Origin of the sequence: Burkholderia sp. MSMB2157WGS (genome assembly GCF_001532755.1) — a bacterium.
GTDB lineage: Bacteria > Pseudomonadota > Gammaproteobacteria > Burkholderiales > Burkholderiaceae > Burkholderia.
In genome coordinates this window covers 341,423-397,867 of record NZ_LPJG01000017.1, presented here as the reverse complement: position 1 = coordinate 397,867, position 56,445 = coordinate 341,423, and the positions used below count along the sequence as shown (strand labels likewise).

General features: G+C 67.3%; 51 protein-coding genes and 2 pseudogenes (1 of these 53 running past the window's edge). 17 read left to right on the top strand and 36 right to left on the bottom strand.

Annotated features, from left to right (window positions below):
- A pseudogene (locus tag WT53_RS33980) lies at positions 1-233 on the top strand (hypothetical protein); the annotation flags it as partial.
- A gap of 99 nt (positions 234-332) precedes the next feature.
- Here the strand turns inward: WT53_RS33980 and WT53_RS12825 are convergent.
- The 7 genes from WT53_RS12825 to phnS are packed head-to-tail and all read right to left on the bottom strand — an operon-like array spanning position 333 to position 7,624.
- Entirely contained in the window at positions 333-887 is a 555-nt protein-coding gene (locus WT53_RS12825) for a phosphonate degradation HD-domain oxygenase (protein ID WP_060260137.1), read from the bottom strand.
- Between the two features lie 4 nt (positions 888-891).
- Entirely contained in the window at positions 892-2,346 is a 1,455-nt protein-coding gene (gene phnY / locus WT53_RS12820; protein WP_060260133.1) for a phosphonoacetaldehyde dehydrogenase, read from the bottom strand.
- Positions 2,343-3,650, bottom strand: a complete 1,308-nt coding sequence (gene phnA / locus WT53_RS12815; protein WP_059821779.1) for a phosphonoacetate hydrolase — start codon at positions 3,648-3,650, stop codon at positions 2,343-2,345. The genes phnY and phnA overlap by 4 nt, the downstream gene beginning before the upstream one ends.
- Positions 3,647-4,507, bottom strand: coding sequence for a 2-aminoethylphosphonate ABC transport system, membrane component PhnV (gene phnV, locus WT53_RS12810; RefSeq protein WP_060260129.1), 861 nt, complete (start codon positions 4,505-4,507; stop codon positions 3,647-3,649). Before phnV ends, phnA begins: the two co-directional genes overlap by 4 nt.
- The gene (gene phnU / locus WT53_RS12805) at positions 4,497-5,417 is read right to left on the bottom strand and encodes a 2-aminoethylphosphonate ABC transporter permease subunit (RefSeq protein ID WP_034206098.1); all 921 of its coding nucleotides are present in this window, start codon (positions 5,415-5,417) and stop codon (positions 4,497-4,499) included. Before phnU ends, phnV begins: the two co-directional genes overlap by 11 nt.
- Positions 5,395-6,498 (bottom strand): 2-aminoethylphosphonate ABC transport system ATP-binding subunit PhnT, encoded by a 1,104-nt coding sequence (phnT, locus tag WT53_RS12800; protein WP_034206097.1) that lies wholly within the window; start codon positions 6,496-6,498, stop codon positions 5,395-5,397. The genes phnU and phnT overlap by 23 nt, the downstream gene beginning before the upstream one ends.
- A 34-nt stretch (positions 6,499-6,532) precedes the next feature.
- Complete coding sequence (gene phnS / locus WT53_RS12795; RefSeq protein ID WP_059499355.1) at positions 6,533-7,624, bottom strand: 2-aminoethylphosphonate ABC transporter substrate-binding protein; 1,092 nt, start codon at positions 7,622-7,624, stop codon at positions 6,533-6,535.
- Positions 7,625-7,885: 261 nt separating this feature from the next.
- Between phnS and WT53_RS12790 the strand changes: the two genes are divergently transcribed.
- Positions 7,886-8,995 carry a 2-aminoethylphosphonate--pyruvate transaminase gene (locus WT53_RS12790; RefSeq protein WP_059780019.1) on the top strand — a complete coding sequence of 370 codons (1,110 nt, stop codon included), beginning with the start codon at positions 7,886-7,888 and terminating at the stop codon, positions 8,993-8,995.
- A 101-nt stretch (positions 8,996-9,096) separates the two neighbouring features.
- Here WT53_RS12790 and WT53_RS12785 read toward each other — a convergent pair whose 3' ends face one another.
- The 3 genes from WT53_RS12785 to aroQ are packed head-to-tail and all read right to left on the bottom strand — an operon-like array spanning position 9,097 to position 11,783.
- Positions 9,097-10,440, bottom strand: coding sequence for an MFS transporter (locus WT53_RS12785; RefSeq protein ID WP_034206094.1), 1,344 nt, complete (start codon positions 10,438-10,440; stop codon positions 9,097-9,099).
- Positions 10,441-10,476: 36 nt separating this feature from the next.
- Positions 10,477-11,331: a shikimate dehydrogenase gene (locus WT53_RS12780; protein ID WP_059821783.1), complete on the bottom strand. Its 855-nt coding sequence runs from the start codon at positions 11,329-11,331 to the stop codon at positions 10,477-10,479.
- Entirely contained in the window at positions 11,328-11,783 is a 456-nt protein-coding gene (gene aroQ, locus WT53_RS12775) for a type II 3-dehydroquinate dehydratase (protein ID WP_027781502.1), read from the bottom strand. The genes WT53_RS12780 and aroQ overlap by 4 nt, the downstream gene beginning before the upstream one ends.
- Positions 11,784-12,039: 256 nt before the next feature.
- Between aroQ and WT53_RS12770 the strand changes: the two genes are divergently transcribed.
- Positions 12,040-13,932, top strand: a complete 1,893-nt coding sequence (locus WT53_RS12770; protein WP_059780021.1) for a bifunctional sugar phosphate isomerase/epimerase/4-hydroxyphenylpyruvate dioxygenase family protein — start codon at positions 12,040-12,042, stop codon at positions 13,930-13,932.
- A gap of 287 nt (positions 13,933-14,219) precedes the next feature.
- Complete coding sequence (locus WT53_RS12765; protein ID WP_006489463.1) at positions 14,220-14,483, top strand: hypothetical protein; 264 nt, start codon at positions 14,220-14,222, stop codon at positions 14,481-14,483.
- A 78-nt stretch (positions 14,484-14,561) separates the two neighbouring features.
- On the opposite strand, the gene WT53_RS12760 is transcribed toward WT53_RS12765, so the two are convergent.
- Positions 14,562-15,356, bottom strand: a complete 795-nt coding sequence (locus tag WT53_RS12760; RefSeq protein ID WP_034206091.1) for an AraC family transcriptional regulator — start codon at positions 15,354-15,356, stop codon at positions 14,562-14,564.
- Between the two features lie 587 nt (positions 15,357-15,943).
- Here WT53_RS12760 and WT53_RS12755 point away from each other — a divergent pair.
- Positions 15,944-17,122, top strand: a complete 1,179-nt coding sequence (locus WT53_RS12755; RefSeq protein WP_373558447.1) for a branched-chain amino acid ABC transporter substrate-binding protein — start codon at positions 15,944-15,946, stop codon at positions 17,120-17,122.
- 325 nt (positions 17,123-17,447) lie between these two features.
- Complete coding sequence (locus WT53_RS12750; protein WP_060260126.1) at positions 17,448-18,767, top strand: MFS transporter; 1,320 nt, start codon at positions 17,448-17,450, stop codon at positions 18,765-18,767.
- A 105-nt stretch (positions 18,768-18,872) separates the two neighbouring features.
- Here the strand turns inward: WT53_RS12750 and WT53_RS12745 are convergent, their stop codons facing one another.
- The 4 genes from WT53_RS12745 to garD all read right to left on the bottom strand — a co-directional run bounded on the left by WT53_RS12745 (position 18,873) and on the right by garD (position 22,202).
- Entirely contained in the window at positions 18,873-19,310 is a 438-nt protein-coding gene (locus WT53_RS12745) for a DoxX family protein (protein ID WP_034206089.1), read from the bottom strand.
- A gap of 194 nt (positions 19,311-19,504) precedes the next feature.
- Positions 19,505-19,960, bottom strand: coding sequence for an RbsD/FucU family protein (locus WT53_RS12740; RefSeq protein WP_034206088.1), 456 nt, complete (start codon positions 19,958-19,960; stop codon positions 19,505-19,507).
- A 79-nt stretch (positions 19,961-20,039) separates the two neighbouring features.
- A complete protein-coding gene (locus WT53_RS12735; RefSeq protein ID WP_034206087.1) occupies positions 20,040-20,432 on the bottom strand; it encodes a nuclear transport factor 2 family protein in 393 nt (130 codons plus the stop codon).
- Between the two features lie 216 nt (positions 20,433-20,648).
- Positions 20,649-22,202, bottom strand: coding sequence for a galactarate dehydratase (garD, locus tag WT53_RS12730; RefSeq protein ID WP_034206086.1), 1,554 nt, complete (start codon positions 22,200-22,202; stop codon positions 20,649-20,651).
- 226 nt (positions 22,203-22,428) lie between these two features.
- On the opposite strand from garD, the gene kdgD reads away from it, so the two are divergent.
- A complete protein-coding gene (gene kdgD / locus WT53_RS12725; protein WP_059821794.1) occupies positions 22,429-23,343 on the top strand; it encodes a 5-dehydro-4-deoxyglucarate dehydratase in 915 nt (304 codons plus the stop codon).
- Positions 23,344-23,459: 116 nt separating this feature from the next.
- On the opposite strand, the gene WT53_RS12720 is transcribed toward kdgD, so the two are convergent.
- Complete coding sequence (locus WT53_RS12720) at positions 23,460-24,014, bottom strand: hypothetical protein (RefSeq protein ID WP_059821796.1); 555 nt, start codon at positions 24,012-24,014, stop codon at positions 23,460-23,462.
- Between the two features lie 667 nt (positions 24,015-24,681).
- On the opposite strand from WT53_RS12720, the gene WT53_RS32260 reads away from it, so the two are divergent.
- A complete protein-coding gene (locus tag WT53_RS32260) occupies positions 24,682-25,656 on the top strand; it encodes a DUF2971 domain-containing protein (RefSeq protein WP_082727495.1) in 975 nt (324 codons plus the stop codon).
- Between the two features lie 167 nt (positions 25,657-25,823).
- On the opposite strand, the gene WT53_RS12710 is transcribed toward WT53_RS32260, so the two are convergent.
- Positions 25,824-27,401 (bottom strand): aldehyde dehydrogenase (NADP(+)), encoded by a 1,578-nt coding sequence (locus tag WT53_RS12710; protein WP_060260123.1) that lies wholly within the window; start codon positions 27,399-27,401, stop codon positions 25,824-25,826.
- 238 nt (positions 27,402-27,639) lie between these two features.
- On the opposite strand from WT53_RS12710, the gene WT53_RS12705 reads away from it, so the two are divergent.
- The gene (locus WT53_RS12705; protein ID WP_034206081.1) at positions 27,640-29,031 is read left to right on the top strand and encodes an MFS transporter; all 1,392 of its coding nucleotides are present in this window, start codon (positions 27,640-27,642) and stop codon (positions 29,029-29,031) included.
- Positions 29,032-29,096: 65 nt separating this feature from the next.
- On the opposite strand, the gene WT53_RS12700 is transcribed toward WT53_RS12705, so the two are convergent.
- A complete protein-coding gene (locus WT53_RS12700; protein WP_034206080.1) occupies positions 29,097-29,822 on the bottom strand; it encodes a site-2 protease family protein in 726 nt (241 codons plus the stop codon).
- Positions 29,819-30,772 (bottom strand): DUF2167 domain-containing protein, encoded by a 954-nt coding sequence (locus WT53_RS12695; RefSeq protein ID WP_060260119.1) that lies wholly within the window; start codon positions 30,770-30,772, stop codon positions 29,819-29,821. Before WT53_RS12695 ends, WT53_RS12700 begins: the two co-directional genes overlap by 4 nt.
- A gap of 199 nt (positions 30,773-30,971) precedes the next feature.
- On the opposite strand from WT53_RS12695, the gene WT53_RS12690 reads away from it, so the two are divergent.
- Complete coding sequence (locus WT53_RS12690; protein ID WP_060260116.1) at positions 30,972-31,820, top strand: helix-turn-helix domain-containing protein; 849 nt, start codon at positions 30,972-30,974, stop codon at positions 31,818-31,820.
- Positions 31,821-31,851: 31 nt separating this feature from the next.
- On the opposite strand, the gene WT53_RS12685 is transcribed toward WT53_RS12690, so the two are convergent.
- Positions 31,852-32,478, bottom strand: a complete 627-nt coding sequence (locus WT53_RS12685; RefSeq protein ID WP_034206077.1) for a LysE family translocator — start codon at positions 32,476-32,478, stop codon at positions 31,852-31,854.
- Positions 32,479-32,644: 166 nt separating this feature from the next.
- Between WT53_RS12685 and WT53_RS12680 the strand changes: the two genes are divergently transcribed.
- Complete coding sequence (locus WT53_RS12680; RefSeq protein ID WP_059780030.1) at positions 32,645-33,109, top strand: Lrp/AsnC family transcriptional regulator; 465 nt, start codon at positions 32,645-32,647, stop codon at positions 33,107-33,109.
- Here WT53_RS12680 and WT53_RS12675 read toward each other — a convergent pair.
- From WT53_RS12675 to WT53_RS12625, 11 genes and pseudogenes are all read right to left on the bottom strand, one after another.
- Positions 33,106-33,270: pseudogene (locus tag WT53_RS12675) on the bottom strand (dihydroorotase); the annotation flags it as partial. The gene WT53_RS12680 and the pseudogene WT53_RS12675 overlap by 4 nt on opposite strands.
- Before the next feature lie 45 nt (positions 33,271-33,315).
- Entirely contained in the window at positions 33,316-33,876 is a 561-nt protein-coding gene (locus WT53_RS12670) for a carbonate dehydratase (RefSeq protein ID WP_034206075.1), read from the bottom strand.
- Positions 33,873-34,454, bottom strand: a complete 582-nt coding sequence (locus tag WT53_RS12665) for a 6-carboxytetrahydropterin synthase (protein WP_034206074.1) — start codon at positions 34,452-34,454, stop codon at positions 33,873-33,875. Before WT53_RS12665 ends, WT53_RS12670 begins: the two co-directional genes overlap by 4 nt.
- Positions 34,448-35,368 (bottom strand): GTP cyclohydrolase FolE2, encoded by a 921-nt coding sequence (folE2, locus tag WT53_RS12660; protein ID WP_179949015.1) that lies wholly within the window; start codon positions 35,366-35,368, stop codon positions 34,448-34,450. The genes WT53_RS12665 and folE2 overlap by 7 nt, the downstream gene beginning before the upstream one ends.
- A gap of 60 nt (positions 35,369-35,428) precedes the next feature.
- Positions 35,429-36,637 (bottom strand): zinc metallochaperone GTPase ZigA, encoded by a 1,209-nt coding sequence (gene zigA / locus WT53_RS12655; RefSeq protein WP_179949014.1) that lies wholly within the window; start codon positions 36,635-36,637, stop codon positions 35,429-35,431.
- 155 nt (positions 36,638-36,792) lie between these two features.
- On the bottom strand, positions 36,793-38,004 hold the full coding sequence (locus tag WT53_RS12650) for an acyl-CoA dehydrogenase family protein (RefSeq protein ID WP_060260109.1): 1,212 nt from the start codon (positions 38,002-38,004) through the stop codon (positions 36,793-36,795).
- Positions 38,001-38,843 carry a hypothetical protein gene (locus WT53_RS12645; protein WP_034206070.1) on the bottom strand — a complete coding sequence of 281 codons (843 nt, stop codon included), beginning with the start codon at positions 38,841-38,843 and terminating at the stop codon, positions 38,001-38,003. Before WT53_RS12645 ends, WT53_RS12650 begins: the two co-directional genes overlap by 4 nt.
- A gap of 53 nt (positions 38,844-38,896) precedes the next feature.
- A complete protein-coding gene (locus WT53_RS12640) occupies positions 38,897-39,553 on the bottom strand; it encodes a methionine ABC transporter permease (RefSeq protein WP_034206069.1) in 657 nt (218 codons plus the stop codon).
- Positions 39,546-40,724: a methionine ABC transporter ATP-binding protein gene (locus WT53_RS12635; protein ID WP_034206068.1), complete on the bottom strand. Its 1,179-nt coding sequence runs from the start codon at positions 40,722-40,724 to the stop codon at positions 39,546-39,548. Before WT53_RS12635 ends, WT53_RS12640 begins: the two co-directional genes overlap by 8 nt.
- An 18-nt stretch (positions 40,725-40,742) precedes the next feature.
- Positions 40,743-42,155, bottom strand: a complete 1,413-nt coding sequence (locus WT53_RS12630) for an LLM class flavin-dependent oxidoreductase (RefSeq protein WP_034206067.1) — start codon at positions 42,153-42,155, stop codon at positions 40,743-40,745.
- Between the two features lie 10 nt (positions 42,156-42,165).
- Positions 42,166-43,008, bottom strand: a complete 843-nt coding sequence (locus tag WT53_RS12625; protein ID WP_034206066.1) for a MetQ/NlpA family ABC transporter substrate-binding protein — start codon at positions 43,006-43,008, stop codon at positions 42,166-42,168.
- 493 nt (positions 43,009-43,501) lie between these two features.
- On the opposite strand from WT53_RS12625, the gene WT53_RS12620 reads away from it, so the two are divergent.
- From WT53_RS12620 to WT53_RS12595, 6 genes are all read left to right on the top strand, one after another.
- On the top strand, positions 43,502-44,866 hold the full coding sequence (locus WT53_RS12620) for a 2-hydroxycarboxylate transporter family protein (protein WP_034206065.1): 1,365 nt from the start codon (positions 43,502-43,504) through the stop codon (positions 44,864-44,866).
- Between the two features lie 119 nt (positions 44,867-44,985).
- Complete coding sequence (locus WT53_RS12615) at positions 44,986-46,872, top strand: ATP-binding protein (protein WP_034206064.1); 1,887 nt, start codon at positions 44,986-44,988, stop codon at positions 46,870-46,872.
- Positions 46,862-48,223, top strand: a complete 1,362-nt coding sequence (locus WT53_RS12610) for a sigma-54 dependent transcriptional regulator (RefSeq protein WP_034206063.1) — start codon at positions 46,862-46,864, stop codon at positions 48,221-48,223. Before WT53_RS12615 ends, WT53_RS12610 begins: the two co-directional genes overlap by 11 nt.
- A 26-nt stretch (positions 48,224-48,249) precedes the next feature.
- Complete coding sequence (locus tag WT53_RS12605) at positions 48,250-48,579, top strand: DUF3579 domain-containing protein (RefSeq protein WP_034206313.1); 330 nt, start codon at positions 48,250-48,252, stop codon at positions 48,577-48,579.
- Positions 48,580-49,041: 462 nt separating this feature from the next.
- Positions 49,042-49,893, top strand: coding sequence for an alpha/beta fold hydrolase (locus WT53_RS12600; RefSeq protein ID WP_034206062.1), 852 nt, complete (start codon positions 49,042-49,044; stop codon positions 49,891-49,893).
- A 262-nt stretch (positions 49,894-50,155) separates the two neighbouring features.
- Positions 50,156-51,091 carry an AraC family transcriptional regulator gene (locus tag WT53_RS12595; protein ID WP_179949013.1) on the top strand — a complete coding sequence of 312 codons (936 nt, stop codon included), beginning with the start codon at positions 50,156-50,158 and terminating at the stop codon, positions 51,089-51,091.
- On the opposite strand, the gene WT53_RS12590 is transcribed toward WT53_RS12595, so the two are convergent.
- The 5 genes from WT53_RS12590 to WT53_RS12570 all read right to left on the bottom strand — a co-directional run.
- Positions 51,054-52,265: a hypothetical protein gene (locus WT53_RS12590; RefSeq protein WP_257127833.1), complete on the bottom strand. Its 1,212-nt coding sequence runs from the start codon at positions 52,263-52,265 to the stop codon at positions 51,054-51,056. The two genes, WT53_RS12595 and WT53_RS12590, sit on opposite strands and share 38 nt — an antisense overlap.
- A gap of 325 nt (positions 52,266-52,590) precedes the next feature.
- Positions 52,591-53,928 carry a DUF6765 family protein gene (locus WT53_RS12585; protein ID WP_060260103.1) on the bottom strand — a complete coding sequence of 446 codons (1,338 nt, stop codon included), beginning with the start codon at positions 53,926-53,928 and terminating at the stop codon, positions 52,591-52,593.
- The gene (locus WT53_RS12580) at positions 53,928-55,562 is read right to left on the bottom strand and encodes an LVIVD repeat-containing protein (protein WP_060260100.1); all 1,635 of its coding nucleotides are present in this window, start codon (positions 55,560-55,562) and stop codon (positions 53,928-53,930) included. Before WT53_RS12580 ends, WT53_RS12585 begins: the two co-directional genes overlap by 1 nt.
- A 46-nt stretch (positions 55,563-55,608) precedes the next feature.
- On the bottom strand, positions 55,609-56,034 hold the full coding sequence (locus WT53_RS12575; RefSeq protein WP_034206057.1) for a hypothetical protein: 426 nt from the start codon (positions 56,032-56,034) through the stop codon (positions 55,609-55,611).
- A 404-nt stretch (positions 56,035-56,438) separates the two neighbouring features.
- Positions 56,439-56,445 carry the end of a hypothetical protein gene (locus WT53_RS12570; protein WP_060260097.1) on the bottom strand. Its footprint extends 422 nt past the window's final position, so 7 of the gene's 429 nt are visible here — the last part of the coding sequence; the start codon falls outside the window, past its right edge; the stop codon is at positions 56,439-56,441.

The following is a 56,445-nucleotide window of genomic DNA, read 5'->3' as shown; positions in this document are numbered from 1 at the left end:
TTTTAAAGAGCATTCTGCGAGGGAACCTGAAGTTTCCCGGCAGCGCTGCGTTTTCAGCAGCAGAGAAGCGAGATTATGAACCGCGTTTCGCAGCTCGTCAACAACTTTCTGCACTACATCGTTGCGACTGCGGGGCCATCTTCCTGCGCCGTCGGGCTCGTGACTTCCGAACTCCAACAGCACCGCTTCCCTTCCTCCCGCGCCGCGTTTCCGTTAGCGCGAAAGAGGCGTGATTCTATGCATCCGCCGGCAATCGCGCAAGGGGTTTCGCAAAAAATATAAGGCGCCGCACGCTATCGCGTGCGGCGCCTTATATAGAAGCAGCCGAACCGTCAGGAAGCCGCGCGCACCTGGCGCGCGACGATCTCCATATAGTGGTCGAGATCCGGTGTCACCCTGCCTTCTTCCTTCGCCGCGTCGTCCCAGCGGCGCAGGCGCAGCGCGTCCTCCGCGAACGGACGCTGCAGGAACGCTGCCGCCTCCTCTTCACTGAAGATGCCACCCTGTAACGTCAGGCTGCGCACCGAGTCCGGCGACAAGCTCTCGAAGTAGCCGGCATCCGTGCGGCACAGGCACCGCTTCGCGTCGACGTGCAGCCGGATCGGCTCGAGCACCGCATCGTTGAACAGCGGCCGCAGGAACGGCAGCACATAATACTGATGCAGATCGTCGATCCCGCGCGCGCTCGGCGTCTCGCCCTGGCGATTCAGCAAATGGCCGAGGTCGTGCAGGAACGCCGCCGCGACCAGCGCTTCGTCCGCCCCGGACGCCTCCGCCAGCCATCCGCTCTGCAATGCATGCTCGAGCTGCGTGACCGGTTCGCCGCTATAGGCCACATGGCCATGCTCGCGATACAGCCCGTGGATCTCTTCCACCGTCAGCGCCATCCGTTTACTCCCAAGGCAGCGAAAACGTCTTCAGGTTCGTGAAACTCTTCATCGCCTCCTGGACGCCTTCCTTGTAGCCGAGCCCCGAATCCTTGACGCCGCCGAACGGCGACAGTTCGATCCGGTATCCCGGCACTTCCCACACGTTCACCGTGCCGACGTTCAGTTCGTTCACGAACCGCACGACGGCCGCCGTGCTGTCCGTACAGACACCCGACGACAGCCCGAACGCCGTCCCGTTGCTGATCCGGATCGCGTCGTCGATCGTGTCGAACGCGATGACGGGCGAGACGGGGCCGAAGGTCTCCTCGCGCACGATCGTCATCGACGGATCGACGTTGTCGAGCACGGTCGGCGCATACAGCGCGCCGCGCCGAACATTTCCGGTCAGCAGGCGCGCGCCCTGCGCGACCGCCTCGTTCACGCGCGCCTCGAACAGCCGTGCCGCCGCTTCGTCGATCACCGTGCCCATTTCGTTCTCGGGATCGAATGGATCGCCGTATTTCCATGCGCGCGTCTTCTCGACGAGCAATTCGGTGAACGCGGGCGCGATCGAGCGCTGCACCAGCATCCGCTTGACGGCCGTACAGCGCTGGCCCGAATTCCGGTACGAGCCGAGCACCGCGAGCGACGCCGCGCGGTCGAGATCGGCATCGGCGAGGACGATCAGCGGATCGTTGCCGCCCAGTTCCAGCACGATGCGCCGGTAACCGGCCCGTGCGGCAATCGCCTTGCCGATCGCGACGCCACCGGTGAACGTGATCAGCGACGCATGCGGATGCGTGACGAGTTCGTCCGCGAGCTCGGCCGGATTGCCGGTCAGCACCTGCAGCATCGGCTCCGGCAGCCCCGCTTCATATAACAGGTCGGCCAGATAGAACGCCGACAGCGGCACCTTCTCCGACGGCTTCACGATCACGCGATTGTTGGTCGCGATCGCCGGCGCGATCTTGTGCGCCACCTGGTTCATCGGATGATTGAACGGCGTGATCGCGACGATCACGCCGTCGAGCGGCTGCCGCTGCGAGAACACGCGCCGCGCCTTGCCGTGGGGCGTCAGGTCGCACGAGAAACTCTGCGCATCGTCGCGCAGCGCCTCGACCGCCGCGAACTTCAGCACATCGGCCACACGGCCGATCTCGTAGCGCGAATCCCGTTTCGACAGCCCCGACTCGAGCGTGATCAGGTCGGACGCTTCCTCGGTGCGCTCGCGCAGCAGCGCGCCCGCACGTTCGAGAATCTGCGAACGCTCGTAGCGCGTGAGCGTCGGCCGGTAGGCCATCGCGTAATCGAACGCCGCGCGCACGTCGTCGACACTGGCGAGCGGCGCGGTGCCGACGCGTGTTCCGGTGTACGGATCCGTGACGTCGAGCGTGCGCTCGCGCATCGCACGCGTGCCGCGCCAGCGCAATGCTTCCGCACGAAACGACGGATGATCCTGCCGCGGATGAGCCATCATGTCGCGATCCGGTTCAACACGAAATCGAACACGTCGAAGTTGCGCGGGCGACGTGCGGGATCGTCCCGCTCGATACGGCGATTGAACAGCAGCGGCACTTCCTGCTCGGACACGCCGCCATGCGAACGCAGCGGCACCGTGAGGCCCGACAGGTCGTGTTCGCGCTCGCGCGTGCCGAGCGTCATGTCACGGCGGCCGATCACGACGAGATCGCCGATCCGGTCGGCCGGCAGTTCGAAGCGCGCGGCGGCTTCCGCGTTGTCGAGCACGAGCTCGACGCCGTCGAGGCCGCCGACGCGCCACATCGCCTCGGCCCGGTCGACACCCGGCGCCAGGTAGATCGTCGCGAACGAACCGAGCGCACCGTGGTGCACGACGTACGGATCGGTGATCGGCAGGATCACGCGCGCAGCCTGCGCGCCGTACCAGCCGTCGAAGGCATCCTGCAGATAGATCACGTTCGGCCGGCCCGTCGCCGGATCGTGCTTCGCGTTCATCCCGTGGTCGGCCGTAAGGCCGATCGCCCAGCCGAGCGCGTCGAGCTGGGCGAGGTAGCCGTCCATCATCGCGTAGAACGCGTTCGCGCCGGCACTGCCCGGCGCGCACTTGTGCTGCACGTAGTCGGTGGTCGACAGATACATCAGGTCGACCTGGCGCGTCTGCGCGAGCCGTACGCCGGCCGCGAACACGAATTCGGACAATGCCGCGCTGTACACGTCCGGCGACGGCAGGCCGACCCAGTCGAGCACGTCGACGATCCCGTTTTCCGCGAGATTGGCCTGTGCGGCCTTCTCGGCCGAAAAGCAGATGCCGTTCAGCCGCCAGCCGAGCAGCCTGCGCAGCTTGTCCTTCGCGGTCACGACGGCCACCCGCGCGCCGACGTCGGCCGCCGCCGCGAGCAGCGTACCGGCCCGCAGATAGGCCGGGTCGTTCATCATGACTTCGGCGCCGCGCCCGCCGTCGGCGGCCGGGTCCCAGAAATAGTTGCCGCAGATGCCGTGGACCGACGGCGGCACGCCGCAGACGATCGACAGGTTGTTCGGGTTGGTGAAGGTCGGCACGACGCAATCGGCGCGCCAGGCCGTGCCCTCCGCGATCATCCGGCCGATGAACGGCGCGACGCCCGCTTCCACCGCGCGTTCGAGATAGTCGTACTCGCAGCCGTCGACACAGACGACGACGGTCGGCTCGATCGGCAACCGGTAGCACCGACCATTGACGTCGATCGTGCGTCCGGCGAGACCGGTCGACGCGCCGGCGGGCGACGCATCGCCGGGATGGCGCAACGCGAACGCGGCGTTCATGATGCCGCCCGCGAGCCGCGCGGCACGCGCGCGGCGATCAGCAGCAGCGCCGCGAGCGACGCGCCGAGCATCAGCAGCGACAGCGCCGACGCCGGCAGGTAATAGCCGCGCTCCACCTGGCCGATCACGACGATCGGCACGGTCGCGAAGCCGGGCGGATAAACCGTGAGCGTCGCGCCGAGCTCGCCGAGCGACAGCGCAAAACCGAGCGCGAGGCTCGCGCGCAGCGCCGGCACGAGTTGCGGCAGCAGCACGCGGCGCAGCACCATCGCGGGCGGCGCACCGAGGCTCGCGGCGGCTTCGCGCAACACGGTCAGCTCCGGACGCAACGCGGCGGCGGCGCAGCGATAGCAGAACGGCAGAATCAGCGCCAGTTGCACCAGCACGACGATCGCCGCCGAGCTCGACAGGTCGAGCGGCTTCTGGTGATACGCGATCAGCACCGCGAGCCCGAGCACGACGCTCGGTACGCCGTTCGGCACCATCACGAGCGCGTCGACGACCGCGCCGAGGCCGCGCCGGTCGCGCCCTTCGAGCGCGAGCGCCAGCCACAGCCCGAGGATCGTGCCGAGCGCCGATACGCCGAAGCCGATTTCGAGGCTCGTCAGCAGCGCGTCGTATTCCTGCGAGCCGAGCCGCTCGAACCAGCGCAGACTGTAGCCGGCCGGCAGGATCGTGCCCGACCACTGCGTCGACACGCTCGACAGCGCGACGACGATTACCGGCAGCACGAACAGCCAGAAGCATGCGAAGGCGGCCAGCGCGAGCGCGACGCGCGACGCATGCTTGAGCAGCGCGTCGGTCCAGCCGATCGGGTGGCGCGGCACGGCTTGCTCGATACGGAATTCAGCGGACATCGTTTCCTCCCGTCGCACGCCGGTTCACCCGGCGATAAACCGTATACAGCGCCAGCGACAGCGACAACATCACGACCGCGCCGGCCGATGCGGTCGGCAGATCGAGATCGACGGTCGCGCTGCTGTAGATGGCAACCGGCAACGTAACGAGCCGCGCACTGCCGAGCACGAGCAGAATCCCGAATTCGTTCAGCGTCAGCAGGAAGCACAACACGGTGCCGGCGGCGATACCCGGCCACGCGATCGGCAGCACGACGCGGCGCGCGAGCATCCAGCCGGGCGCGCCGAGGCTGCGCGCGGCTTCGATCAACCGCAGGTCGAGCGTCGCGAACGACGCGAGCGTCGGCCGCACGACGAACGGCGTGTAGAACACGGTCTGAGCAAGGATCACGCCGCCGATCCCGAACAGGAAGTCGAGCGGCGGGTTCTCGAGATGGAACAGGTGCTGCAGCGCGATGCTGATCGAGCCTTGCGAGCCGTACAGGAAGATCAGCGTGAACGCGACGAGGAACGACGGAAACGCGACGTACAGCTCCAGGAAGCGCGTGACGAGCGACGCGCCCGGGAACGGCCTGAAGAACAGCAGCGCAGCCAGCAGCACGCCGAGCACCGACGCGGTGCCAGCGCTCGCGAACAGGACGCCGAGTGTCGTCAGCAGCACGTTGCGCGTGTCGGGATTGCCGAAGAAGGTCCGGTACGCGGCGAAACTCAACCCGTGATCGCCCGAGACGCTCAGCAGCACGAGCTTCACCAGCGGATAGACGACGAGCGGGCCGAGCACGACGATCGCGAGCGCGGCCAGGTGCAGGTCGCCCATGCGCCTGCGACGCCGCGCGGCGGCGGCATGGGCGGCGGCCGACGCGAGCACGTGCGGCGGCAGGCCGGTTTCAGGGCTCGATAAGGACGACATCGTCTGCCTCGCAATGCAGGGACACGCGCGCACCGCGCTCGGGGGCTGCGCCGCGGCCGCGTTGCATCGTGACGCGCACGGGCTCGTCGGGCGCCGCGTCGATCACGACCGCGATCGACAGGTCCGCGCCCTGCCATTCGACCGACGACACGGTGCCGTGCAGGCCGCCCGCCGCGGGCGGCATCACCGTCAGCCGCTCGGGGCGCACGCATGCGACCTTGCCGCGCACCTCGTGGCGCGGATCGCCGAGCGGGAAGATCACGTGCGGCGGCAGCAGGTTCGCCGGGCCGAGATAGCGCGCGACGTAACCGTCGCGCGGCGCGTCGTACAACTGCTGCGGCGTGCCGAGCTGCGCGATGTGGCCGTCGCGCATCAGCAGCGCGCGGTCGGACAGCACGAGCGCGTCGTCGCGGTCGTGCGTCACGCAGACGACGGTCAGGTTCGGCAGGCGCTCGTGCAACGCCTTCAGTTCGCTGCGCACCGACGCACGCAGGTTGGCGTCGAGCGCCGACAGCGGCTCGTCGAGCAGCAGCACGTCGGGCTCGATCACGAGCGCGCGCGCCAGCGCGACGCGCTGCTGCATCCCGCCCGACAGTTGCGCGGGCAGATGGTGGCCGGCATCGCCGAGTTGCACGAGCTTGAGCGCATCGGCGACGCGGCGCGTCACTTCCGACGACGCCATGCCGCGTGCGCGCAGCCCGAATGCGACGTTCTCGAACACCGACAGGTGCGGGAACAGCGCGTAATTCTGGAACAGCAGACCGAGATTGCGCTTGTGCGGCGGCGCATAGGTCAGGTCGCGCCCGGCCACGGTCAGCGTGCCGGTCAGGCCGTCGGCCTTCACGAACCCGGCGATGAAGCGCAGCAGCGTCGTCTTGCCGCAGCCGCTCTTGCCGAGCACGGTCAGAAATTCACCGGCGCCGATCGACAGCGACAGATCGTCGAGCACCGTGCGTGCGCCGTAGCGCACGCTCAGGTGTTCGATCTGCACGCCGCCCGGCGCGCCGGACCGCAACGTCGCGTGCGGTTCGGCGGCGCCGAATGCGCCGGGATGGGTCAGGGTGGTTTCCACCGGGTTCATCCTCTTGCTTGCTGATACAGGCGGCGGGCGCCGATCACTTCGGCTTGACGACGTCGAGCTGCTTGCCCGAGCTGCCGATCACGTCCTTCTTCCAGCGCTCGATCCACACCGGCTTCTTCGCCATCACCTGGGTCCAGTCGACCGGAATCAGCTTCACGCCCGCGATCGCCTTCTTGACCGCTTCGCCGTTCTTGCCGGCCAGCGGCACGTCGGTGCGGCCCGGGATGCCGTACATGTCCGGTACCTTCGATTGCACTTCCGTCGACATCAGGTAGTCGATCAGCTTCCGGCCGGCGTCCTGGTTCGGGCCGCTCTTGATCAGGCCGATGCCGTACGGGAGCTGGAACGTGGTCGGCTGGTCGCCGTCCTTCGCGGCCAGGAAGATCGGCTTGACGGACAGCGCGCCGTGTTCGGCGTCGTCGAGGTCCATCTGCAGGTCGCCGTTCGCGACGCTGATCTCGTTACGCGACAGCAGCACGTTCAGGTAGCCCGTGCCCTTCGTGTGGAACTTCACGCTCTGCGACAGCTTCGCGAGGTAGTCGAAGGCCTTGTCCTCGCCCATCAGCGACGTCGTCAGGATCAGCACGGCCATCCCGTCGCCGGCCGTGGCCGGGTTCGAGTACGCGACCTTGCCGGCGTAGGCCGGCGCGAGCAGGTCGGCGAACGTCTTCGGCTGGTTCTTCACGACGTCCGGGTTGATCGCGAACGAGAAGTAGTTGTTCACGAAGGTCGCCCACGTGCCGTCCTCGGCCTTCGCGATGGCCGGCACGTTCTTGTAGTTCACGCTCTGGTACGGCTGCAGCAGGCCCATCTGGCCGGCTTGCTGGATGAACGGCGGCAGCGTGACGATCACGTCGGCCTTCGGGGAATTCTTCTCGATGTTCGCGCGGTTCACTACCTCGCCGCTGCCCGCCGTCACGATGTTGACCTTCACGCCTTCCTTCTTCTCGAAGGCCGGCAGCACATCGCGATAGAGGTTCTCGAGGCCGTCCGCCGTGTACAGCACGACCGCGTTCGCCGCATGCGCCGGCATCGCGGCGCCTTGCAGCAGACCGGCGGCGCAGGCGGCCAGCGCGAGCTTGCGGAACGCGCCGGCAGCGGCGCGCGAGGGTTTCTGCAGTGTCATCTCACTTCTCCGTAGGCGGAACACCAAACGGCCGGGGCACGATCCGGCTCTCCTGTCGTCTCCGGGCAGGCCGCCTGGCGGCCCGCCTCGCTACCGCGCTCAGGCTGGGTGCGGCGCGGCAACCGAAGGATCACAGCGTTCGATGACAAACCCGTGACGAATGCCACAATTTCCAAAAAATGACACATTTTGCCACTATCATGCAAGTCATTCAGAAATGCCGTCCCGCGTTTCATTCGCCCTTTGCCGGAGATAAAAACCATGCCCGACCCGATCCTGCTCACGCCCGGCCCGCTCACCACGTCCGCCACAACACGCCACGCAATGCAACATGACTGGGGGTCGTGGGACGCCGCTTTCAATCGACTGACGGCCAGCGTCTGTGCCGACCTCGTCGCCATCGCGGGCGGCGGCGATGCGTACGTGTGCGTGCCGATGCAGGGCAGCGGCACGTTCTCGGTCGAAGCCGCGCTCGGCACGCTGGTGCCGCGCGACGGCGTCGTGCTGGTCCCCGACAACGGCGCGTATTGCGCGCGCATCCTGAAGATTCTCGGCCGGCTCGGTATCGACGCGATCGCGTTGCCGTTCGGCGAAGACGCGGCCGTCGACGCAGCGGCCGTCGAAGCCGCGTTCGCCCGCGAGCCGCGCATCACGCACGTCGCGCTCGTGCACCTGGAAACGAGCGCCGGGATCCTGAATCCGCTCGATGCGATCGCGGCCGCGTGCCGGCGGCACGGCAAGCGACTGATCGTCGATGCGATGAGTTCGTTCGGCGCGCTGCCGATCGCGCTGGCGGACAGCGGCATCGACGCGCTGATCTCGGCCAGCGGCAAATGCCTCGAAGGCGTGCCGGGAATGGGGTTCGCGATCGTGCGGCGCGATGCGCTCGACGCGAGCGAAGGCAATTCGCCGTCGCTCGCGCTCGATCTGCACGATCAATACGCGTATCTGCGCAAGACGGGGCAATGGCGCTTCACGCCGCCGACGCACGTGATCGCCGCGTTGCGCGCCGCGCTCGACCAGTACCTCGCCGAAGGCGGCCAGCCGGCGCGCGGCGCACGCTATGCGGACAACTGCCGGACGCTGGTCGAATCGATGCGCGCGCTCGGCTTCGTGCCGTTCCTCGACGCCAGCGTGCAGGCGCCGGTGATCGTCACGTTCCACGCGCCCGACCATCCGGCCTACGATTTCCGCCGCTTCTACGACGCGGTGCGCGACGCGGGCTTCATCCTGTATCCGGGCAAGCTCACGCGCGTCGAGACGTTCCGCGTCGGCTGCATCGGCGCGATCGACGCGAACGATATCCGGCGTGCGGTCGCCGCCATCGCGGCCGCGGTCGAATCGCTCGGCATCGCGATGCAGCACGCATGAAAGTGCGTACGTGCCGGCCGCCCGCCGGCACGCGCAAATAAAAACGCCCGACGGCCGATCGGCCGCCGGGCGAACGCACCGAATGTGCGGGGAACCGGTCCTTACAACTCGATCCGCTTGATGTCGCCGACGACGAAGATGTACGACAGCGCGCCGACCAGCGCGATCACGCCGATGAACACGAGCGCGCCGACGAACGAGCCGGTCGACGCGACGATGAAGCCGACGACGAGCGGGGTGATGATGCCGGCGAGGTTCGCCGCGAAGTTGAAGATGCCGCCCGTCACGCCGAGCAGGCCGTCCGGCGCGATGTCCGACACGAGCGTCCAGCCGAGTGCGGCCATCCCCTGCGCGAAGAACGCGACCGACATGATCGCGATCACCGCTTCGTTGCTCTGCACGTAGTTCGCGAGAATGATCGTCGACGCGAGCAGCAGGCCCGCGATGATCGGCAGCTTGCGCGCGAGGTTCGCGGACTTGCCGCGGCGCAGCAGCCAGTCGGAGAAGACGCCGCCGAACATCACGCCGACCGACGCGGCGATGAACGGCATCACCGCGAAGAAGCCGATCTTCAGCCAGCCCATGTGACGCTCGGTTGCCAGATAGGTCGGGAACCAGGTCAGGAAGAACACGAGCGTCGAGTTGCCGGCGAACTGGCCGAGGCAGATGCCCGCGAGCTGGCGCTTCTTCAGCAGTTTGCCGGCCATTGCCCAGCTGAACTTCGGCTGTGCGGCCTTGCCGCTCTTGTCGTCGGTCTTGCGCGCGCCGTGCACGAGGCCGCCGCCCGCCTCGATATAGGCCAGCTCCGCCGCGTTCGCGCCCGGATGGTTGCGCGGCTCGTGGTAGAGCTTCCACCAGACGAGGCCAAACGCAATGCCGACCGCGCCCACGACCCAGAACAGCGAGCGCCAGCCGAACGCGCCCATCAGCGCGAACAGCACGGGGCTGAAGAACGCGAGGCCGATGTATTCGCCGACGGTATAGGTGCCCGTCGCCATCGCGCGCTCGTTCTGCGGGAACCACGTCGCGACGACGCGGCTGTTGGTCGGGAAGCACGGCGCCTCGGTGATGCCGAGGCCGAGGCGACACGCGAGCAGCGTCGCGACGCCCGGCACGAAGCCTTGCAGGAACGTGCACAACGACCACAGCGTCATCGACCAGTAGTAGGTGATCTTGCTGCCGAAGCGGTCGAGGAACAGGCCGCCGGGAACCTGCATCGCCACGTACGTCCACGAAAACGCGGAGAACATGATGCCCATCACGGCCGCGTTGATGCCGAGTTCCTTGGTGAGCTGCGGCGCAGCCACGCCCAGCACGGTGCGGTCGAGATAGTTGATCATCGTGCCGATCGCGAGCAGCGCGAGGATCTTGTAGCGCGCCGACGTGCGCCGGACCGTGCCGGCCGCCTGCGCCGGCGCGGCGCTCGTGTGGGTGGTGTGCTGCATGGTCGTCTCCTGGTCTCTTTCTGTGTCTGTAAGGGGTCAGCGCGCGACGAGCGACTGAAAGTGATCGAACATCCGCTCGGCGTCGGGCGTGCGCCCGGTGAAGATCTCGAATGCGTCGACGGCCTGGTACACGGCCATCCCGCCGCCCGGCAGCGTCGCGCAGCCGGCCGCGCGCGCGGCATGGATCAGCTCGGTTTCGAGCGGGAAATACACGATGTCGGCCACCCACATGCCCGCGTGGAGCAGTTCGGCCGGCAGCGGCAGGCCCGGATGCTTGACCATGCCGGTCGGCGTTGCGTGGATCAGGCCGGTCGCGGCGCGCATCGCGGCCGCGAGATCGCTACCCGGCGCGACCCGGGCCGCGGGGAAGCGCTGCTGCAATTCGCCCGCCAGCGCGGTGGCCCGCGTGCCGTCGACGTCGAAAATCGTCAGTTCGGCCGCGCCCATCTGCAGCGCCGCGTGCGCGACAGCCGCGCCCGCGCCGCCCGCGCCGAGCTGGACGACGCGTTCGAGCGACGCGCCGGGCAGCCCGCGGCGAAACGATTTCGCGAAGCCCGACCAGTCGGTGTTGTGGCCGATCCGCTTGCCGTCCTTGAACAGCACGGTGTTCACCGCGCCGAGCGCACGCGCGTCGTCCGACAGCGCGTCGAGATGCTCGATCACGCGCTGCTTGCACGGGTGCGTGATGTTCAGCCCGTTGTAGCCCATCCGCTGCGCGGCCTCGAGCAGCTGCGGCAGCGCGTCGACGTTCACGCCGAGCACGTCGAGATCGATGCGCCGGTACACGTAGCCAAAGCCCTGGCGGAATCCCTCTTCCTCGTGCATCGCGGGCGACAGCGAACCGCCGATGCCCTGGCCGATCAGGCCGATCAGAAACGACGGGCGGCTCATCGGGCGGCTCCCTGCGCGAACAGCGTCGCCAGGCGCTGCAGCGCGAACACGTAGCCTTCGGTGCCGCAGCCGCAGATCACGGCTTCGGCGATCGCCGACACATACGAGTGGTGGCGAAACGCCTCGCGGCGATGGACGTTCGAGATATGCACCTCGATCACCGGCTTCGCGATCGCGGACAGCGCGTCGGCCAGCGCCACCGACGTATGCGTATAGGCGGCCGGGTTGATCACGATGCCGTGCGTGTCGTGCCGCGCGGCATGCAGCCAGTCGATCAGTTGATGCTCGGCGTTCGACTGGCGGAACTCGATTTCCAATCCGAGCCCTTCCGCCGCCGTGCGGCAGCGCTGCTCGAGATCGGCGAGCGTTTCCGCGCCGTAGATGTGGGGCTCGCGCGTGCCCAGCAGATTCAGATTCGGGCCGTTCAGCACCAGCACCTTGTGCTTGCTCATGTGATTTTGCTCCAGAAACGGGGGCGAATCGTGAGCCGACTCCGCCCCCTGACGTCGAGATTTGGCGCTAGTGTGCGCTTGCGCAAGCGCAATGTCTTTTCGGGTTTTCGCCAATTTGTACCATCTAGTTAGTTTGTACAATATGCATCACTAGCCCAGTAAATTCGGGATATGGCGCCCGCGCCGAACTCAACGACTGGTTCATTCAGGGTCGGTTCGACCGGCGTCATGCCCCGCTCATCCGCAGGAATCGCCCATGCAGCGCTCGATCGCCACCGTGTCCCTGTCCGGCACGCTCGCCGAGAAGCTCGCCGCCATCCAGGCTGCGGGCTTCGATGGCGTCGAAATCTTCGAAAACGACCTCGTCTACTTCGACGGATCGCCGGCCGACGTCCGGCGCATGGCCGCCGACCTCGGCCTCGACATCGTGCTGTTCCAGCCGTTTCGCGACTTCGAGGGCGTGAGCGCGGCCCAGCTCGCGCGCAATCTCGACCGGATCAAACGCAAGTTCGACGTGATGCATGCGCTCGGCACCGACCGCATCCTCGTCTGCAGCAGCGTGTCGGCCGATACGATCGCCGACGACGGATTGCTCGTCGACCAGCTCGGCGCGCTCGCCGAGGCCGCGCGGCAGGCCGGCGTGGTGGCCGCGTACGAAGCGCTCGCGTGGGGCCGCGTCGTGAAACGGTACGGCCACGCGTGGCAACTGGTGAATGCGGTGAACAGCCCGCACCTCGGCCTCGCGCTCGACAGCTTCCACACGCTGTCGCTCGACGATTCGCCGGACGCGATCGCCGACATCCCCGGCGACCGGATCGCGTTCGTGCAGATCGCCGACGCGCCGAAGCTCGCGATGGACGTACTCGAATGGAGCCGCCACTACCGCTCGTTCCCGGGCCAGGGCGACTTCGACCTGGCGCGCTTCACCGCGCGCGTGATCGAGTCGGGCTATACGGGGCCGCTGTCGCTCGAGATCTTCAACGACGGTTTCCGCGCGGCGCCGACCGCGCTCACGGCCGCGGACGGCCATCGCTCGCTGCTCTACCTGGAAGACCTGACGCGCGCGCGGCTCGCACGGGAGGGTCGCGCGCCGGCCGCCGGCCAGCCGCTGTTCGCACCGCCCGCGCCGCCGGCACACGTCGGGTTCCAGTTCATCGAATTCGCGGTCGACGCGCAGGCGGCGGCGACCGTCGGCGAATGGCTCGGCCGGATGCGCTTCCGGCTCGCCGGCCGGCATCGCTCGAAGGACGTGACGCTGTTCCAGCACGGCGCCGCATCGATCGTGCTGAACGCCGAGCGCGACTCGTTCGCCGATGCGTTCTTCCAGCAGCACGGGCTGTCGCTGTGCGCGTCCGCGTTCCGCGTCGACGACGCCAAAGTGGCGTTCGAACGCGCGGCCGGCTTCGGCTACGCGCCGTTCTCGGGCCGGGTCGGGCCGAACGAACGCGTGCTGCCGAGCGTGAAGGCGCCGGACGGCAGCCTCGAATATTTCGTCGACGAAGCGCCGGATGCGCCGACGCTGTATGAATCGGACTTCGTGCTGACCGACATCGACGGTCCGAGCGAAGTCGGCCCGCTGACGGGCATCGACCACGTGTGCCTCGCGCTGCCGGCCGACGCACTCGACACGTGGATCCTGTTCTTCAAGACGGCGTTCGGCTTCGAAGCCGAGCGCAGCTGGCTCGTGCCCGACCCGTACGGGCTGATGCGCAGCCGCGCGGTGCGCAGCGCCGACGGCTCGGTACGGATCGCGCTGAACGCGTCGGTCGACCGTCACACGGCCGTCGCCGAATCGCTCGACCGCTACCACGGCACCGGGCTGAACCACGTCGCGTTCCGCACCGACGACATCGTGAAGACGGTCGCCGCGTTCGCGGCCGACGGCGTGCCGTTCCTGCGCATTCCGGCCAACTACTACGACGATCTCGCCGCGCGTTACGCGCTGCCGGACGAACTGATCGACACGCTGAGCTCGCACCACCTGCTCTACGACCGCGACGAGCACGGCGGCGAATTCCTGCATGCGTATACGGAACTGGTCGACAACCGCTTCTCGCTCGAGATCGTCGAGCGGCGCGGCGGGTACGACGGCTACGGCGCCGCGAACGCGGCCGTGCGGCTCGCCGCGCAGGCGCAGCGCAGGAAATAAGGAACGGACGCGAACCGGCATTTGGGGGCCGGACCGCGTTCGCACGTCGGCAGTCGAGCGGACGGGCGCCGCTCGCCCGCGCCATCGCGGCAAAGCGCGGCCAAGGGCCGGCCGGCGCGGCCGGCCCGCGCTCATGCCGGAAGCCGCGCGTCGTCCGACGTTACATCCAGTAACCCACGCCGCAGTGCAGCATTGCGTCGCCCGCCACGGTTTTAAGAATCGCTTAAGTCTTCGACGGCACCATCCGCAACCAGTACCCGATGGTTATCTTGAAAAGGAGGAAAGCGATGAGCGCCGTAGAAGCACCCGCGGGCCGCCCGGCCGCGCCCCCTGCAAAGAAGACGATGCTGCGCCGCCTGCTCAGTCATCATGAAATCGCGACGTTGCTCGTGCTGCTGCATGCACCGATCGGCGCGAACGCCAAACCCGAATTGCCCGCGCTGCAGGAAGCCGGCCTCGTCGAAATGGTCAAGCTCGACCCCGATACGGCCCCGAGCTTCCGGCTGACCGAAGACGGCACGGCCGTCCTGAAAGGGCTCGGCTACCGCTGAGCCGCCGCTTTCCCCCTTCCCTTCGTTTCCCGCCCGCCCCCGAGCCCCGCGACCCGCCGGCCACGCCGGCGAGTGGCGTCACCCCGCACGTTCCTGCAGCATCAGCCGGTATTCCGTCGGCGTCACGCCGACCGTCGCCTTGAACTGGCGCGTGAACGCGCTGTGATCCGTGTAGCCGCATAGCGCGGCCACGTCGGTCACCTTGTCGTGGGTGACCAGCAGCGCGGTGGCCGCGTCGAGCCGCGTCTTCAGCAGCACCTGGCGCGGCGTCAGGTGGAACACCTTGTGGAAGTAGCGTTCGAGCTGCGCGACCGACATCCCGGCCATCTGCGCGAGCTGCTTCAGGTTCAGCGGCTGCACGTAGTGATCCTGGATGTGCTGGACCACATCGGCGAGCCGGCTGTACGCCGGGTGCGATCCCTCGTGCGCCTTCAGGTCGCGCGAGATGCCCGCGAGGCCGACCACCCGGCCCGCGGCGTCGCGCAGCGGCTCCTTGCAGGTCAGGCACCAGCCCGGCTGGCGGCCCGGATACAGGTGCAGCTCGAGCTGGTCCATCAACTGCTGGCCGGCATTGATCGTCGCCATGTCCTGTTCGAAGTAACTCCGGCCGAAGCGGCGCGGAAACACCTCGTCGGCCGTCTTGCCGAGCAGGTCGCGCTTGTCCTTGTAACCGCAGCGCATCGCCAGCGTGCGATTGACGAGCGCGTAGCGGCCGCTCGCATCCTTCACGAAGAACGCGACATCCGGCAGCGCATCGAATACCGGTTCGAGCAGGCGGAAATGCGCGAGCATCGCACTGAGATCGGCGTTGTCGGGCTGGTGGCGCAACGTATCGGACAGGCTCATGGGCGGTACGGCAAGCAAGGTCGTCATCCCGGCAACCGCGAAGCGAGTGGCAGATGGCGTCGATTATAGGAGCGCCCCTTCGATCGCGTCGCGCCGAACGCGGGGCAGGCAAGACGGCGGCCGGTTGCGTCGTGTGTCCCGGCCGGTTGCATCGGTCAGCGGGACAGGTTGCGCGCGCAACCACTACTACGCCATTACGCGGCAGGTGTGCGGCCGGCAGCCGTTCCCGCCGCTACCGCCGCCGCAGCGCATCGACACGCCGGCGCCACGCTCCCGAATCCGTCATCCTAAAAATGCCGACGACCCGCGTCTTGGCGGGTTTGCGCATTCGTCATGACGATTTCGGCATATATCAGCGTTATCGACGATATGCCGATATCGTCGCCAGCCACGCATCGAACGCGCAAGACGCACGCATTTTCGTTACCTAGACTTCGCTTCACGGTCACGAGACGACATCCCGCCGCTGCCGCAATCGGCACGCGCGGCCCACCGCATCCGCCGCCGCGCACGCCGATTCCGGCACAGCGCGCGCAGCACGCGACAAGCACGCACGGCCTGCACGTCGGCCTGCGGACCGATACGTCTCGCCCGGTTTACCGGCGCCGGCCCGCATGCCGGCGGCGGCCCAACCACGCCATCAAGGGGAAGTGAAAGTGAAGCTGAAGGTATCGCACGTCGCGCTGGCCGCCGCCTGCGCACTGTCGGGCGCGCACGCCGTCGCCGCCGACGTCGTCAAGATCGGTTTCGCCGCACCGCTGACCGGCCCGCAGTCGAATTACGGCACGGACATGCAGAAGGGCGTGCAGCTCGCGATCGCCGATTTCAACGCGACGCATCCGACGATCGGCGGCAAGCCGGTCACGTTTCAGCTCGACTCGCAGGACGACCAGGCCGACCCGCGCACCGGCACGACCGTCGCGCAGCGGCTGATCGACGACAACGTCCGCGGGATCATCGGCCACTTCAACTCGGGCACCAGCATCCCCGCGTCCGACCTGTACGATCGCGCGGGGCTGCCGCAGATCTCGATGGCGACGTCGCCGCAATACACGGCGCGCGGCTACAAGACCACCTACCGGCTGCTGACGAGCGACGCGCAGGCCGGCCGCATCGTCGGCACGTATGCGGTGAAGACGCTGCGCTTCAAGCGCATCGCGATCATCGACGACCGCACGGCCTACGGCCAGGGCATCGCCGACGAATTCGCGAAGGCCGTGGAAGCGGCCGGCGGCACGATCGTCAAGCGCGACTTCACGAACGACAAGGCGCTCGATTTCTCGGCGATCCTGACCAACCTGAAGGGCGTGAATCCGGACGCGGTCTTCTACGGCGGCGGCGACGCGCAATCGTCGCCGATGATCCGCAAGATGCGCCAGCTCGGGATGAAGTCGGCGTTCGTGACGGGCGAGATGTCGCGCTCGCCGACGTTCCTGAAGGTCGGCGGCGACGCGGCCGAAGGCGCGATCGTCTACATGGGCGGGCTGCCGAAGGAAAAGATGCCGGGCTTCTCCGGCTACGCGGCACGCTACAAGGCGCGCTTCAACGAAGACGTGATCACGTATTCGCCGTACTCGTACGACGGCACGATCGCGCTGCTCACCGCGATGAAGGAAGCGAATTCGACCGATCCGAAGGTGTATACGCCGTACCTCGGCAAGGTGTCGATCAAGGGCGTGTCGGCCGCGAGCATCGCGTACGACTCGAAGGGCGACCTGAAGGATGCGCCGGTGACGATCTACAAGGTCGAGCGCGGCGCGTTCAAGCCGGTCGATACGATCGCCGGCAACTGATTACGCGGGCCCTGCCTCGCGCGGCGCACTGGCGGCTCGCCGGCCGCACGCGCCGCCCGCGCCGCGCGCGCTTCGGCTGCATGGTCCGAAGCCGTTCTCGGCGCGCGCCCGCGTGCAGGCATTTCGCGCTCCTGTAGAATCCCCCCACCCGCTTTGACGCCTCGTCTCCGCCGTGCCCCATCCCGGTGCGGCGGCGCGTGTCGCGTGCCTCACCCGGCACGCGGCATGCTTCGACGACGCAAGCCGCGCCTTGTCAGTCCATGCCGATAGCGGGCCCTGGAGACGCAGCACCGACAACAACATTCGAAAACCGATCGTCCTGACCATGCAAGCTTCCGAATTGAGCGGCGTGCCTCGCGCCGCCGAACGCGCGCTCACGCGCAGCGACTACAAGACCCTTGGCCTTGCCGCACTCGGCGGCGCCCTCGAGTTCTACGACTTCATCATCTTCGTGTTCTTCGCGCCGGCGATAGGACAACTCTTCTTCCCGCACGACATTCCCGACTGGCTGCGCCAGTTGCAGACGTTCGGCATCTTCGCGGCCGGCTATCTCGCGCGCCCGCTCGGCGGCGTGATCATGGCGCACTTCGGCGACCTGTTCGGCCGCAAGCGGATGTTCACACTGAGCGTGCTGATGATGTCGGTGCCGACGCTGCTGATGGGCATGCTGCCCACCTACGACACGATCGGCATCCTCGCGCCGGTGTTGCTGCTGCTGTTCCGCGTGCTGCAGGGCGCGGCGGTCGGCGGCGAAGTGCCGGGCGCGTGGGTGTTCGTGTCCGAGCACGTGCCGTCGCGCCATATCGGCTACGCATGCGGCACGCTGACCGCGGGCCTGACGGCCGGCATCCTGCTCGGCTCGCTCGTCGCGGCCGGCATCAACAGCCGCTACTCGACGGCCGAAGTCGGCGCGTTCGCGTGGCGCATCCCGTTCCTGCTCGGCGGCGTGTTCGGGCTGTTCTCCGTGTACCTGCGCCGCTGGCTGCACGAAACGCCGGTGTTCGCCGAGATGAAGGCGAAGAAGGCGCTCGCGGCCGAGATTCCGCTGAAGGCCGTATTGCGCGATCACGGCCGCGCGGTGATCGTGTCGATGCTGCTCACGTGGATGCTGTCGGCCGCGATCGTCGTCGTGATCCTGATGACGCCCGCGCTGCTGCAGAAGCAGTTCCACCTGACGCCGGCGACGACGCTGTTCGCGAACAGCGTCGCGACGCTGTGCCTGACGGCCGGCTGCATCGCCGCGGGTTCGCTCGCGGGCTGGATCGGCGCGAAGCGCGTGCTCGGCATCGGCGGCATCGGGCTGGCCGCGTGCTACTACCTGCTGTTCGCGCAGGTCGCGGCCGATGCGTCGACGCTGCCGCTCTACTACGGGATCGCGGGCTTCATGGTCGGCACGATCGGCGCGGTGCCGTTCGTGATGGTGAAGAGCTTCCCGGCCGTTGTGCGCTTCTCGGGCATCTCGTTCTCGTACAACGTCGCGTATGCGATCTTCGGCGGCCTCACGCCGGTGATCGTGTCGCTGATGATGAAGTCGAATCCGCTCGCACCGGTCGTGTACGTCGCGGCGATCTGCGTGCTCGGCGCGATCGCCGTGCAGTTCTCGAAGGATGCGAAGGACGTGAAGGACGTGAAGGGCACGCACTGAGCGCCGGCGCCCGCGCCCGCTGGATGAACGAAGGGCCGAATCCCGCGGCGTGCGGGATTCGGCCCTTTTGACTTGCCTGCGCGTAGCGGCGCGCATCCGGTCAGTTCAACGCAGCACGCCGTACGACGAACTCGGCCGACGCAACGCGTCGATGCTCGCGCCGCCGGCGCCGGTGACGAACAGCAGCAGGAAGCCGCCGGAAATCGCGACGTTCTTCCAGAAGTGAATCACCATGTCGTGCTGGACGGCCGCGTTGGTCGCGTCCCAGAAATTGTGCCCGACCATCGCGGTCGCGATCGTGTAGACCGCCATCAGCAACGCGAGCGGCCGGACCTTGTAGCCGACGATCAACAGCAGGCCGCCCAGCCCCTCGATCGCGACGACGATCGGCGCGACGACCTGTTGATAGGGCACGTTCATCGTGTGCAGATACGCGACGAAATCGCCGTAGCCGAGCAGCTTCATGATGCCGCCCCACAAGAACAACGCCGCCAGCGCCAGGCGTGCGAAAAAAATGACGCCGGAATCGACGGTACGCGTCATGCCTCTCTCCTCGTATGCAATTCGGCCGCCCACGCCGGGCGCGCCCGTGCGGTTCGGCGCCGCGCGGCCCCGGAAGGGCGCGCGGCAAATGGGCCAGCATAGAGGGTCTTTTCGCGGTGTCCAAGAAAAAGGTTGTAGCAAATCTTTACACCGCGGCGGCGGCGCCGGCAGCCCCGGCGCGCCGAAAAACGCGTTTAGCCCGCGTCGCTCAACAGCACGCCCTTCTTGAAGATGAAGCAGCCGTAGCCGCGCTGTTCGCCGGTCACGATCACCGCATATGCCTGCTGCGCGCGCTCGTAGAACGCGAAACGCTCGACGCCGGTGAGCGGCACTGAACGCCCCTCCGCGCGGTCGATCTCGGCCTGCACTTCGCGCTGCACGGGCGGCACCGCGGCAGCATCGCCGACGACTTCCATCCGCCACGCGGGCGTGTCGACGAACGTGTCGAGCGGCAGCACGGACAGCACCGCGCGCACGACGCGCGCCGAATCGGCGCCGTCGATCCGCAGCGCACGGCCGACCACCGTGTGCTCCGCGACGGATTCCGCGGGGAAATTCGCATCGCAGATCGCGATTTCGTCGCCGTGGCCCATCGCGCGCAGCGTGTGCAGGATGTCGGCGTGCAGCAGCGGATCGAGATTCTTCAACATGTGGGCTAGTCTCCGGGTTCAGGAACGAATCGCATAACGTTACCCGATCCCGGCGACCGCGGTGCGTACATCGTTCAGGTCACGAAGCCGCGGCCGGCATTTCGTCGATGAAACCCGTGACCGATGCGAGGCGGCCCGACGCGTCGACGGTGCCGAAGTCCGAGCCCTTCACGATCGCCGCGCCGTCGGGCGACACGAGCGCCCACGAGAATCGCAGGTGCTGGCCGAACGCGTCGACGTCGGTCGTACGCCGGAAGCGGTATGCGGGGAAACGTTGCTGCACGGTGGCGATCATCGTGTCGATGCCCGCGTGGCCGTCGCCGGCCATCAGCGGATCGCGATAGGCCGCGTCGCTCGCGTACGTCGCATCGATCAACGCGCGGCGGCGCACGACGTCGGGTTCGTTCCAGGCGGCGAAGTAGCGGTCGATCAGATCGGCGTGAACGGACGATGCGGATTGAGCGGTGTTCATGGCGAGACTCCTTGTGTCGGTGACTGACGTTGTCGCGGACGTTTCGTGTCCGCGTGCCGCTATCGTCGCCCGGCCGGCGGGGGCGGTCGATTACGCGGGAGGTAAGGAAATCGCGCCGGCCACGTGCCGCATGCCCGCGCCCGATCGCCACGTGCATCGCAACGAAAACGGGCGCCCGAAGGCGCCCGCATCGTCTTGCCGCCACCCACGCGCGCGTCAAGTCACCGGCGCCGGATTGAACAGCGTCAGCGCATTCGCGAGCTTCCATTGCTCGGCCCACGTGCGGCGCTTGCCGCTGGCGACGTCGAGCATCAGCCGGAACAGCGCCCAGCCCGTGTCCTCGATCGTCGCCGCACCGGTCGCGATCTGCCCCGCGTCGAGATCCATCAGGTCGTGCCAGCGGCGTGCGAGATCGCTGCGCGTCGCGACCTTGATCACCGGCACCTGCGCGAGGCCGTACGGCGTGCCGCGGCCGGTCGTGAAAATGTGCAGGTTCATCCCTGCCGCGAGCTGCAGCGTGCCGCAGATGAAATCGCTCGCGGGAGTCGCCGCGTACAGCAGCCCCTTTTGCCGCGCGCGATCGCCGGGGCGCACGACGCCGGCGATCGGCGCGCTGCCCGACTTCACGATCGACCCCATCGCCTTCTCGACGATGTTCGACAGGCCGCCCTTCTTGTTGCCCGGCGTCGTGTTCGCGCTGCGGTCGACGCGGCCGCGCTGCAGGTAACGGTCGTACCAGTCCATCTCGCGGATGATCTCGCGCGCGACGTCCTCGTTCGCCGCGCGCGACGTGAGCTGCGCGACGCCGTCGCGCACTTCGGTCACCTCCGAGAACATGATCGTCGCGCCCGCGCGCACGAGCAGGTCGGCCGCGAAGCCGACCGCCGGATTCGCGGTGAGCCCCGAGAACGCGTCGCTGCCGCCGCATTGCACGCCGACGACGAGATCCGACGCCGGGCAGGTTTCGCGACGGCGGCGGTTCAGCCGCTCGAGATGCGATTCGGCCATCTTCATGATCGAATCGATCATCGAGTTGAAGCCGACGTGCGCGGCGTCCTGCAGGCACACCACGCCGCCGTTGTCGGTCGCGCCGTCGGCCGCCACCGGAATCGCGCCCGGCGGCAGCAGGCGCTCGGGCTGCAGCTTCTCGCAGCCGAGGCTCACGGTCATCACTTCGCCGCCGAAGTTCGGATTCAGGCTGATGTTGCGCAGCGTGCGGATCGGGATGTCGGCGTCGGGCGCGTCGATCGCGACGCCGCAGCCGTACGTGTGTTCGAGCCCGACCACGTCGTCGACGTTCGGGTAGCGCGGCAGCAGTTCGTCCTTGATCCGCTTCACCGCATGCTCGACGACGCCCGACACGCACTGCACGGTCGTCGTGATCGCGAGGATGTTGCGCGTGCCGACCGAGCCGTCGGCATTGCGAAAGCCCTCGAACGTATAGCCTTCGAGCGGCTCGAGCGGCGGTGCGGCACGCGTGGCGAGCGGCAGGTCGTCGAGGCCCGGCGGCTCGGGCATGCGCATCGTGCGCTCGTTGACCCAGCTGCCGCGCCGCAGGTCGGTCAGCGCGTAGCCGATCACCACGTTGTAGCGCACGACCGGATCGCCGGCCGCGAGGTCGACGAGCGCGACCTTGTGCCCCTGCGGCACGCCTTCGCACAGCGTCAGCCCGTCGGCGAACGTCGCGCCTGCGGGCAAACCGCCGTCGTTGACGACGATCGCGACGTTGTCGTCCGGATGCACGCGGATGTAGAGAGGGGAAGCAGTCATGGAATTCCTGGCGCTATCTGCGATATCGTTAGTCATCATACGACATTCAACCTCATTCGACGATGCTGCGTAAACCCCTATCCGGAAAGACCCTACCCTTGACCAGCCAGCAAACCGCTTGCGCCGCTCATTCTTGCGTTGTACGATGACATACAACGACATCGCCAATATGGCCCGGATGCCGTACCGACGAACCCCGCACTCGCGCTAGACGGACGACCCAACCATGACTTCACCGCAAGAACTCAAACAGATCATCTCCCACGGCCTGCTGTCGTTTCCGCTGACGGATTTCGACGCCGACGGGAGCTTCCGCCCGTCCACCTATGCCGAGCGCCTGGAATGGCTGGCGCCGTATGGCGCGAGCGCACTGTTCGCGGCCGGCGGCACCGGCGAATTCTTCTCGCTCACGCAGCGCGAGTATTCGGACGTGATCCGCGTCGCGACGGAAACCTGCAAGGGCAAGGTGCCGATCCTCGCCGGCGCGGGCGGCGCGACGCGCGTCGCGATCGAATATGCGCAGGAAGCCGAGCGCCTCGGCGCGAGCGGCGTGCTGCTGATGCCGCACTACCTGACCGAAGCGAGCCAGGAAGGGATCGCCGAGCACGTCGAGCAGGTCTGCCGCGCGCTGAAGATCGGCGTCGTGGTGTACAACCGCGCGAATTCGAAGCTGAATGCGGACATGCTCGAGCGCCTCGCCGACCGTTGCCCGAACCTGATCGGCTTCAAGGACGGCGTTGGCGAAATCGAAAGCATGGTCACGATCCGCCGCCGCCTCGGCGACCGTTTCGCGTACCTCGGCGGCCTGCCGACGGCCGAAGTCTATGCGGCCGCGTACAAGGCGCTCGGCGTGCCGGTGTACTCGTCGGCGGTGTTCAACTTCATCCCGAAGACGGCGATGCAATTCTACGAAGCGATCGCGAAGGACGACCACGCGACGGTCGGCCGCCTGATCGACGAATTCTTCCTGCCGTACCTGAAGATCCGCAATCGCCGCGCGGGCTACGCGGTCAGCATCGTGAAGGCGGGCGCGAAGCTCGTCGGCCACGACGCGGGCCCGGTGCGCGCACCGCTCGTCGACCTGACCGACGAAGAAGCGGCCGAGCTCGACGTGCTGATCAAGAAGATGGGCCCGCAGTAAGCGGGATTCGCCGGCGGCGCGGGGCCTTGATCGGCACGGCGCGCCGGCTCCCGCACGCGTCCGTATCCGTATCACGCGATGGCCGCGCGGCTCGACGAGCCGGCGCGGCCACTTCATTACATCTGCGCGATCGCGCCGATGATCCGCTGCCGCACGCTCGCGAGCGTACGCTGCGTCTCGTCGATCCCTTTGCGCGCCGCAAGCGGCCGGCCGCGCGCCGGCGACTCGGCGCTCATGATCTGTTCCAGCACGTCGCGGTCGACGACCGCATCGAAGAACCGCCCGACGGTAAACATCGCATACTGCTTCGCGGTCGCCAGATGCGTGTTGGCCTGCGTGAGCGCGTCGGCACGCTGCGCGCCGTTCGGCCCGTCGATGCTGCGGCGATGCTTCAGCGCGAACACCACCGCCTGCATGTCGTACCTGAAGCGCTCGACGGCTCTGCCGAAGATCAACGAATGCGGATCGGCACCCGCGACGGGCCGCCCCTGGTTGATCGTCACGTCGAATTCGCTGCCGCCCAGCTCGCGCTGCAGCGCGAACAGCGCGTCGGCCAGCACGCGCCCTTCGCTGTATTCGCCGATCTGGGTACGGACCGATTTCGCGACGTCGCCGATCGCTTTCCACAACCCGGCTGCGAACAGGTGGTCGCCACGCTTGCTGATATTCATCGGATGGTTCCTTGTTGGTCTTGTGATCTCTCAGGCTCGCCTGCGGGCCGAACGGCCCGCGGCTTCGCTACTGTAAGAGAAGGTCGGGGTAGCAGGGAAGATGGGAGCGATAACATGCGTCGCGGTTGATATGGGTGTGGATATCTGTGTCGACTGACGGAAAAATCAATGCATTCGAGTCTCCGGGGCACATCAGTGTGCCAACCCTATCCATCAACAACGCATTGCTTGCCAAAGCGCAGCAATTGACCGGTATTGCCGAAACGTCAGCTCGAGTCAGAGAGGGCTGCTCCCCGCTCATTGCGCGCGAAAGTACACGGCGACTCGCCGGCTCGGCGGCACTGAACCGTGCATCGGAGCCCTTCTGCGTAACCAATTGGATGCCCGGACGATTCTTACCGGCACTTCCGTTTGGATCGACTACCTACGAACCTGGAATGCGGCGCCCGACTGTGTGCGCTACGCGACTTCACACTTGGAAACGAGTTCCTCGCGTACTTCCGTCGACTTCGCTTATCGACTGCAGAAACAACCGTCGAGCCTCACTACGCTATGTTTCTCCGAAGCGAAGCGGTCGCCTAACCTTGCGCTGAACTGTAGATTTATCTATGTTTCATGTACCCTAATAGGGTTACGGGGATTATTCACTGCACACAGGTATAAGTAGATGTCATGGATTGACGAATTTGTTGAGATGCTTTTCCCGCTTGATGCATCCTCTCTGAGAATCGAACAGGCGTTCACGCTGAAGCATCAGAATCTACCGAAGACGGTTTTCAAATATCGAGGCGTTAACAAGCACTCGCTAAAAAATCTGCGAGACAACACCATATGGCTGGCAGACCCGCGATCATTTAATGATCCATACGATTGCTCCGTCTTTGTGGATTTCGACAGGATGGCGAAGGATCTTTACAAAAATCCGCCTCGGGAACTCATCGAACGACTCACGAAACACCTCCCAGCACAACGAGTGATTGATATTCAGGCCGCCATGCGAAATGCGGATAACACGCAAGATGCATTACTTGATGAAGTACTAAGAGACATGCCCACAGAAAAGATCGAGGTAGCAAAGGCGGCTCTGAAGGCCATAAACACCATGACCTATCATGACATGGCATCGAAGAGTTCTGAGGCCTTCAAGAATGGATTTAAGGTATGCTCATTCTCCGCACGAAAAGATTCAACATTAATGTGGTCACACTATGCAGACTATCACAAAGGTTTCTGCATTGAGTACTCTTTAGAGAATACAACGCCGAAAGATTTCCTCTCCAGATTCATGTATCCAGTAGTATATTCCGAGCGTCCATTTGACGCAACCGACAATATAAGTAACTTCGCAGAAAAATCACCCAACAGCCTTTACTTAAACAAAGCCGGCCTAATTAAATCCACAGATTGGGAGTATGAGCGCGAGTGGAGATTAATATTTTCAAATGGAGTAATGAAATCCGAGCAAGCCTACGATATGCCGACCCCGACGGCAGTCTATCTCGGATCGCATATAAGCCAGAAAGATCAGGATGATATCTTGAATATCTGCAAAGAAAAGGGTATTCCGGTCAAGAAAATGAAGCACTCGCCGTCCGTTTTCCGTATGGAGGCCCTGGACATCAATAAGGCGTCCACGGGTTGAATCCGTAGCCAACCTCCGACAGCACATATCCCCCTTCCCGGCAACCTGTGACACGACGAACGAAAAAACGGAAGCGACCGCCGGTCGCTTCCTCTTCTTCGTTCCCCCCCATCCACTCCGGTGTCAGCGTCAGTCATCGAAACGATGCTTTCAGTCGTCCCGCCACGTCACTCCGCCTTCCCGTCGCGCAGCCGCGGAATCGCCAGCGGATTGCCTTCCCGCAGCCCTTCGGGCAACAGGTCGTCCGGGAAGTCCTGATAGCACACCGGCCGCAGGAAACGCTCGATCGCGGTCGCCCCGACCGACGTGACGGACGGGTTCGACGTCGCGGGGAACGGGCCGCCGTGCACCATCGCATCGCACACTTCGACGCCGGTCGGGTAGCCGTTGACGAGCAGGCGCCCAGCCTTGCGTTCGAGGATCGGCAGCAGCCGGCGCGCGAGCGGCTTGTCGTCGGCGTCGATCTGCAGCGTGGCCGTCAACTGGCCTTCGAGCGCGTCGAGCACGCGCGCGACTTCGTCGAGATCGCGGCAGCGCACGATCAGCGACGCCGGCCCGAACACCTCGTGGCTGAACGCCGGCTCGGCCAGGAACGCCTGCGCGCCGACTTCGTACAGCGCGCCGCCCGCCTGGCAGTCGGTCTGCGCAGCCTCGCCCGCGCCGATTTCGCGCACGCCGGGCAGCTCGGCGAGCTTGCCGCGACCGTTGCGGTACGCATCGGCGATGCCGCGCGTGAGCATCACGCCGGCCGGCTTCTTCGCGAGCGCCAGCGCGGCGACCGTCTCGAAGCGGTCGAGATCGGGGCCGTCGATCGCGAGCACGAGGCCCGGATTGGTACAGAACTGGCCGACGCCGAGCGTCAGCGAATCGACGAAGCCCGTCGCGATCGCATCGCCGCGCGCGGCCAGCGCGGCCGGAAACAGCACGACGGGGTTGATGCTGCTCATTTCCGCATAGACGGGAATCGGTTGCGGGCGCGCGTTCGCGAGCTGCACGAGCGCCATCCCGCCCTGCCGGGAACCGGTGAAACCGACGGCCTGGATCGCCGGATGGCTGACCAGCGCCGCGCCGGTCACGCGGCCGGGGCCGACCAGCAGCGAGAACACGCCGGCCGGCATGCCGGTTTTCACGACCGCGGCGCGAATCGCACGGCCGACCAGCTCGGACGTGCCGAGGTGCGCTTCGTGCGCCTTCACGATCACCGGGCAGCCGGCCGCGAGCGCCGACGCGGTATCGCCGCCGGCCACCGAGAACGCGAGCGGGAAATTGCTCGCGCCGAACACGGCGACGGGCCCGAGCGCGATTTTCTGCAGCCGCAGGTCCGCACGCGGCAGCGGCGTGCGGGCCGGCTGCGCGGGATCGATCGACGCGGCGAGGAAGCGCCCGTCGCGCACGACGCGCGCGAACAGCCGAAGCTGGCCGACGGTGCGGCCGCGCTCGCCCTGCAGCCGCGCGACCGGCAGGCCCGTTTCGGCATGCGCGCGCTCGATCAGCGCGTCGCCGAGCGCGACGATTTCATCGGCGATCGCGTCGAGAAACGCCGCACGGGCCGCGAGCGGCTGCGTGCGGTACGCGTCGAACGCGTCGCGTGCGAGTTCGCACGCGCGGTCGACGTCGGCCTGCGTCGCGACGCCGAACGCCGGGACGTCGATCGGCACGCCCTTCGTCGGGTCGAACGCGTGCAAGGTTCCGGCCGAGCCGGCCACCGCTTCGGCGCCGATCAGCATCTCTCCTGTCAGTTGCATGGGGTGTGCTCCGTGGTTCGGGAATGGATTGCTCATTGTAGCTCAACAGATACGATGTCTGCCGACGGTATCGCGCCGCCCGCGAAGGCGCCGACGATACACCCGCCCGCCTCGCGGGGCCAGAGAATCCCGGTCTTCCCATATTGTGACGACGATCCTCGAGGGAAAACCCGAGGTTTCTGGATTCGCACATTCTCAATAAACTTTCGCTCATGTCATACGACGACGTACGTTTAAAGTGAGCAATCAGACCTCCCCTCGCGATCTCCCGCTCGACCTCGCGCGCACCGCGCGTCGAACCGCCGTGCGCTACTGGATCCTGGCGATGCTGTTCGTCGTCACGACGCTCAACTACGCGGACCGCGCGACGCTGTCGATCACCGGCACGCCGATCCGCAAGGCGTTCGGCATCGATCCGGTGACGATGGGCTACATCTTCTCGGCATTCAGCTGGGCGTACGTGCTCGCGCAACTGCCGAGCGGCTGGCTGCTCGATCGCTTCGGCGCGCGGCGCGTGTATGCGGCGAGCATCTTCCTGTGGTCGGCGTTCACGCTGCTGCAGAGCACGATCGGCCTCGGCGGCAGCGCCGCGTTCGCGGTCGCCGCGCTGTTCGCGATGCGCTTCGCGGTCGGCATCGCGGAAGCGCCCGCGTTTCCGGCGAACGCGAAGGTCGTCGCGAGCTGGTTCCCGACCGCCGAGCGCGGCACGGCATCGGCGATCTTCAACGCCGCGCAGTATTTCGCGGCCGTCGTGTTCTCGCCGCTGATGGCGTGGCTCACGCATGCGTACGGCTGGCACCACGTGTACCTGTGGCTCGGTCTCGCCGGCATCGCACTGGCACTCCTGTGGCTGCGCGTGATGAAGGATCCGGTCGACCATCCGGGCGTAAACCGCGCGGAACTCGAGCATATCGAACAGGGCGGCGGGCTGGTGCGCTCGACGGGCCGGCCGGCCGGTGCGCGCGGCAGCGGCGGCGCGTCCGAAGGCAGCCGCGTGGCGGGTTGGTACTACGTGCGTCAGCTGCTGTCGAACCGGATGCTGCTCGGCGTCTATCTCGGCCAGTACTGCGTGAACGTGCTGACGTACTTCTTCCTCACGTGGTTCCCGATCTACCTCGTGCAGGCGCGCGGGATGTCGCTGCTGAAGGCCGGCTTCATGACGTCGCTGCCGGCGATCTGCGGGTTCCTCGGCGGCGTGCTCGGCGGGATGCTGTCGGACGCGCTGATCCGCCGCGGCGTGTCGCTGACGCTCGCACGCAAGATTCCGATCGTCGGCGGGATGGCGCTGTCGATGGCGATCATCGGCTGCAACTACGTCGACAGCGAAGCGCTGGTCATCACGCTGATGGCCCTGTCGTTCTTCGGCAAGGGGATCGGCTCGCTCGGCTGGGCCGTCGTCGCGGATACCGCGCCGAAAGAGGCGATCGGCCTGTCGGGCAGCCTGTTCAACATGTTCGGCAATACGGCGGGCATCGTCGCGCCGATCGCGATCGGCTACCTCGTCGGCGCGAGCGGCTCGTTCAACGGCGCGCTCGTGTTCGTCGGGTTGAACGCGCTCGTCACCGTGTTCAGCTATCTCGTGATCGTGAAGGACATCAAGCGCGTCGAACTGCGGCATCGCGACGCGTGAGGTTCGATCTTCGAGCAACGGCGGCCGCGTAGCAGCGGCCGCCGTTTTTTTGCATCGAATCGACGTCAGGTCGACGCATGCACGACGCGCAGCATGTCGTGCACGCCGGACGTCATCAGCGCGAGGAACGCGAGCAGGCCGACGTAGCAGAGTGCGTAGGTCGTCTTCGTCTCGATCGACGTCGCGTAGTACACCCGATTCTCCGGCGCGTCGGGATCGTAGCGCCACGCGCGCTTCAGTTGCGGCAGCGCGAGGATCGCCATCACGATCAGCAGCGGGCTCGGCCGATACACGAACAGCGCGATCAGCACCGGCACGCCCGCGAACCAGATGCGCGGCGACAGCACCGCGGTGATCCGGCCGCCGTCGAACGGCGACAGCGGAATCATGTTGAAGAGATTCAGGAAGAAACCCGTGTACGACAGCGCGAGCAGCAGGTTGCTGTCGTAGTGGCGCGCGGCCGCATAGCAGGCCAGTGCGCCGAGCGTGCCGACGAACGGCCCGGCGAGCCCGACGTATGCCTCCGTTTCCGCGTCGTGCGGCATTTCCTTCAACTGGATCCACGCGCCGACGAACGGGATGAAGGTCGGCAGCCCGACGTCGAGCCCGCGCCGCTGCGCGGCGACGTAATGGCCGGCTTCGTGCACCAGCAGCAATGCGACGAAACCGGCCGCGAAGCGCCAGCCATAGAACAGCGCATAGACCGCGATCGACGCGAGCATCGTGCCGGCCGATACGAGCACCTTGCCGAGCTTCAGGCCGCCGAAGATCAGCAGCAACAGCTTGGTCATTCCTTGCGCTCCGTGGCGGCTGCGTCGGATGCGTCGGCGACGGCCGGCACCGCGACCGCCTTCGGCTTGCGCCCGAAGAAGCGCTTGAGCGCCGCGCCGCCTGCCAGCAGCGCGACCGCGCCGATCTTGAAGAACTTCGCCGCGAACGCGCCGATCAGCGCGAGCAGCCCGAGCTTTTTCGCGCCGACGCCGACGATCAGCGCCGCGAGCCCGTACTCGGCGACGTGGTCCGTCGACTGGTTGAAATCGGCATAGCGCTTGCCGTCGTTGAAGCTGATGTTCGCCAGCAGCGCGTCGGCCGATGCCTTGTACTTCGGCAGGTCGGCGAGCGTCGACGCCATCGTCAGCGACAGGTAGCCGTCGCGGCCGAGCACGAGCGTCCGATAGTTCACGCCGTCGTTGCCGGCATTCGGCGCCGCGCCCTTGTCGCGGATGATCGCCGACCACACGAGCCGGTGCGTGGCCGCGTCGTATGCGGGTGCCTTCGCCCAGCCGACCACCTCGGTTTCGGGCAGGCCACGCTCCTTGCGCGCCGGGTTGTTCGCCTCGGTGCCGGCCCGCAGGCTTTTCAGCAGCTCGTCGGGCTTCCAGTCCTTCGCGTCGTCGTCGCGGATGTAGCCGCTCGGCTCGAACGACACGACCGAGATCCAGTCGGCGTCGGGATCGTCGGGCAGCACGAGGCCGACCAGCTTCGATTCGTCGATCGCGTTGCCCATCGAACGCAGGTAGCGGCCGGCCTCGGCGGCCGGCACGAACGATTCGCCGGCCTTCAGCTTCAGCACGGCTTCGTGTTTCACGTCGATGTCGGTCGGCCCCTTCACGACCGCTTCGTTGGCGGCCGCGGCGGCGGCCCTCATTTCCACCTGCGCAGCTTCGGTCTGCGCGTGGCCGCTGGTCGCGGCGAGTGCGAGCGTCGCCACGCAGGCGAGCCGGACGGCGAGTTTTTTCATTGTTGGATTCCCCTGGAATGCCTTGTTGTCGATGTGCGCGGCGGCCGGCCCATGCGTTGTCGTCGCGGGTCCGGCGCCGCCTCTCAGGTGGCACGGCGGCTATGGTAACGCAGCGGCCGTGCGCGCCGGGGTGGGCGTGGCGCGGCGCTTACCTCGCAGGTAATGCCAAAGCGGCGCGGGATTGCCTATCATCTGCGCCATGAACCCGACCGCCGCCCTCCATTCGCCCTCCCCGTCCGCCGGCCGCGCGTCCGGCATCGGTCCGCTGCTGCGCACGTGGCGGCAACGCCGTCGCCTGAGCCAGATGGCGCTCGCGCTCGACGCGGACGTATCCGCGCGCCACCTGAGCTTCGTCGAATCGGGCCGCGCGCAGCCGAGCCGCGAGATGGTGCTGCATCTCGCCGAACGCCTCGACGTGCCGCTGCGCGAGCGCAATGCGCTGCTCGTCGCGGCCGGCTTTGCGCCGCTGTTTCGCGAACGGCCGTTTTCGGACCCGGAACTGGATGCGGCGCGTCATGCGGTCGAAGCCGTGCTGCGTGGGCACGAGCCGTACCCGGCGCTTGCGGTGGACCGCCACTGGACGCTGCTCGCGGCGAACCGGATGCTCGGCGCGCTGGTCGCGCAGGCCGATCCGGCGCTGCTGCAGCCGCCCGTCAACGTGCTGCGGTTGAGCCTGCATCCGGACGGTCTCGCGTCGCAGATCGTCAACTGGCACGAATGGCGCGCGCACATCCTGCATCGGCTGCAGCGGCAGATCGATGCGAGCGGCGACCGCACGCTGCATACGCTGCGCGACGAACTCGCCGCGTATCCGGCGCCGGCCGGCCAGGCCGACACCCCGCACGCGCGCACCGATTTCGCGGAGATCGCCGTGCCGCTGCGGCTGCGCACGGCAAGCGGCGAGCTGACGTTCTTCAGTACGACGACGGTGTTCGGCACGCCGGTCGACGTGACGCTGTCGGAACTGGCGATCGAGGCGTTCTTTCCGGCGAATCCGGACACGGTGGATGCGATGCGGGCGTTGGCGGACGCGTTGCCGGCGGCGTAACGCCGGCCGGCGCGCCGGCATCGTGCCCCGATCAGCGACGCTCGAGCGCCAGCTTCACGCCCAGCGCCAGCAAGACGACGCCGCTGACGCGATGCATGCGCGTCAGGATGCGCGGGTTGCGGCGGATCGACGCCGACAGCAGGCCGGCGAACAACGCGACCGGCCCCTTGACGAGAAACGTCAGCCCGGCGAACGTCGCGCCGAGCACGAACAGCGACAGCATCGGATGCGGGGCGCCCGCCGGAACGAATTGCGGCAGGAACGCCAGATAGAAAAGCGCGACCTTCGGATTCGACACGTTGGACAGCGCGCCTTGCGCGAACGTCCGGAGCCGCGATGCCGGCGCATTGCCGTTGCCCGCAAGCGTCAATTCGCCCGACGAACGCAGCAGCGTGATGCCGAGGTACAACAGGTACAGCGCGCCGATCACCTTCAGCGCGGTGAACAGCCATTCGGATGCCTGAAGCAGCGCACCCAGCCCGAGCGTCGCGAGCATCGTATGCACGAGCAGCCCGACGCTGACGCCCGCGGCGGTCACGAGGCCCGCGCGCGTGCCGCCGGACAGCGTGCGCGACATCACGAGCACCATGTCCTGGCCCGGCGTCAGAATGATCAGAAGGGAGGTGGCCATGAACGGCAACCAGGCGACGTGCGGCATCGGGAAGCTCCTGAAAGTGGCGCCGCGGCGGGCGGGGATCGCGCGCGCGGGTTCGGGCAGTCGTCGGATTATCGGCAACTTCCGTTGGAGATTGGATGCAAAGTCGGCTATTTTCGGCCATGAATTTGGAGTTATTCTCCAATACTCATATTGTGGGTAGCCAAAAATGCCAATCAAACTGGACGCGATCGATCGACGCATTTTGCGTGCATTGCAGCAGAATTCGAACCAGACGAACGCCGACATCGCGCAGCAGGCCGGCCTGTCGCCCACGCCGTGCCTGCGCCGTGTTCACCTGCTCGAGGAACAGGGCGTGATCGACGCCTACGTCGCGCTGCTGAACCCGGCGGCCGTCGAGCTGCGCTTCACGGCATTCGTGCGCGTGACGCTGGAGCGCCAGGACAAGACGACGGTCGAACGCTTCGCGCGCGAGATGGAACGGGCGCCCGAGGTGCTCGAATGCCATCTGATGGCCGGCAGCTACGACTATCTGCTGCGCGTGATCGCGAAGGATCTCGACGACTATCAGCGCTTTCAGATGGAAACGCTCACGCAGATCGAAGGCGTACGCAACGTCGAAACCGAGATCCCGCTGAAGCGCATCAAGCAGACGGTGCGGCTGCCGATCTAGGCGTCGAGGAACGTCACGGCCTTCCCGGCCGGCCGGCCGTTCAACTCGCCGTCACGCACGACGACCCGCCCGCGCACGACCGTATGCACGGGCCAGCCCGTGACCGCGCATCCGTCGTACGGCGTCCAGCCGCTCACGCTCGCGATCCATTCGTCGCGGACGGTCTGCCACAGCGCGTCCCGACGATGCCGCTCGCGCACCGGCAATCAGAACTCGTTCTGGATGTGCTTGTAGCCGCGCACCAGCGCATTGTTCGTCCGCGCGACGTCCTCGGAGAAATCGCTCGCGTCGGGCGTCACTTGCGGCAACGCGGCGAGGTCGGTTTCCGGCCCGATGCGTTCGGTCGAGCGCACGTAGAAGCCCGGCGGCAGGCGGCAGCCGTCGACGACCGCGTTGTAGCGCACCACGCAGCCGTCGTCGATCGTGCAATTGAACAGCACGCTGTTGAATCCGACGAACACGCCGTCGCCGACCGTGCACGGCCCGTGGACGATCGCGCGATGCGCGATCGACGTGTGCCGGCCGATCGTCACGCTCGCGCCCGATTTCGAATGGATCACGACGCCGTCCTGGATGTTCGAATGCGCACCGATCACGATCGGCGCGATCTGGCCGTCCGCATCCGTCTCGTCGGCGCGGATCACCGCGTACGGGCCGATGAACACGTTCTCCTCGACGATCACGCGCCCGCACAGGATGGCGGTCGGGTCGACGAACGCGTTCGGATGAATCTGCGGCAGGTCGCCGCGCGGGTTTTTTCGGATCATGAGGATTCCTGCCGGGAAAGAACCTGACCGCGCTTGAGCCGCTCGAACAGACCCGGATCGCGCCACTGCGCGACGATCGCGGGCGCGAACACGATCGCGTCGAGGTCGATGCGGCCCATGCGCGGGTTGAATGCATCGTCGCGGAAGCACTGTGCGTAGCCGGTCTCGGTTTCGTGAACGATCACCGAATGCAGTCGCACGTCGGCTTCGCCGTTCGACATCGGCGTGCCCGACAACGCGGCATCGACGAGCCGGAACAGCACGCGCGAGAACTGCTCGGCGCTCGGCGACACCGGCAGCCGCACCCAGCGCTCCGAATGCAGTTGCATGCTTTCGACGTAGCGCGGATCGTCGTCCGACCACAGCGTCACCGCATGGTCGAACGCGTCGATCAGTTCGCGCACGTCGCCCTTGAGCAGCCCGAAGTCGTAGATCATCTGCCCGTGATCCAGCGCATGCGCTTCGAGCAGCAACTCGACACGGTACGAGTGGCCATGGATCGAATGCGAGCAGCGTCGCGTGCTGCAGCCGCGTACGACGTGTGCGTTCTCGAACCGGAACAGCTTGCGGATCAGCATGCGTCGCTCCCTTCGCGTACCGGTGCGGCCCACGCCACTGCATCGTGCGGATGCAGGCTTTCGAGATGGCGCACGTGCACGCGCGGGCTCGCATGGCGATCCGCCAGCGCGGCCTGCACGCGGCGCGCGGCATCCTCGACGAACATCAGGTTCTCGCCGTTCAGCACCGCGAACGCCTGCTCGTCCGCACGCTTGACGGCCGTCTGCACCGGTGTGCCCAGCGCACGCTCGACGCGATCGACGAGGTCGATCAGCCCCAGTGTCGCGCCATCGGCCGGCAGCGCCACGCCGACGACGGCTTCGCTGCGCTGGCTGTGCGGCGTGGCGGCCGTCGCATGCCGTTTCAGCCACGCGGCGACCGCCGCCGGCTCCACGCGATCGTCGCGGCCGAACGCCGTCAGAAACGCCTGTTCGACCCAGTGCCGCGACAACGCGGCCGAGCACGGGCACGTCGACGAATAGACGATCGTCGCCTGCGCACGCAGCGCGAACGCCTCCCCGGCCAGCGTCGCGTCGATCTGCACCGGATAAGCCTTCCAGCCGGCCAGCCCGTCGGTCACGAGCGCGGCGCGACGGGCCAGCAGGTCGAAGCGCAGCCGCACGCGCGCGCTGCGCGTATCGCAGTCGCGGTGGCTGTCGATCATCGCGCGCAGCATGCGCTGCAAGCCCGCCGGCGACAGCGCTTCGCCGTCGGCCAGCCCGTCGAGCAGCCCGTACAGCCGCGACATGTGGATGCCTTTCACCCGCGGCGCAGGCAGATCGACCTGGACGTCGGCACGCGCATGCACGTCGCGCCGGCAGCCGGGTTCCGCCACGACGACGGGCAGATCGATGCCCTGCATGCCGACCCATTCGAGCGGGCCAGGGCCCGGCGCGGCATCGGTCAGGGAAATATCGGGAAGCGCTGCATTCATGTCTGGAATCCGGTGGAGCGCCTTCTCCATCCGGATCGATGCAGGCAGCGCGCGTTCAGGTCAGGGCCAGTCGCGAAACGGGTTGTCCCACGTGGTCCAGTGTTCGGGGCCGGTCGCCATCTCGGCGTCGGTCAGCAGACACGCGTCGAAGCGCGCGCGCAGCGCCGGCTCGTCCATGTCCATGCCGATCAGCACGAGTTCCTGCCGTGCGTCGCCGACGTGCTCGTCCCAGCGCGCGCGGATCTGCGCGACGGCTTCCGGATCCTGCGGCCAGCGCTCGGGCGGCACCGCCGCCCACCAGTGGCCGGCGGGCCCGTGCCGCGCGACCGCGCCCGCCTGCGACCACGAACCGGCGACGGTCGGATGCGTGGCCAGCCAGAAGAACCCCTTCGAGCGGACGACGCCCGGCCATTCGCTTTCGACGAGATCGAGGAAGCGCTGCGGATGGAACGGCCGCCGCGCGCGATAGACGAAGCTGCGAATGCCGTATTCGTCGGTCTCCGGCGTGTGCGTACCACGCAGCTCCTGCAGCCAGCCCGGCGCGCGCGACGCCGCGTCGAAGTCGAACAGGCCCGTGTCGAGCACACGTTCGAGCGGCACCTTCCCGAATTCGGCGATCTCGATCCGCGCTCGCGGGTTCAGCCCGCGCAGCAGTGCGACGAGCCGCTCTCGCGCGCTGTCGTCGATCAGGTCGATCTTGTTGATCACGAGTACGTCGCAGAACTCGATCTGGTCGATCAGCAGATCGACGACCGTGCGCGCGTCCTCGTCGCCCATCGACTCGCCGCGCGATTGCAGGCTGTCGCGCGACGCGTAGTCGCGCAGGAAATTGAACGCGTCGACCACCGTCACCATCGTGTCGAGCCGCGCGACTTCGCCGAGACTGCGGCCGTCCTCGCCTTCGAACGTGAACGTCTCGGCCACCGGTAGCGGCTCCGAGATGCCGGTCGATTCGATCACGAGCTGATCGAAGCGCCCTTCGCGCGCGAGCCGGTCGACCTCGATCAGCAGATCCTCGCGCAGCGTGCAGCAGATGCAGCCGTTGCTCATCTCGACCAGCTTCTCGTCGGTGCGCGACAGCCCCGCGCCGCCGTCGCGCACGAGCGCGGCGTCGATGTTGACCTCGGACATGTCGTTGACGATCACCGCGACGCGACGGCCCTCGCGATTGTTGAGGATGTGGTTGAGCAGCGTCGTCTTGCCGGCGCCGAGAAAGCCGGACAGGACGGTCACGGGAAGCCGCGTGGACGGGTGAAGGGCGGGACTCATCGGGCAATTCCGGAACGGGACGTTGGGGATGAAATGATATATTGTATCGCTACGATATAACATATCATTTCGGACGTCCAGCAGGCCGGCTCGTCGATGCGGCAACAGCGAAAGCAGCAGCACGCGGCGCCGTGCCGGTGCCGCCGCGCTGCGTATCACGTATAGAGCGACGCGGGCGGCAATTCCGCGGTGAGCGCGAACCGGCCCACGTCGCGCAGCCGGTAGTCGAGCGGATCGTGCAGCGTATGCGTGCGCGCATTCCGCCAGAAGCGGTCGAGGCCGAGCGATGCGGCCGTCGCGCGCGCGCCGCACGCATCGAACAGCGCCTCGCCGTTGTCGAGCGCCGCGCGCTGCGCGACGATCTTCGCTTCCGATACCGCGAGCGCGACTTCGGCGCGTTCGTCGGCCGTCAGCGCATCCTGCCGCGCCCACGCGTGCTGCAACGCGTCGGCCGCGCGATCGGCCAGCGCGGCCGCGGCAATCGCGCGCACGCGCATGTCGCCGAAGCGCTGGAGCGTGTACGGATCGTCTTCGGCCCGCTCGACGTTCGAGTGAATCCACGGGCGGCCATGCTGCCGCACGTAGTCGCGCGCCTCGTCCAGCGCGCCTTCCGCCAGGCCGACGAACAGGTTCGTCAGCACGAGCTGCGACACGAGCGTGCGCAGCGTCGCGCGCGGCGTTGGCGGCGTCTCGGAACGATGCAGCACCTCGTCCGCCGCGAGCGCCACGCCGGCGAAGCGCACGCTGCCGCTGTCGGTCTGGCGCTGGCCGATCGGGTCCCAATCCTCGTCGACCGCGATCCCCACCCGATCGGTCGGCACCACGCCGAACACGGTCCGGCCGGTGCTCGGATCGTGCGCGGACACCGTCATCCGCTGCGAGCCGCGCGTGCCGGAGCAGAAGCCCTTCACGCCGTCGAGCCGGTAGCCGCCGTCGGGCGTCGCCGTGGCCACGAGCCGCGTGTCGAGCGGATTGACCGCGTTGCCCCACCACCAGCGCTCGTCGACCGTGCCGCGCAGGTAGCGCTCGCGCTGCGCGGCGCTGCCCCACACGTCGACGCTCACCACTTGCAGGCACTGGAACCCGACGAGATGCGCGAGCGCGCTGTCGACCCGCGCGACCTGCCGAATGACGTCGTAGATCGCGGGCCACGCCGCTTCCTGACCGCCGAATGCGCGCGGCACCGCGAGCGTCAGCAGGCCCGCATCGGCGAGCCACTGCTTCTCCTGCGCCGCATGACCGCCCGCGCGGTCGCGCTCGGCGGCGCTCGCGCGCAGTGCGTCGATCGCGCGCGCGAGCGCGGCGCGGTCGACGGCCGGCGTATCGGTATCCGGCGCGAGGGTCGCCGGACGGCGTGGATCGTTCATGCGACGGCTTCCTGTTCAGCGGTTTCGCCCGACAGCGGTACGAGCGCGCCGAGCCGGCGGCCGGTCAGCCGCGACAGGATCTCGCGCCGCCAGTCGTCGTAGATCGCACGATATTCCGCGATATCCGCGCCGAACACCAGCGCGGTGTGCGCGTACTCGTCGTGCAGGTAGCCGTCGAGTCGCGCCTGGGTTTCCTCGTCGGCCGCGATCACGCGATCGATCAGCGCGTCGCGCTCGGCGGCCGGCAGCGCCTGTAACGTGTCGAACCACCACTGGACGATCTGCACGCGATGCCACTCCTCGTCCGGGCGAATCCGGTTCTCGCCGTGCTCGCGCATCGCGCTGTCGCCGATGCGGCCGGTCTTGCGCTGAATCCACAGCTTCGCGAGGATGTGCAGCTCGTAATGCCATTCGAACGCGAGAAACCCCGCGACGTCGCGCACCGCGATGTCGCCGATGCGCGCCCAGTGCGCGGCGACGAGCCGGTCGACTTCCGGCAGCGGGTCGCGCCCGGTGAGTGCGGTCACGCGCTCGCGGCCGATCGCCGCATGCGCGCCGTCGTCGCCGAGCTGGCGCGACAGGATCAGCTGGAAATGCGGATCGTCGCGGAACAGCGTGTCGATCGCCTTCGCGACGACCTGCACGATGAACAGGTCGTGCGACGCCATCTTCGTGTAGTAGTCGGCGACGGCGGCCAGCTCGTCGTCGTTGCGCGGCTCGCGCGGCGGTGTCGCCAATTTGTCGGGGAAGTCCGGACGATGGCGTCGCGCCACGTCGAGAAACAGCGCTTCCTCGAATTGTCCGTTCCATTCGCGCGGCGCGCCGAGGGGCAAGGTCATCGTTTTTCTCTCTCAGGATCATGAAGGAAGCGAGCGGACGCTCGTGGCGTCGCTCAGGTACGCCGGGTCACGCGTCGGACCAGGCGGTCGCCCGTGATTTGCACGGCCGAGACGAGCGCGATCAGGATCACGATCACGGTCGCCATGACGGTGGTGTCGAAACGTTGATAGCCGTAGCGGATCGCGAGATCGCCGAGGCCGCCCGCGCCGACGGCGCCCGCCATCGCGGTCGAGCCGATCAGCGCGACGACGGTGATCGTGAAGCCGCCGAGCATGCCGGGCAGCGCTTCGGGCAGCAGCACGTGCCACACGATGTGGCGACGCTTCGCGCCCATCGCGAGCGCGGCCTCGATCAGCCCGCGATCGACTTCGCGCAGGCTCACTTCGGCGATCCGCGCGAAGAACGGGATCGCGGCGATCGACAGCGGCACGACGGCCGCCCAGACACCGATCGTCGTGCCGATCAGCACGCGCGTGAACGGCAGCAGCGCGACCAGCAGGATGATGAACGGCGTCGAGCGGAACACGTTGACGAGCGCGCCGAGCACCGCGTTCACGCCGCGCCGCGCGTAGATGCCGCCGGGCGCGGTGGTCACGAGAATCACCGCGAGCGGGATGCCGACCAGCGCGGCGATCGCGGCCGACGCGGCGACCATCGACAGCGTGTCGCGGATCGCGTCGAGCAGTTCGGGCCACCAGAGCTCAAACATAGCCGAGCACCTCCGCGCGATTCGCATGGCGGCGCGCGCGTTCGAGCAGCGCGGCGACCGCACCGCCGCGCGCCGCCGACGGGCCGGCGTCGTCCGCACGCGGCGTCGCGGCGATCACGAGCCGCCCCTGCGCATGCCCGCGGATGCTTTCGATGCCGCCGTGCAGGAACCGCACGGAGCCGCCGAGCGCCGCCGCGAGCGCGCCGACGTCCGGCTCGCCGCCGCTCTCGCCCGTATAGCGGACGTCGAGCACGATCTGCGCGCCGTCGGGCAGCGCGGCCGGTTCCGGCAGCGGCCGCACGCGCGCGGCCAGCTCGGCCGGCAGGTCGTACCCGAGCGTGCTCAGCAGCGCGCGCGTCGCACCGTGGCGCGGATCGCCGAACACGCGCCACACCGGCCCCGTTTCGACGACCTCGCCCTGTTCGATCACCGCCACGGTGTCGCACACCGCGCGGATCACCTCCATCTCGTGCGTGATCAGCACGATCGTCAGCCCGAGGCGGCGATTGATGTCCGCGAGCAGCGCGAGGATCGATTGCGTGGTCTCCGGATCGAGCGCCGACGTCGCCTCGTCGCACAGCAGCACCTCGGGATCGTGCACGAGCGCCCGCGCAATGCCGACACGCTGCTTCTGTCCGCCCGACAGGCTCGCCGGATACGCATCGCGCTTCGCGGCGAGCCCGACGAGATCGAGCAGCGCCTCGACCTTGCGCACGCGCTCCGCCTTCGGTACGCCGGCAATCTTCAGCGGCAGCGCGACGTTCTCGAACACCGTCTTCGCGGACAGCAGGTTGAAATGCTGGAACACCATGCCGGTGCGGCGCCGCAACGCGACGAGGCCATCCTCGTCGAGCGCGCCGACGTCGACGCCCTGCACGCGCACGCGGCCCGAGCTCGGCCGTTCGAGGCCGTTCACGAGCCGCAGCAGCGTCGACTTGCCGGCCCCGCTGCGGCCGATGATCCCGAACACCTCGCCGCGCCGCACGTCGAGCGTCACGTCGCGCAGCGCGGCGGCGTGGCCGCGCGGCGTCGCGAACACCTTGCCGACCTGCTCCAGCGACACGGCCACATCATCGGCCGGCGCGGCCGTTTCCTCATGCGCCGTCGGACCGGCGCCGGCGCGCACGGCCGATGCCTCGATGAAACCCAGCGTATCGAACAATTGCGTCATCGCTTCGCTCCGTCACGTTCAGGCATGCGCGGGATGCGCGGATTCGGATACGGCCGTCGGCCGGTGCTGCGCGCCGGTGTGCCACGCGGGCAGCCGCGGGCCTGCGCCGAACAGCTTCTCGCGCAGCGTCGGCGCGGGATCGTAGTCTTCCTTGTAGACGCCGCGGTTCTGCAACTCGGGCACGACCCAATCGACGAAATCCTCGAACGATTCCGGCATCACGGTGCGCGTCAGGTTGAAGCCGTCGATGCCCGTCTCGTCGATCCACGACTGCAGCTCGTCCGCGACCTGCGACGGCGAACCGACGATCGGCGCATAACGGCCGCCGAGCGACATCTGCTCGAGCATCCGGCGCACCGTCCACGTGCCGGTCGTGCTCTTGCGCGAGATCGCGTCGACCGCCGACTGGATCGAATCGGTCTTCACGTACGAGATCGGCTCGTCGAGGCCGTATTTCGCGAAGTCGATGCCGGTCGAGCTCGCGAAGTGCGCGAGGCCGGCTTCCGGGCTCGCGTAGCGCCGGTACTCGTCGAATTTCTCGCGCGCGAGCCGCTCGGTCTCGGCGGTCACGACGCTCACCCCGGCGAAAATCCTGATCGACGCCGGGTCGCGCCCCTGCCGCGCGGCGGCCGCGCGGATGTCGAGCGCCGCCGCGCGCGCCGCGGCCTTGCTCTGTCCGTTCACGAACACGCATTCCGCGTGGCGGCCCGCGAACTCGACGCCGCGCGCGGACGAGCCGGCCTGGTACAGCACCGGCGTGCGCTGCAGCGACGGTTCGCTCAGATGAATCGCATCGATCGAATAGAACGGGCCGTCGTGCTTCACGCGCCGCACCTTGCCCGGCTGCGCGAACACACGCGCCTGCGCGTCGCGGATCACCGCGTCGTCGTCCCAGCTCCGTTCCCACAACTTGTAGACGACGTCCATGTAGTCGTCCGCGCGTTCGTAGCGATCGTCGTGGCCGATCTGCTGCGCGAGGCCCATCCCGCGCGCGGCGCTGTCGAGGTAGCCGGTGACGATGTTCCAGCCCACGCGCCCTTTCGTCAGATGATCGAGCGTCGACATGCGGCGCGCGAACAGGTACGGCGGCTCGTAGGTCAGGTTCGCGGTCACGCCGAAGCCGAGATGCCGCGTGACCTGCGCCATCGCCGGCACGAGCAGCAGCGGATCGTTGACGGGCACCTGCACCGATTCGCGCAGTGCGACGTCCGGGCTGCCGCCGAACACGTCGTACACGCCGACGATGTCCGCGAGAAAGATCCCGTCGAACTTGCCTCGTTCGAGCGTCTTCGCGAGATCGGCCCAGTACTCGAGATCGGTGTAGTGCGCGGAGCGGTCGCGCGGATGCGTCCACAGCCCGTGGTTGATGTGCCCGACGCAGTTCATGTTGAACGCGTTGAGCAGAATCTTCTTGCGGTTCGCCGTCGTCATGTCGCCCCCGTCACCATGCGATCGCGTACAACGAGCCGAACGCGTTGTCGAGCGCTTTACGCACGGCCGGCGAGTGCTGGTAGATCGCGATGAACTTGCGGATGCGCGGATCGTTCGCGCTCTCGGGCCGCACGACCCACTGGATCGCGAAGTTCTTGTTCTCGGTGCCGTCGAACAGCAGCGCGCCGTTCGGGTCGGTCGTGCCCGCGAGCTTGATGAAGCTCGGGTAGCCCTGCGCGAGGTCGACGTCGTCGAGCGAGCGCGCGAGCTGCGACGCTTCGAGCGGAATGATCTTCAGGTGCTTCGGATTGGCGACGATGTCGTGCGTCGTCGCACGATAGTCGGCGCCCGGCTTCAGCGTGATCAGCCCCGCGCGCTGCAGCAGCAACAGCCCGCGCCCGCCGTTGACCGGGTCGTTCGCGATCGCGACGCGCGCGCCGTCCTTCAGCTCGGCGAAGCTTTTCACCTTCTTCGAATAGAGGCCGATCTTCATGATCGTGCCGGGCGCGATCGCGATGAAATCGTAGCCGCCCTGCTTCTTCGCGTTCTCGAGAAACGGGATGTGCTGGAAGTAGTTGACGTCGATGTCCTTGTTCGCGAGCGCCGCGTTCGGCGTATTCCAGTCGGTGAATTCGACGATCTTCACGTCGAGGCCCTGCGCCTTCGCCTCCTTCGCGGCGATCTTCAGCGCCTCGATCTGCGGGCTGGTCGAGATGCCGACCTTCAGCGGCGCGGTGTCGGCGCGCGCGCCGTTCGGCAGCACGAGGCCGAGCCACGCCGCGAGCAGCGCGGCCGTCAGCAGGCGGGCCAGGCGGCCGGCGGAAAAGCGGGCGGAAAAAACGGGATGCAGCATGGAAACCACTCTCCTGTCCAAGGACGGTATCGACGGATGAGCGACGCCGCGGCGAACGCACGGGCGCTCTCCGGACAGTCGTCGTTGCATCGGAAAAGGATCAGCCGATGATAGAGAGCGGCGCGGGGGCGGTCTACGAAGCGATTGTGCGAAGAAAATCGCGCGCGGCGATATGGCGGCCGTCGGGCGCGCTGCGCCGCCCGGCAGACCGAATGCCGCCCATGCCGCGCCGATCGCCCGCGCGCGCCGCAGCGGAGCAACGGCCGGCTGCCCGGGCCGCCGCCAGGCCGAAATCTCGGCCTGCCCGCCGCGCCGATTCCGAAATCTCGGCCAGCCGGCGTGGAAACCCTTTCCGCAGACGAAACAAATCCCTTATGAATCAATGCATTGAAAATATTCCGGCAAGCCGCGATGCTGGCACGGGGGTTGCATAACAGACGGCACACGATGCCGCGAAGCGAATGCAGGCATTCCAAACATCAGGAGACACGTCTTGCAGACCTCTATCCAAACCCCGTCCCAGCCGGAGCCGATTGCCGCCACCGGTCCCGCCACGCGCGAACGTTTCTGGCCGGAAGGCTGGTGGAAGCTGATGGAAATCCGCATCGGCATCATCCCGCTGCCGGTCTACGTGATCCTGTTCGGGCTGATCGTCGGCTTCGCGGTGACGGGCAAGGTGCCCGGCGAAATCTCGATGGCGATCGCCGTCCTCGCGTTCTTCGGCTTCACCTGCGCGGAACTGGGCAAGCGCCTGCCGCTGCTGCGCAACATCGGCGCGGCCGCGATCTTCGCGACCTTCGTGCCGTCGGCGCTCACCTATTACCACGTGCTGCCGAAGCCGGTGCTGAACCTGACGGTCGAATTCACGAAGTCGACCAACTTCCTGTACCTGTTCATCGCGTCGATCATCGTCGGCAGCATCTTGAGCATGGACCGGCGCGTGCTGATCCAGGGCTTCGTGAAGATCTTCGTCCCGCTCGCGGTCGGCTCCATCGCGGCCGCGATCGTCGGCACGGCGGTCGGCACCGCGCTCGGCCTCGGCGCACGCCACACGCTACTGTACATCGTCGTGCCGATCATGGCGGGCGGCGTCGGCGAAGGCGCGATTCCGCTGTCGATCGGCTATTCGGAACTGATGCACCTGCCGCAAGGCGAGATGTTCGCGATGGTGCTGCCGTCGGTGATGCTCGGCAGCCTGACCGCGATCATCCTGTCGGGCGCGCTCGACATGGTCGGCAAGCGCCTGCCGCACCTGACCGGCAACGGTCGCCTGCAAGTCGGAGAAAGCGGCGACATGACGCCGGAAAGCGAGGAGATCCGCGGCCACGTCGACGTCACGCACATCGCCGGCGCCGGCATCACGGCGATCACGCTGTACCTGGTCGGCCTGATGGCGCACAAGCTGTTCGGCCTGCCCGCGCCGGTCGCGATGCTGTTCCTCGCGGTACTGGTGAAGCTCGCGCGTGCGGTGTCGCCGCCGCTGCAGGAAGGCGCGTTCGTCGTCTACAAGTTCTTCTCGACCGCCGTCACGTATCCGCTGCTGTTCGCGATCGGCGTCGCGATGACGCCGTGGGACAAGCTGACCGCCGCCTTCACGATCGTCAACGTGGTCACGATCGTGTCGACCGTCGCGACGCTGATGGGCACCGGTTTCGTGGTCGGCCGCCTGTTGAAGATGTACCCTATCGACACCGCAATCGTGAACGCCTGCCACAGCGGGCAAGGCGGCACCGGCGACGTCGCGATCCTGACCGCCGCGAACCGGATGCAGCTGATGCCGTTCGCGCAGATCGCCACCCGCATCGGCGGCGCGATCGTCGTCACGGTGACGCTGATCCTGGTCGCGCACTTCGGATAATGCGCGGCCGCGCGCATCGTCGCGCCGGCTGCCTCGCACGCGCCGCCGCCGGCCCTGCCGGCGCGCGGCGCGCGTCGTTCAGCGCGGCCAGGGCCGGTTCACGCCGATAGCGGGCTTCGATGAGGGCGAACGTGCAGAAGAGCTTCAAGGGAATCCCGTGGTGGGGCTGGGCATCGGCCGCGGTGCTGTATGTCGGCGTGGCCGGCGCGGCCGTCGATTTCGCGTGGGAACGTGCGATCGACGCGCTCGAGGAGGCCGGCGCGCACCGGCTCGACCTGTACGCGTCGAGCCTGAAAAGCGAGCTCGGCCGCTTCGAGATCCTGCCCGGCCTGGTCGCGCGGCAGGACGGCGTGCGGGCGATGCTGAAGGCCGCGCCGAACGATGCGCCCGAACTCATGCATGCGGTGAACACCTACCTCGAAGCCGTGAATCGCGACGCGGGCAGCGGCGCGGTCGACGTGATCGATCTGCAAGGCGACGTGATCGCCGCCAGCAACTGGAACGAGACGATCAGTTTCGTCGGCACCAACGTGTCGTACCGGCCGTACTTCAAGGACGCGCTCGCGCGCGGCAGCGGCCGCTTCTTCGGCATCGGCACCAACACCGGCGTGCCGGGCGTCTACTTCGCGAGCGCGGTGCGCAGCGACGGCGTGCCGATCGGCGTGGCCGCCGTGAAGATCAGCGTCGACCCGCTCGAATCGGCGTGGCGCGCGCCGGGCGTCGCCGCGCTGGTGGTCGACGGCAACGGCGTGGTCGTGATCTCGACCGAGCCCTCGTGGAAATTCACCGCGCTGCGTCCGATCACCGCGCAGCAGCAGCGCGACATCCAGGCGTCGCGCCAGTACGCGGGCCGCACCGTCGACGCGCTGCCCTATCGCCGCATCGGCGACCGCAGCTCGGCCGCCTGGTTCGGCACCTTCCCCGATCCGCACCACGCCGGCCGCACCGCGCGCTATCTCGTGATGTCGCGCCCCGCGCCGCAGGCCGGCGATTCGCTGATGGTGCTGCTCGACATCGCGGGCGCGCGACGCCAGCAGCAGACCGCGTTCGTGTTCGTCACCGGCGCGTTCCTGATCGTCGCGCTGCTGGTCGGCTATGCGATCCAGCGCCGCCGGGCGATCATCGCGCGGCTGAGCGCGCAGGACGCGCTGCGCCGCGCGAACGACCGGCTCGAACTGACGGTCGCGCAGCGCACGGCCGCGCTGACGGCCGCGAACGAGCGGATGCAGCGCGAGATCGACGAGCGCGAACGCACCGAACAGCGCCTGCGCGCATCGCAGCAGGAAGTCGTGCACGCGGGCAAGCTCGCGGTGCTCGGGCAGATGGCCGCCGGCCTCACGCACGAGCTGAACCAGCCGCTCGTCGCGATCCGCACGCTGTGCGACAACGCGCGCACGTTCTTCGAGCGCGGCCAGCCGGCGCCGGCGCTCGCGAATCTCGAACGGATCGGCAAGCTGGTCGACGGCATGGCCGTGCTCACCGGCGAGCTGAAGACCTTCGCGCGCAAGCCCGACGTCGAGCGCGTCGCGGTGTCGCTGAACGAGGCCGTCGCGCATGCGCGGCTCATCTACGAAGCGCGCATTCGCGACGAAGGCGTGCGGCTCGACGTGAACATCGCGCCCGGCACGGTGGTATCGGCCGAATCGAGCCAGTTGCAGCAGGTGATCGTGAACCTGCTCGGCAATGCGCTCGACGCGGTGCACGACGCGCCGGTGCGCCGCATCGTCATCGAGGCGGCCGAAGCGGGCGATGCCGGCCGCGTGCGCTTCACGGTAGCCGACAGCGGCGCCGGCATCGCGCCCGACGTGCTGCCGCACCTGTTCGAGCCGTTCGTCACGACCAAGCCGCGCGGCCAGGGCCTCGGGCTCGGCCTCGCGATCACGTCGCGCATCGTCGAGGCGTTCGGCGCGAGGATCGCCGCGACGAACCGCGACGAAGGCGGCGCGCAGTTCACCATCGAATTCGCGGCGGCGACGCCGCAACAAAGGACAGAGCATGGAAGATGAGATTCGGGTGCTGGTCGTCGAGGACGATGAAAACGTCCGGATCGGCGTCGAGCAGGCCGTCGCGCTCGCCGGGTTCCCGGTCGACGCGTTCCCGTCGGCCGCCGACGCGCTCGCGCACGTCGCGCCCGGCGCGCCGGTGGTGATCGTGTCGGACGTGCGGATGCCGGGCATCGACGGGCTGCAGTTGCTCGACCGCGTGATGGCCGTCGATGCGCAGATCCCTGTCGTGCTGATCAGCGGCCACGCGGACATCTCGACGGCCGTCGGCGCGATGCAGGTCGGCGCGTACGACTTCATCGAGAAGCCGTTTTCGTCGGACGTGATCGCCGGCCGCGTCGCGCGCGCGGTCGAGAAGCGCCGGCTCACGCTCGAGGTGCAGGGGCTGCGCGCGGCGCTGAACAACTGGCAGGGCATCGAGGCGTTCGTGCTCGGCAAGTCGCCCGCGATGGCCGACGTGCGCAAGAAGATCCTGCGCCTCGCGGATACGTCGGTGTCGGTGCTGATCACCGGCGAGACAGGCACCGGCAAGGAGCTGATCGCGCGCAGCCTGCACGACTTCGGCGGCCGGCGCGATGCGCATTTCGTCGCGCTGAACTGCGGCGGTCTGCCCGAGCAGGTGTTCGAGAGCGAGCTGTTCGGCCATGAGGCGGGCGCGTTCACCGGCGCGATCAAGAAACGCATCGGCAAGATCGAATGGGCGGATGGCGGCACGCTGTTCCTCGACGAGATCGAGACGATGCCGATTGCGCTGCAGATCAAGATGCTGCGCGTGCTGCAGGAGCGCGTGATCGAACGGCTCGGCGCGAACGAACTGATTCCGGTCGACTGCCGCGTCATCGCCGCGTCGAAGGCCGATCTGGCCGAACTCGCGGCCGACGGGCGCTTTCGTGCGGATCTGCTGTATCGCCTCAACGTCGCGCAGATCGAGCTGCCGCCGCTGCGCGAGCGGCGCGAGGACGTGCCGCTGCTGTTCGAGCATTTCGTGCTCGCGGCCGCGCGGCGCTTCGGGCAGCCGGCGCCGGTCGTCACCGCCGCGCAGGTGTCCGAACTGATGACGCATGCGTGGCCCGGCAACGTGCGCGAACTGCAGAACGTGGCCGACCGCTTCGTGCTCGGGCTGACCGGCGACAGCCTGCTGTCGTCCGGCGGCGCGCCGACGGCCGGCGGCACGCTCGCCGAGCAGCTCGCGTATTTCGAGCGGATGCTGATCGAGGACATGCTGCGGCGTCACGGCGGCAACGTCGCGGACGCGAGCGAGGCGCTCGGCATGCCGAAGAAAACGCTCTATCACAAGCTGCGCCACCTGCGGATTCCCGCGCGCGGCGACGCCGCGGCCGACGGCGGCGAATGACGCGAATCGAGGACACGCACGACAGCATGGATCGCATCGACATCAACGAACGCGGCCGTCTCCACGGTCATCTGATTCGCGGCGTCACGCGCGCGCGGAAAACCTTTCGCCCGAGCGACTGGCCTGAGCGGCTCGCGGGCGTCATCACGCTGTTCGTCGGCGAACGGCGGCCCGGCTATCCGTGCGCGCTGTCGCGGCTCGCGATGCCGGTCGTCGACGGCGGCGTCAAATGCCTGTTCGTGTCCGACGAGTTACGCGACGTGTGCGCCGATGCGTTCGAGTTCGCGATGCGGTTTGCGGCGGACAATGATCTGCCGGTCGAGGTTCGGACTGCGCCCGTGCTCGCAGTGCGGTGATACGCAGGCCGCATTTGGCGGCCTACCCTCTGCGGCGAAAAGCGCTTCGAACGCGTTTGAGTACAACTGAAGCATGCTTGAGCCAATCCTTTCGTCATAAATTTGCAGTGTCCGAGCCACCAAGTCACGAATGCGCGGGTTCGATACGCCCTAACGTGGCCATGTGAGATCACTCGGCCACGTTAGGGCTCCCTGCACATGCCCCACTCGCCCGACATCCCATGTCGCTTCACGGTGCCGTGACGTTAAGCAGTTCGCCGTCGATAGACGGCTGCTCCAGCCGTATGTATATAGGGACGGGCTAAAGATCAGCGCACCTGTGATCGCAGCACCCTATCCGACAAGGGTTTCCGGCCGAACCATCAAAAAAATTGATCGTCGCGATGAAAATTATGCGTTTTCCTTGCAGCTCGCCGTGATGCATAGTTGCGTCGTGTTGACGCACCTTTGAGTCTTTCAGTCATGAACATGCGAATCGAGCCGTCCGTGCTCGCGAACCCCGACCTGCAATTTGCGACGCTGTCGTCAGGCATCAGCCTGCCGTATGTCGAGCGGGGCAGCGGCGCGCCGATGGTGTTCGTGCACGGCTCGCTGTGCGACTACCGTTACTGGGATCCGCAGCTCGCATCGCTGTCGGCACACTACCGCTGCATCGCGCCGAGCCTGAGCCACTACTGGCCGGCCGTCGAAGCGGGCATCCAGGACGAGTTCAGCTGGCAGAACCACGTCGACGAGCTCGCCGAATTCATCGACGCGCTCGATCTCGGCCCCGTGCATCTGGTCGGTCATTCGCGCGGCGGCAGCGTCGCGTTCAACGTCGCGCGCCAGCATCCGCACCTCGTCGAGTCGCTGACGCTCGCCGATCCGGGCGGCCCGCTGCAACAGCCGGACGTGCGCGAAGCCGCATTGCCCGCCGCCGCGATCGCGCTGCGCACGAAAGCCGTGAACCTGATCGAGCAAGGCGACGTCGAAGCCGGCCTCGAGATGTTCGTCGATTCCGTGAGCCTGCCCGGCGCGTGGAAGAAGAGCACATCGCGCTTTCGCACGATGGCGATCGACAACGCAAGCACGCTGCCGAAGCAACTGCGCGATCCGCTGCCCGCGTATTCGGCCGAAACCGCAGGCGATATCGCCTGCCGCACGCTGCTGATCGACGGCCAGCGCAGCCCGACGATGTTCCGCCACAACGTCGACACGCTGTCGCAGTGGATCGGCAATGCACGACGGCAGACCGTCGCCGGCGCATCGCACGGAATGAACGCGGCAAGCCCCGCCGTGTTCAACCGTTACGTGCACGAGTTCGTCGCCGCGTAACGTCGCGGGCGGCCGGCGCGCCGCCCGTCTTTCCCGCTTTCGTCGCACTACCCGCGACCGAACCGAAACGACGTGCGCCGCCCGCATCGAATCGTTTCGCACCCCTCGGCGTCATGCCACCAATGCGGCCCCGGCGCACACACGCGGCCAGGTAAGAATCGAGTAAGCATCGCGGCCTACAGTGGGTTCGCTTGCGCGATGCCATCGCGGCATCGAATCGCATTTCGGGAACCGCTCGCCAGATCAGACGAAAGGAGAACGCGTGATCAGCCGGCCAGCCATGAGGGACGTCTGCGCGATTGGGCCGAACGGAAGCCGCGTCAGTTGGTATCCGCCGCACAAGTGGAGAAGGCAGCCCGTCGCGCCGTCGTTCGCCGCGGTCTCGATCGAGCACTACATCGCCAGCGCCACGGAAATCGTCGATCTGGAGACGACCGGCCCGATCCTGGGCATGTACCTGCAGGCGCCGACGACGCTCGAGCTGCGCACGAACACCGGCCGGTGGGCGCCCGCCCGCGTTCGCGGGCCGCTGGCCTATGTTCCGCCCGGCTTCTCGTTTTCCGGCCGATGGTCCGATGAAATCGAGTGGATCAGCGTCCACTTCGAACCGTCATGGCTGTCGCGGACGGGGCTGCAAAGCGACGGCTGGTTTGCGTCGGGCGCGCTCCGGATGGACGTGATCGACGACCTCCTCGCGCAGATCGTCCGCAGCCTCCATGAAGACGCCGTCGCGGGGATGCCGCAAGGTCCGACCTATGCGGAAGCGCTCGGGTCCGCCGCGCTGCATCGCATGTTGCACCTGGAGTCGCGGCCGCAGGCGAAGCAATATGCGCATGCGGGCATGATGCGCAAGGCCGGCGAGTACATCAGGGAGCATTTCCGCGGCCCGCTGACGCTGATGATGGTGGCCGAGGCCGTCGGCTACCCGGGCGATCTCTATTCGTTCATCCGGAGTTTCAGAAAAGCCCACGGACTGACGCCGCACCAGTACATCATCGAGAGCCGCCTTCAAGCCGCCCGCCGCCTGATCGAGCGCGGCGCATGCGACGTGACGGAAGCCGCGCTCGACTGCGGCTTCTCGTCGGCCAGCCACTTTTCGGCGACATTCCGCAAGCGGTGGGGTGTGTCGCCATCCGCGCTCAAGCCGCGTGCCGCGACCGCTATGCCAGCGGAAGCGAAAGAATCCACAGGCCGCTGATCGTCAATGCGATCGTCAGCACCAGCAGCGGCAACTGGCCGACGGTCGCCCTTCCGGCCGGATTGCCGCGCCGGACGGCAATCGCATGCGTGAGCATCACGCTCACGATGTGTCCGGCGAGAATCAGGAGCACCTGCGCATGCCAGACGTATCCGACGTCGATGAGCGCCTGGGCCGCCGACACCTGATCGGCCACGGCCGCCACCGGCAATAGATTCCACCCGAGTCCGAGCGGATCGGATGCGAGCCGGACGATCTGCCGCCCCTGATCCCAGAACAGCGTGAAGTAATGGCAGACGTTGTAGAAGAACGCGATCGGCAGCAGTAGCAGACAAAACTGCCGCGAGAACGACGCCCCGCCCGACGACGACCGCGAACCGATCGCGCCCAACGTGCAGCAGCCGCGGAATACCAGGTAGTACGCGATACCGACGATCGCGAACGCCAGCCATTGCCATGTCAGCAGGATTTCCGCTGAAAAAGCGTAGTCACGGCCCAGCGACGGAAACAGACCGACGACGTGCGGATAGATGCTGCGCCAGAAGAACGCGTGCCACGTAGCCGTATCGCGCAAGCCGTCGTAGGCCGTCGACGACAGCATGAACGACAGCAAGGCGACGACGCTGGTATCCGCCGGCCGGTCGCGCGACATGTCCGCAATCGGGTTTCTCGATTCCACGATCACGTGACGGCGCGCTGTCCAACGCCATTTCAGCGGCGACAACTTCGCGCATAGCCGGCACAGCACGCCGAACGTATCGCCGTGGGCGAGCCAGCGCTCGCGCCCGAAGCAGAACGCGCCGATCAGCGCATAGGCGACATACGCGACGAGGAACAGACCGACGTCTCGGGGGCGCCCCGCACCGAACAGTTCCAGCACGATGAGCGCGATGTAGCCGCCCAACGCGGACCACGAGGCAAGATGTTGCGGATAACGATAGCGCCCGCATTCCAGGATGGGGAAACAGCGCGCGGCGATTCGCAACAGCAGCGCAAACGGATTGGTGAACGCATAAACGTCGCCCAGTATTGCGCTGACATACAAAGCGCCGAGATAGAACCAGATCCAGAAGCCCGACATCGCCAGGTTCAGGAACGGATTCGCGGTTCCCGCGAGGCCGGCAACGATCAGGATCGCGACGAATGCCGCACTCGCGAGTTGCCCTGCGTTCACAAGGAAAATCGGAATTCTCACCGCCTTCGTCCACGTTCCGGATCGCCTTCCCGGCTCGGGCATGCACGTGCCCGACGCAAACGCCAGGATCATGAAGGACGCCATCAGCGTGCCCGTTGCGGCATAGGCATACAGCCACAACGGCACCGGGAGGTAGTACGGGATATTCCACGCGTGGGCGCTCGCGCCGGTTGGCATGCAGAGCACGATCCACGCGAGCCCCGTGGGCGGCCATCCTCTTTTGCGCAATGCCAAGCCTTCGAAGTGACCGCTCGCGCGCGCCGTTCGATGCACGATATCGTCACGCATCTCGACCTCTTCCCGATCAGTAGTCGGCGGACGAGACCCACCCCGTCACCTTCCAGCCGGCCCCATTGCGCTTCTCCGACACGATCCCCACGGTGTCGTACGGCGCGTCGAGCAATTTGACGAGTGCAACGGCGCGCGGGTTGCCGGCGCTCGAGCGCGGTAGCGCAAACACGAGGAAAGGCAGGACGGGGGACGGTTTCTCGCCTTCGACGATCAGCGGCAGTACGGCGTCGTTCAGTGACCTGAACACCTCGAACGAGGCGCGATCGTGCGCAGGCGTGGGCGAATGCGTCGTCGAATGCGGCAGCCCTTCGACGGCCAGATGAGCGCCGTGATCCCTCAGTCTCCATCCGACGAGCGCATCGACCAGTGCATCGTCGGGCTTCTGCCCGCGCTCGGCCGAAAGCGCGGGCAGCCAGCGCTTGTCGACCGGCGACGTCGTGACCCAGTCGACGAAAAAGCGCGTGTAGAAATCGACGACGTCCTTGTCGACGCCGGCCTGCGTCGCCGACGGCAGCGGCACGGGCAGGTCGCGCCGCCCGCGCCATCGGACGGCCTTCCACGCAGGCCCGTCGGGCAGGCTGATACCGTCGAGAAACGACGTATCCGCGATGCCGTTCGCGACGAACCAGTCCGACTTCGCGCGCTTCGTTCGCGCGGCGACGAAGCCGGGAAACCGTTGCCGGACCTGATCCCACGGTGTCGCCTTCCGCGCCGCTCCCTCTATGTTCGGATACCTGATCATCTGGAGATAGGTCGCCTGCGCCATCGCCTCCGCATCGGCGGGCCGACGCCAGGTCAGATCCGCCGCGTGGCTCGACGGCGTGCGTCGATCGAGCGGCGCCATCATCGCCAGGCCGGCATCGCACGCGATGCCTTCGCGGCTCCAGTCCGGAACGGACGGCACCCCGCGATGCGCCCACGAATCCTGCCAGCCATGGAGCGCGCGGCCGAATTCGCCGAGCATGAACGCGGCCTTGCCGCCGCCCCCGGCCTTGCCGAGCGCCGCGTCGACAGGCGCCAGCGCAGCCGGCCCGCCGGGCACGACTACGCTTGCCCGCGCATCGGCCGGCACGCTGCGCGCGCCCGGATAGTGCCGAGCCTGCGCATCGACGGCATCGGGGACAAAGCGCGACAAGCACGCGTACTGCAACGGCGACGTCATGTACTCGATCGATCCTGCATCGATGCGTTGATCCGCGAGCGCAATGGCCTCGGCGTCGCGCGGCGCGAAGCCGGCCTGCCGGGCGAGCCACAGCGTGAGGCCGAAGTGCACGTCGGCCTCGAAACCGGCGCACGTCAGCGGCATCGCGAGCGCAATCGCGCAAACCAGCAAGCCGCGGCGAAAGCGCATCAATTGCCGATCTCCGTTGCCTTCGTGCTTTCAGGGAACGGCCAACTGCCGTTCTCGAACGACAGCACGAGCATGCCGTTGTCCTGGCACGCGGTAGTCAGGAGATGACGATCGAAATCGAAATCCAGACGCGACGCGCACCAGTCCGGCCCGCCCGCACGGTACTGGCCGAACATCAGATGCGCCGAGCCCGCGCCGGGCGACTTCACGGAAGCCGGGTTGTAGTACGCGATCTCCTTCGGCTTCGACGGATCGCGAATGTCGAAAACGCGAATGCCGGAGTTGAAGTAACTGCATGCGAGCGCGGTCGCATTCTGCCGATTGTCGACGCTGCAGTAGTGCGCGCCGTACGTGAACGTGGTCAGGCCGGCGATATCGGGCATGACCTTGCTGCAGTTCGCGATCGCGTGCGTTTCGAGCCGGAGCTCCGACACCAGTCGCGGCACGGCTTCGTTGGACATGTCGTAGATGTGCCCCATCGGGAACGGCGCCACGCCGGCATTGCACGCGGCCTTGACGGCCGTTGCGCCCGGATCCTGGATCCCGCCGCCCCCGCCCTCGTCGACTTCGATCAGATACGGCTTGCCCGCCACGGCGAACGAGATCGTATGTTGCGCGATGCTGCCGTTCCGCACCGGCACGGTCGCGATCCGGTGCATCTGCGCATTGGGACGCCGGCTCTGCACTTCGCTGGTATCGACGACGAAAAAGCCGTTGTCGCCGGTCGCGTTCGCGTCGTTCAGCGGCGGCGCACTCATGCCGACGGCCGCGCCGCCGTTCCCCGACGCGACGAAGTACGCCCGCGTTCCGTCCTGGCTCACCGACAGGCCGTGCGAGAAGCTGCCCATGCCCAGATCCGACAGGCTGATCGCGGCAATCATCTTCGGCCGGGTCGGCACGGTCAGGTCGACCGCGTAGTAGCTTTTCGTGAAGGCGCCGCCGACGTAATAGGTCAGCCCGTCGGGTGAAAATCCGCCTTCGTGACCGAGCGACCGGGTAGCCGGTACGATGCCGCCGTCCTCGCCCGTGCCGACAGGCACGCTCGCCAGCAACTGCGGCCGTGTGCAATCCGAAGCAATGTCGTACAGGTCGATCTCAGGGCCGCCACCGCCGCCCAGGCCGTTGTCGGCGGCGAGGATCCCGCGCGCGACGTTCACGCGCAGCGACTCCCACGGATCGATCATCGACGTGGACGTCAGCGAGCTCACCCGCACCGGCTGCGCCGGGTTGGTGATGTCGATCACCGGCACGCCCGGGTTCACGCGCGGCGGCGCATCGGGATTGTTGAACAGCGCGCTCGCGCCCATCGTCGCGTGATAGAAGCAGGTCTGGCCTTTCCTGTCGGTATACGTGGCGGCCGACCACGACGCGCCTTCGCCCTGAACCTGGCTGACGCGTTTCAGGTTGCAGTTGAAGCCGCCGAATCCGGCCTGTCGAAGCGCGGCCGGCACCTGCCCCTGCAGCGCGGTCTCGGGCGTATCGCCCGGGCTGCAACTCGGCACGCGCGGCACGACATAGTCGGCCACGGACACGCCGGGCGTGGCCGCCGGCGTGTCGTCGGCCTCTCCGCCACATCCGGCCAGCACGAACATGCAGAGCGACAGCGCGAACGCTGCGCGAATCGGTGATTGCATCGTTGTCTCCTTCCGTCTCGTTTGTCGTGGTGAAAATGCGCTGCGGTCACGGCCCCGGATAGATTTCGATCACGGCGACCTCGATCGTGTCGCCTGTCCGGCTGTGGAAATGCAGCGAGAAACGCCCGGTGATGCCGACCGGGAGAATGTCCAGCGACTGCACGCTGCCGGACGCGCATGCCGCCAACGCGCCCGGTATTTCGTGCGCCATCAGGACGCCGGTTTCCCGCGCATGCACGTCGATGTGCACCGGCACGCCTTCGCGCATCGCGATCACGGGTCGCGCCCACGGCGCCCTGTCGCGGTCAACGTCGACGGAGAAATGCCGTTGCTCCGGCGGCACCGGCGATGCCCGCGACGCATGCCTCGCGACGCCGTATGCCAGCAGCAGCGTCGCCGCGAAGGCGATCCATGCCGGCCACCGGCCGCGTGACGGCCGGTGGCCGGCCTCGATGCTCGTGCTTCGTTCCATCGGTACTCACGCCACGCGAGGTGGCTCCGTCAAACCGCCCGCCCATCGGGTGGATTCGATATCGATGGATGGTAGTGAGCGGTGCCGCGACGAGATATCGGCTTATTGCGGACTGTCGAAAAATTGCGTACCGAGTAACCCGAGTCGTTGCGACGAATGAAGCGCGGCGCCGATGTCGCTTCGGCCGGTGCAGGGACAGGGAGCGGCACCCCGGCACGACGGCCGGCCGGGAAATCGCATCGCGGCAGGCGGCCCGTCAGCGGCACACGGGGCGCGCCCGCGCGGCAGACGAACGTGACGGCACGACGCAGGCGACGGACTGAATACGACGACAATCGACCGGTGTGGCGGCGACCGCCGCCACACCATCGGCCAACGTCGAACGGCTTGGCCGCCAGTCGCGCTTAGTGT

Bases quoted from the DNA above. Each gene is read 5' to 3' on its own strand.
- WT53_RS12825 (WP_060260137.1), bottom strand. From the start codon at position 887: ATGGCGCTGACGGTGGAAGAGATCCACGGGCTGTATCGCGAGCATGGC.
- phnY (WP_060260133.1), bottom strand. From the start codon at position 2,346: ATGATGGCTCATCCGCGGCAGGATCATCCGTCGTTTCGTGCGGAAGCA.
- phnA (WP_059821779.1), bottom strand. From the start codon at position 3,650: ATGAACGCCGCGTTCGCGTTGCGCCATCCCGGCGATGCGTCGCCCGCC.
- phnV (WP_060260129.1), bottom strand. From the start codon at position 4,507: ATGTCCGCTGAATTCCGTATCGAGCAAGCCGTGCCGCGCCACCCGATC.
- phnU (WP_034206098.1), bottom strand. From the start codon at position 5,417: ATGTCGTCCTTATCGAGCCCTGAAACCGGCCTGCCGCCGCACGTGCTC.
- phnT (WP_034206097.1), bottom strand. From the start codon at position 6,498: ATGAACCCGGTGGAAACCACCCTGACCCATCCCGGCGCATTCGGCGCC.
- phnS (WP_059499355.1), bottom strand. From the start codon at position 7,624: ATGACACTGCAGAAACCCTCGCGCGCCGCTGCCGGCGCGTTCCGCAAG.
- WT53_RS12790 (WP_059780019.1), top strand. From the start codon at position 7,886: ATGCCCGACCCGATCCTGCTCACGCCCGGCCCGCTCACCACGTCCGCC.
- WT53_RS12785 (WP_034206094.1), bottom strand. From the start codon at position 10,440: ATGCAGCACACCACCCACACGAGCGCCGCGCCGGCGCAGGCGGCCGGC.
- WT53_RS12780 (WP_059821783.1), bottom strand. From the start codon at position 11,331: ATGAGCCGCCCGTCGTTTCTGATCGGCCTGATCGGCCAGGGCATCGGC.
- aroQ (WP_027781502.1), bottom strand. From the start codon at position 11,783: ATGAGCAAGCACAAGGTGCTGGTGCTGAACGGCCCGAATCTGAATCTG.
- WT53_RS12770 (WP_059780021.1), top strand. From the start codon at position 12,040: ATGCAGCGCTCGATCGCCACCGTGTCCCTGTCCGGCACGCTCGCCGAG.
- WT53_RS12765 (WP_006489463.1), top strand. From the start codon at position 14,220: ATGAGCGCCGTAGAAGCACCCGCGGGCCGCCCGGCCGCGCCCCCTGCA.
- WT53_RS12760 (WP_034206091.1), bottom strand. From the start codon at position 15,356: ATGACGACCTTGCTTGCCGTACCGCCCATGAGCCTGTCCGATACGTTG.
- WT53_RS12755 (WP_373558447.1), top strand. From the start codon at position 15,944: ATGCCGGCGGCGGCCCAACCACGCCATCAAGGGGAAGTGAAAGTGAAG.
- WT53_RS12750 (WP_060260126.1), top strand. From the start codon at position 17,448: ATGCAAGCTTCCGAATTGAGCGGCGTGCCTCGCGCCGCCGAACGCGCG.
- WT53_RS12745 (WP_034206089.1), bottom strand. From the start codon at position 19,310: ATGACGCGTACCGTCGATTCCGGCGTCATTTTTTTCGCACGCCTGGCG.
- WT53_RS12740 (WP_034206088.1), bottom strand. From the start codon at position 19,960: ATGTTGAAGAATCTCGATCCGCTGCTGCACGCCGACATCCTGCACACG.
- WT53_RS12735 (WP_034206087.1), bottom strand. From the start codon at position 20,432: ATGAACACCGCTCAATCCGCATCGTCCGTTCACGCCGATCTGATCGAC.
- garD (WP_034206086.1), bottom strand. From the start codon at position 22,202: ATGACTGCTTCCCCTCTCTACATCCGCGTGCATCCGGACGACAACGTC.
- kdgD (WP_059821794.1), top strand. From the start codon at position 22,429: ATGACTTCACCGCAAGAACTCAAACAGATCATCTCCCACGGCCTGCTG.
- WT53_RS12720 (WP_059821796.1), bottom strand. From the start codon at position 24,014: ATGAATATCAGCAAGCGTGGCGACCACCTGTTCGCAGCCGGGTTGTGG.
- WT53_RS32260 (WP_082727495.1), top strand. From the start codon at position 24,682: ATGTCATGGATTGACGAATTTGTTGAGATGCTTTTCCCGCTTGATGCA.
- WT53_RS12710 (WP_060260123.1), bottom strand. From the start codon at position 27,401: ATGCAACTGACAGGAGAGATGCTGATCGGCGCCGAAGCGGTGGCCGGC.
- WT53_RS12700 (WP_034206080.1), bottom strand. From the start codon at position 29,822: ATGACCAAGCTGTTGCTGCTGATCTTCGGCGGCCTGAAGCTCGGCAAG.
- WT53_RS12695 (WP_060260119.1), bottom strand. From the start codon at position 30,772: ATGAAAAAACTCGCCGTCCGGCTCGCCTGCGTGGCGACGCTCGCACTC.
- WT53_RS12690 (WP_060260116.1), top strand. From the start codon at position 30,972: ATGAACCCGACCGCCGCCCTCCATTCGCCCTCCCCGTCCGCCGGCCGC.
- WT53_RS12685 (WP_034206077.1), bottom strand. From the start codon at position 32,478: ATGCCGCACGTCGCCTGGTTGCCGTTCATGGCCACCTCCCTTCTGATC.
- WT53_RS12680 (WP_059780030.1), top strand. From the start codon at position 32,645: ATGCCAATCAAACTGGACGCGATCGATCGACGCATTTTGCGTGCATTG.
- WT53_RS12670 (WP_034206075.1), bottom strand. From the start codon at position 33,876: ATGATCCGAAAAAACCCGCGCGGCGACCTGCCGCAGATTCATCCGAAC.
- WT53_RS12665 (WP_034206074.1), bottom strand. From the start codon at position 34,454: ATGCTGATCCGCAAGCTGTTCCGGTTCGAGAACGCACACGTCGTACGC.
- folE2 (WP_179949015.1), bottom strand. From the start codon at position 35,368: ATGAATGCAGCGCTTCCCGATATTTCCCTGACCGATGCCGCGCCGGGC.
- zigA (WP_179949014.1), bottom strand. From the start codon at position 36,637: ATGAGTCCCGCCCTTCACCCGTCCACGCGGCTTCCCGTGACCGTCCTG.
- WT53_RS12650 (WP_060260109.1), bottom strand. From the start codon at position 38,004: ATGAACGATCCACGCCGTCCGGCGACCCTCGCGCCGGATACCGATACG.
- WT53_RS12645 (WP_034206070.1), bottom strand. From the start codon at position 38,843: ATGACCTTGCCCCTCGGCGCGCCGCGCGAATGGAACGGACAATTCGAG.
- WT53_RS12640 (WP_034206069.1), bottom strand. From the start codon at position 39,553: ATGTTTGAGCTCTGGTGGCCCGAACTGCTCGACGCGATCCGCGACACG.
- WT53_RS12635 (WP_034206068.1), bottom strand. From the start codon at position 40,724: ATGACGCAATTGTTCGATACGCTGGGTTTCATCGAGGCATCGGCCGTG.
- WT53_RS12630 (WP_034206067.1), bottom strand. From the start codon at position 42,155: ATGACGACGGCGAACCGCAAGAAGATTCTGCTCAACGCGTTCAACATG.
- WT53_RS12625 (WP_034206066.1), bottom strand. From the start codon at position 43,008: ATGCTGCATCCCGTTTTTTCCGCCCGCTTTTCCGCCGGCCGCCTGGCC.
- WT53_RS12615 (WP_034206064.1), top strand. From the start codon at position 44,986: ATGAGGGCGAACGTGCAGAAGAGCTTCAAGGGAATCCCGTGGTGGGGC.
- WT53_RS12610 (WP_034206063.1), top strand. From the start codon at position 46,862: ATGGAAGATGAGATTCGGGTGCTGGTCGTCGAGGACGATGAAAACGTC.
- WT53_RS12605 (WP_034206313.1), top strand. From the start codon at position 48,250: ATGGATCGCATCGACATCAACGAACGCGGCCGTCTCCACGGTCATCTG.
- WT53_RS12600 (WP_034206062.1), top strand. From the start codon at position 49,042: ATGAACATGCGAATCGAGCCGTCCGTGCTCGCGAACCCCGACCTGCAA.
- WT53_RS12585 (WP_060260103.1), bottom strand. From the start codon at position 53,928: ATGCGCTTTCGCCGCGGCTTGCTGGTTTGCGCGATTGCGCTCGCGATG.
- WT53_RS12580 (WP_060260100.1), bottom strand. From the start codon at position 55,562: ATGCAATCACCGATTCGCGCAGCGTTCGCGCTGTCGCTCTGCATGTTC.
- WT53_RS12575 (WP_034206057.1), bottom strand. From the start codon at position 56,034: ATGGAACGAAGCACGAGCATCGAGGCCGGCCACCGGCCGTCACGCGGC.